This window comes from Streptomyces sp. NPDC008092 (assembly GCF_042957285.1).
Taxonomy (GTDB): Bacteria; Actinomycetota; Actinomycetes; order Streptomycetales; family Streptomycetaceae; genus Streptomyces.
On record NZ_JBIBHY010000005.1, the window covers coordinates 92,590 to 150,260 of the forward strand.

At 71.7% G+C, this 57,671-nt stretch carries 44 protein-coding genes, 2 tRNA genes, 1 pseudogene and 1 riboswitch (1 of these 48 running past the window's edge); of the genes and pseudogenes, 15 read left to right on the forward strand and 32 right to left on the reverse strand.

What is annotated here, in order from left to right; genetic code table 11:
* Positions 1-132: 132 nt before the first annotated feature.
* The 4 genes from ACFZB3_RS16910 to ACFZB3_RS16925 form a co-directional block, all read right to left on the reverse strand.
* Complete coding sequence (locus ACFZB3_RS16910) at positions 133-807, reverse strand: hypothetical protein (protein WP_391376057.1); 675 nt, start codon at positions 805-807, stop codon at positions 133-135.
* A 52-nt stretch (positions 808-859) separates the two neighbouring features.
* Positions 860-2,770 carry a hypothetical protein gene (locus tag ACFZB3_RS16915; protein ID WP_391376060.1) on the reverse strand — a complete coding sequence of 637 codons (1,911 nt, stop codon included), beginning with the start codon at positions 2,768-2,770 and terminating at the stop codon, positions 860-862.
* Between the two features lie 88 nt (positions 2,771-2,858).
* Positions 2,859-3,077, reverse strand: coding sequence for a hypothetical protein (locus ACFZB3_RS16920; RefSeq protein ID WP_391376063.1), 219 nt, complete (start codon positions 3,075-3,077; stop codon positions 2,859-2,861).
* Positions 3,078-3,152: 75 nt separating this feature from the next.
* Positions 3,153-3,368, reverse strand: a complete 216-nt coding sequence (locus tag ACFZB3_RS16925) for a hypothetical protein (protein ID WP_150134605.1) — start codon at positions 3,366-3,368, stop codon at positions 3,153-3,155.
* 231 nt (positions 3,369-3,599) lie between these two features.
* On the opposite strand from ACFZB3_RS16925, the gene ACFZB3_RS16930 reads away from it, so the two are divergent.
* Both ACFZB3_RS16930 and ACFZB3_RS16935 read left to right on the forward strand, forming a co-directional pair.
* Positions 3,600-3,995: a helix-turn-helix domain-containing protein gene (locus ACFZB3_RS16930; RefSeq protein WP_391376066.1), complete on the forward strand. Its 396-nt coding sequence runs from the start codon at positions 3,600-3,602 to the stop codon at positions 3,993-3,995.
* Between the two features lie 169 nt (positions 3,996-4,164).
* The gene (locus tag ACFZB3_RS16935; protein ID WP_391376069.1) at positions 4,165-4,425 is read left to right on the forward strand and encodes a hypothetical protein; all 261 of its coding nucleotides are present in this window, start codon (positions 4,165-4,167) and stop codon (positions 4,423-4,425) included.
* Positions 4,426-4,489: 64 nt separating this feature from the next.
* Here the strand turns inward: ACFZB3_RS16935 and ACFZB3_RS16940 are convergent.
* Positions 4,490-4,572: transfer RNA gene (locus tag ACFZB3_RS16940), tRNA-Leu, on the reverse strand.
* A gap of 449 nt (positions 4,573-5,021) precedes the next feature.
* Between ACFZB3_RS16940 and ACFZB3_RS16945 the strand changes: the two genes are divergently transcribed.
* Positions 5,022-5,786: an ATP-binding cassette domain-containing protein gene (locus tag ACFZB3_RS16945; protein WP_391376929.1), complete on the forward strand. Its 765-nt coding sequence runs from the start codon at positions 5,022-5,024 to the stop codon at positions 5,784-5,786.
* Positions 5,786-8,314 carry an FtsX-like permease family protein gene (locus ACFZB3_RS16950; protein WP_391376072.1) on the forward strand — a complete coding sequence of 843 codons (2,529 nt, stop codon included), beginning with the start codon at positions 5,786-5,788 and terminating at the stop codon, positions 8,312-8,314. The genes ACFZB3_RS16945 and ACFZB3_RS16950 overlap by 1 nt, the downstream gene beginning before the upstream one ends.
* 76 nt (positions 8,315-8,390) lie before the next feature.
* Here the strand turns inward: ACFZB3_RS16950 and ACFZB3_RS16955 are convergent, their stop codons facing one another.
* The 15 genes from ACFZB3_RS16955 to ACFZB3_RS17025 all read right to left on the reverse strand — a co-directional run bounded on the left by ACFZB3_RS16955 (position 8,391) and on the right by ACFZB3_RS17025 (position 26,856).
* Positions 8,391-9,689: a class I SAM-dependent methyltransferase gene (locus ACFZB3_RS16955; protein ID WP_391376075.1), complete on the reverse strand. Its 1,299-nt coding sequence runs from the start codon at positions 9,687-9,689 to the stop codon at positions 8,391-8,393.
* Between the two features lie 207 nt (positions 9,690-9,896).
* Positions 9,897-11,276 (reverse strand): FAD-dependent oxidoreductase, encoded by a 1,380-nt coding sequence (locus tag ACFZB3_RS16960; protein ID WP_391376078.1) that lies wholly within the window; start codon positions 11,274-11,276, stop codon positions 9,897-9,899.
* Between the two features lie 441 nt (positions 11,277-11,717).
* Positions 11,718-12,659, reverse strand: a complete 942-nt coding sequence (locus tag ACFZB3_RS16965) for an exopolyphosphatase (protein WP_391376081.1) — start codon at positions 12,657-12,659, stop codon at positions 11,718-11,720.
* Positions 12,660-12,993: 334 nt separating this feature from the next.
* A complete protein-coding gene (locus ACFZB3_RS16970) occupies positions 12,994-13,512 on the reverse strand; it encodes a DUF501 domain-containing protein (RefSeq protein WP_181803871.1) in 519 nt (172 codons plus the stop codon).
* Positions 13,513-13,541: 29 nt separating this feature from the next.
* Positions 13,542-14,018: a septum formation initiator family protein gene (locus tag ACFZB3_RS16975; protein ID WP_391376084.1), complete on the reverse strand. Its 477-nt coding sequence runs from the start codon at positions 14,016-14,018 to the stop codon at positions 13,542-13,544.
* 107 nt (positions 14,019-14,125) lie between these two features.
* Positions 14,126-15,412: a phosphopyruvate hydratase gene (gene eno, locus ACFZB3_RS16980; protein WP_362596246.1), complete on the reverse strand. Its 1,287-nt coding sequence runs from the start codon at positions 15,410-15,412 to the stop codon at positions 14,126-14,128.
* A 447-nt stretch (positions 15,413-15,859) separates the two neighbouring features.
* Complete coding sequence (locus tag ACFZB3_RS16985; protein WP_391376088.1) at positions 15,860-16,543, reverse strand: transglycosylase family protein; 684 nt, start codon at positions 16,541-16,543, stop codon at positions 15,860-15,862.
* 4 nt (positions 16,544-16,547) lie between these two features.
* Positions 16,548-16,721, reverse strand: a riboswitch (cyclic di-AMP (ydaO/yuaA leader).
* A 194-nt stretch (positions 16,722-16,915) separates the two neighbouring features.
* Complete coding sequence (locus ACFZB3_RS16990; RefSeq protein WP_391376091.1) at positions 16,916-17,911, reverse strand: transglycosylase family protein; 996 nt, start codon at positions 17,909-17,911, stop codon at positions 16,916-16,918.
* A 214-nt stretch (positions 17,912-18,125) separates the two neighbouring features.
* On the reverse strand, positions 18,126-19,382 hold the full coding sequence (locus ACFZB3_RS16995) for a cytochrome P450 (RefSeq protein ID WP_391376094.1): 1,257 nt from the start codon (positions 19,380-19,382) through the stop codon (positions 18,126-18,128).
* The gene (locus ACFZB3_RS17000; RefSeq protein WP_391376097.1) at positions 19,379-20,392 is read right to left on the reverse strand and encodes a nucleoside triphosphate pyrophosphohydrolase; all 1,014 of its coding nucleotides are present in this window, start codon (positions 20,390-20,392) and stop codon (positions 19,379-19,381) included. Before ACFZB3_RS17000 ends, ACFZB3_RS16995 begins: the two co-directional genes overlap by 4 nt.
* Before the next feature lie 101 nt (positions 20,393-20,493).
* Positions 20,494-21,141 (reverse strand): SurA N-terminal domain-containing protein, encoded by a 648-nt coding sequence (locus tag ACFZB3_RS17005; RefSeq protein ID WP_391376100.1) that lies wholly within the window; start codon positions 21,139-21,141, stop codon positions 20,494-20,496.
* Positions 21,142-21,311: 170 nt separating this feature from the next.
* Complete coding sequence (locus tag ACFZB3_RS17010; RefSeq protein ID WP_391376103.1) at positions 21,312-22,136, reverse strand: glycoside hydrolase domain-containing protein; 825 nt, start codon at positions 22,134-22,136, stop codon at positions 21,312-21,314.
* A 76-nt stretch (positions 22,137-22,212) separates the two neighbouring features.
* Entirely contained in the window at positions 22,213-23,700 is a 1,488-nt protein-coding gene (locus ACFZB3_RS17015) for a protein kinase (RefSeq protein ID WP_391376930.1), read from the reverse strand.
* Between the two features lie 38 nt (positions 23,701-23,738).
* Complete coding sequence (locus ACFZB3_RS17020; protein ID WP_391376106.1) at positions 23,739-24,383, reverse strand: hypothetical protein; 645 nt, start codon at positions 24,381-24,383, stop codon at positions 23,739-23,741.
* A gap of 244 nt (positions 24,384-24,627) precedes the next feature.
* Positions 24,628-26,856, reverse strand: coding sequence for an N-6 DNA methylase (locus tag ACFZB3_RS17025; RefSeq protein ID WP_391376109.1), 2,229 nt, complete (start codon positions 26,854-26,856; stop codon positions 24,628-24,630).
* A gap of 165 nt (positions 26,857-27,021) precedes the next feature.
* Between ACFZB3_RS17025 and ACFZB3_RS17030 the strand changes: the two genes are divergently transcribed.
* On the forward strand, positions 27,022-27,735 hold the full coding sequence (locus ACFZB3_RS17030; RefSeq protein WP_391376112.1) for a hypothetical protein: 714 nt from the start codon (positions 27,022-27,024) through the stop codon (positions 27,733-27,735).
* A gap of 107 nt (positions 27,736-27,842) precedes the next feature.
* Here the strand turns inward: ACFZB3_RS17030 and ACFZB3_RS17035 are convergent, their stop codons facing one another.
* From ACFZB3_RS17035 to mfd, 3 genes are all read right to left on the reverse strand, one after another.
* The gene (locus tag ACFZB3_RS17035) at positions 27,843-28,532 is read right to left on the reverse strand and encodes a DUF1524 domain-containing protein (protein ID WP_391376115.1); all 690 of its coding nucleotides are present in this window, start codon (positions 28,530-28,532) and stop codon (positions 27,843-27,845) included.
* A 346-nt stretch (positions 28,533-28,878) separates the two neighbouring features.
* On the reverse strand, positions 28,879-29,061 hold the full coding sequence (locus ACFZB3_RS17040; protein WP_391376118.1) for a hypothetical protein: 183 nt from the start codon (positions 29,059-29,061) through the stop codon (positions 28,879-28,881).
* A 52-nt stretch (positions 29,062-29,113) separates the two neighbouring features.
* On the reverse strand, positions 29,114-32,647 hold the full coding sequence (gene mfd, locus ACFZB3_RS17045; protein WP_391376121.1) for a transcription-repair coupling factor: 3,534 nt from the start codon (positions 32,645-32,647) through the stop codon (positions 29,114-29,116).
* Positions 32,648-33,006: 359 nt separating this feature from the next.
* On the opposite strand from mfd, the gene ACFZB3_RS17050 reads away from it, so the two are divergent.
* Complete coding sequence (locus tag ACFZB3_RS17050) at positions 33,007-36,048, forward strand: hypothetical protein (protein WP_391376124.1); 3,042 nt, start codon at positions 33,007-33,009, stop codon at positions 36,046-36,048.
* A gap of 105 nt (positions 36,049-36,153) precedes the next feature.
* Here ACFZB3_RS17050 and ACFZB3_RS17055 read toward each other — a convergent pair whose 3' ends face one another.
* On the reverse strand, positions 36,154-38,733 hold the full coding sequence (locus ACFZB3_RS17055) for an FtsX-like permease family protein (protein ID WP_391376129.1): 2,580 nt from the start codon (positions 38,731-38,733) through the stop codon (positions 36,154-36,156).
* Positions 38,730-39,518, reverse strand: a complete 789-nt coding sequence (locus ACFZB3_RS17060) for an ATP-binding cassette domain-containing protein (protein WP_391376132.1) — start codon at positions 39,516-39,518, stop codon at positions 38,730-38,732. Before ACFZB3_RS17060 ends, ACFZB3_RS17055 begins: the two co-directional genes overlap by 4 nt.
* Positions 39,519-40,087: 569 nt before the next feature.
* Here ACFZB3_RS17060 and ACFZB3_RS17065 point away from each other — a divergent pair.
* Positions 40,088-41,563, forward strand: coding sequence for an MFS transporter (locus ACFZB3_RS17065; protein WP_391376931.1), 1,476 nt, complete (start codon positions 40,088-40,090; stop codon positions 41,561-41,563).
* 88 nt (positions 41,564-41,651) lie between these two features.
* Here the strand turns inward: ACFZB3_RS17065 and ACFZB3_RS17070 are convergent, their stop codons facing one another.
* Positions 41,652-42,836, reverse strand: a complete 1,185-nt coding sequence (locus ACFZB3_RS17070) for a hypothetical protein (protein ID WP_391376135.1) — start codon at positions 42,834-42,836, stop codon at positions 41,652-41,654.
* Between the two features lie 334 nt (positions 42,837-43,170).
* On the opposite strand from ACFZB3_RS17070, the gene ACFZB3_RS17075 reads away from it, so the two are divergent.
* Together ACFZB3_RS17075 and ACFZB3_RS17080 are read left to right on the forward strand one after the other, a co-directional pair.
* Positions 43,171-43,626: a DUF485 domain-containing protein gene (locus ACFZB3_RS17075; protein ID WP_391376138.1), complete on the forward strand. Its 456-nt coding sequence runs from the start codon at positions 43,171-43,173 to the stop codon at positions 43,624-43,626.
* Positions 43,623-45,233: a cation acetate symporter gene (locus tag ACFZB3_RS17080; protein WP_391376141.1), complete on the forward strand. Its 1,611-nt coding sequence runs from the start codon at positions 43,623-43,625 to the stop codon at positions 45,231-45,233. Before ACFZB3_RS17075 ends, ACFZB3_RS17080 begins: the two co-directional genes overlap by 4 nt.
* An 82-nt stretch (positions 45,234-45,315) precedes the next feature.
* Here the strand turns inward: ACFZB3_RS17080 and ACFZB3_RS17085 are convergent, their stop codons facing one another.
* The 5 genes from ACFZB3_RS17085 to ACFZB3_RS17105 form a co-directional block, all read right to left on the reverse strand.
* A complete protein-coding gene (locus ACFZB3_RS17085) occupies positions 45,316-46,203 on the reverse strand; it encodes a cellulose-binding protein (protein ID WP_391376144.1) in 888 nt (295 codons plus the stop codon).
* A gap of 157 nt (positions 46,204-46,360) precedes the next feature.
* Positions 46,361-46,927 carry a dihydrofolate reductase family protein gene (locus tag ACFZB3_RS17090; RefSeq protein WP_391376147.1) on the reverse strand — a complete coding sequence of 189 codons (567 nt, stop codon included), beginning with the start codon at positions 46,925-46,927 and terminating at the stop codon, positions 46,361-46,363.
* A 91-nt stretch (positions 46,928-47,018) separates the two neighbouring features.
* Positions 47,019-47,948 (reverse strand): RNA polymerase subunit sigma-70, encoded by a 930-nt coding sequence (locus ACFZB3_RS17095; protein ID WP_391376150.1) that lies wholly within the window; start codon positions 47,946-47,948, stop codon positions 47,019-47,021.
* Positions 47,949-48,084: 136 nt separating this feature from the next.
* Positions 48,085-50,934, reverse strand: a complete 2,850-nt coding sequence (locus tag ACFZB3_RS17100; RefSeq protein ID WP_391376153.1) for an SUKH-4 family immunity protein — start codon at positions 50,932-50,934, stop codon at positions 48,085-48,087.
* A gap of 8 nt (positions 50,935-50,942) precedes the next feature.
* Positions 50,943-51,938, reverse strand: coding sequence for an HNH endonuclease (locus ACFZB3_RS17105; RefSeq protein ID WP_391376932.1), 996 nt, complete (start codon positions 51,936-51,938; stop codon positions 50,943-50,945).
* 299 nt (positions 51,939-52,237) lie between these two features.
* Here ACFZB3_RS17105 and ACFZB3_RS17110 point away from each other — a divergent pair, with 299 nt between their 5' ends.
* Positions 52,238-52,774, forward strand: coding sequence for a YwqJ-related putative deaminase (locus tag ACFZB3_RS17110; protein WP_391376156.1), 537 nt, complete (start codon positions 52,238-52,240; stop codon positions 52,772-52,774).
* 78 nt (positions 52,775-52,852) lie between these two features.
* The gene (locus ACFZB3_RS17115; RefSeq protein ID WP_391376159.1) at positions 52,853-53,350 is read left to right on the forward strand and encodes an SUKH-3 domain-containing protein; all 498 of its coding nucleotides are present in this window, start codon (positions 52,853-52,855) and stop codon (positions 53,348-53,350) included.
* Positions 53,351-53,353: 3 nt separating this feature from the next.
* Here the strand turns inward: ACFZB3_RS17115 and ACFZB3_RS17120 are convergent, their stop codons facing one another.
* Complete coding sequence (locus ACFZB3_RS17120; RefSeq protein ID WP_391376162.1) at positions 53,354-54,682, reverse strand: histidine kinase; 1,329 nt, start codon at positions 54,680-54,682, stop codon at positions 53,354-53,356.
* Positions 54,683-54,848: 166 nt separating this feature from the next.
* Between ACFZB3_RS17120 and ACFZB3_RS17125 the strand changes: the two are divergent.
* The 4 genes and pseudogenes from ACFZB3_RS17125 to ACFZB3_RS17140 all read left to right on the forward strand — a co-directional run.
* Positions 54,849-55,045 (forward strand): annotated as a pseudogene (locus ACFZB3_RS17125) (hypothetical protein); the annotation flags it as partial.
* Between the two features lie 197 nt (positions 55,046-55,242).
* Positions 55,243-55,314: transfer RNA gene (locus ACFZB3_RS17130), tRNA-Gln, on the forward strand.
* A 117-nt stretch (positions 55,315-55,431) separates the two neighbouring features.
* On the forward strand, positions 55,432-56,880 hold the full coding sequence (gene glmU / locus ACFZB3_RS17135; RefSeq protein WP_391376164.1) for a bifunctional UDP-N-acetylglucosamine diphosphorylase/glucosamine-1-phosphate N-acetyltransferase GlmU: 1,449 nt from the start codon (positions 55,432-55,434) through the stop codon (positions 56,878-56,880).
* 141 nt (positions 56,881-57,021) lie between these two features.
* Positions 57,022-57,671: the 5' portion of a ribose-phosphate diphosphokinase gene (locus ACFZB3_RS17140; protein WP_391376167.1), read on the forward strand. Its footprint extends 331 nt past the window's final position; only the first 650 of its 981 coding nucleotides appear in the window; its start codon is at positions 57,022-57,024; its stop codon lies off the right edge, out of view.

Below are 57,671 nucleotides of genomic sequence, written 5' to 3' on the forward strand. Positions count from 1 at the left end.
ATCTTCCCGCCCGCTTGTCGCGGGGGGGGGTCCCCCCCTGTCAGGGGGGGGGGGTCTGGGCCCGCGGCCGGCCGCCGCGCCCGCGTCGGGCGCCCGCGCCCCCCGCGGCCGGTGTACGGGAGGCGGGACGGGTCAGCGGCCCGGCCAGCCGTCCAGGTGGCGGTGGAGGGTGACGTCCTTCTGCGGGTCGCCCTTCGGGGCGTTCGCGACGGCGTCGTGCAGGACGCCGGTGACCTCGGCGGCGAGCCCGTCGGCCTTCGAGCGCAGTTCGTCGGCGGGCAGGGTGGAGCGGGTCAGCGCGTCGAGCCGGCGGTGGATGTCGGCGAGCCGGTCCTGGGTGGCCTTGTCGAAGCGCAGCGCGGTCGGCGTGGAGACCACGAACTGGTAGGCCCCGGCGAGGGTCTGGCAGCCCGTGCACTCCTTGTTGGCGGCGTCGCTGAGGTTCACGGCGTTCAGGTGGGTGTGCTCCCCGGCGATCGTGACGATCTGGAAGGAGAGGGCCACCGAGCGGCAGTGGTCGTCCGCCGAGCAGCCGGCCGAGACCGCGTTGGCCTGGTTGCGCACGCCGGCGGCGTTCACCGTGCCGAACTGGCGGACCGTGAAGGAGTCCCTGGCCTGGGTGTGGTGCCCGCGGTCGGCGTGGCTGAAGACGTGGTCGGAGACGACCGCGGCGCGCGGCGCGGCGGTGGCCGCCTGTGCGGGTACGGCGGTGGCCGCCCCGGCGACCCCGGCGGCGAACAGGCCGATCCGGACGGCCCGTCGGGTGAGCGGACCTGGAGTGGTGCGTTGCTTTCGGTGACTGCTCATGGAGTGCTCCTGTGCTCCGGTGCTGCTGCGGTAAGTGGTTGGGTGCCGCCCGTCAGGACGTGGCCGGGGCCGGGCTCGGCGAGTCGCTGGCCGGCGGCGGGGACGGGCTGGGGGTCGGGGACACCGGGACGCTCTCCGACGGAGTGGGCGTCGGGGACGCCGGCACGCTCTCCGGCGGCGAGGACACCGGTTCGGTGACCGGTCCCCCGCTGGCCGGCGCCTGCGACTTGGTGGGACCGCCCGGCCCGGAGCCGCCCGGCACCGAGGCGGAGGGCGACGCCGAGGGGGACGCGCCGCGCGACGTCTGCCCGGCCGAGGGCCCGGCGCTCGCGCCGGCCGGGCCGGCCGGAGCGCCGGACACCGCGTCCGACGGGGGCCCGGAGTCCTCGGGCCGGTCCGGGGTCGAGGCCTGCCGGGCCGGCGGCGGTTCCGTGGTCGGCACCCCCGGCTGGAGGATCGGCGCGATCGGCGGCTGCTTGGGCAGCGGCTTCGGGGTCACCCCGGACATCCAGGCGTAGCTGAGTCCGGTGAGCCCGGCGAGGGCGAGGGCGCAGATCGCCAGCCGGAGCTTCGGCCGGCCCGCCGTGGAGCGCTGCGCGGCCCGGAAGATCCGGCCGCCGATCTTCACGGACAGGTAGACGACACCGGCCATCGGGCACAGCAGCATCACGCAGCCGATCGTCCCGACCAGCCCCTCGACCACCTGGCCGTGCACGAACGCGCCGCCGGTGCCGAGGAGTTGCTCGGTCAGCGAGCGGGTCATCGTGGTGAGGATGCGCGGCAGGTTCCACAGCGCGTACCCGAGTTCGCCGATGATCAGCGGGACCATCGTCAGCACCCAGGTGGCGACGATGGCCCGCGCCGACTTCTTCAGCCCGGCGACCTCCTGGCGGGCCCGGTCCCCCCTCGGCCCCGGCACCAGGCCCAGCAGGATCGGCTTGATCTTGCCGTACAGGTCCGGGACCCCGGCCAGGTCGCCGAGGATGTAGTAGCCGTCCAGCCGTACGGCCGGCATCAGCTGTTCCATGATCTCGAAGTGCCCGAGATACACCGTGGCCAGGAAGAACTGGGCCCCGGTGGCGAAGTAGGCGCCGGCCATGGCCAGCATGAAGACGACGTTGAAGTAGACGCCGCCCAGGTCGGTGCGGAGCCGTCCGGCCCGCCCGATCCGGTAGACGTCGGTGACGTCGGTGTACATCGAGGGCCAGATGAGGAAGAGCCCGCACCCGATGCAGCCGGGCCGGGCTCCTCCGTATCTGCACGCGGAGGCGTGTCCGAACTCGTGGAAGACGAGGGAGGCCACGGTGAGCACGAAGACGACGAGGATCAGGACCGGCTGGTCGAGCACCTCCAGGACGGGCTCGATCGCCCCGAAGAACCCGAACAGCCAGACGTCCATGGCGACGGCCGAGCCGAGCACCAGCGCGACCACGGCCGGCCGGTGCAGCCACGCCAGCGAACGCGCGATCTTCGCCGTCCGCTTCTCGTTGAAGATCACCCGGTGGCCCTTGAGGGCGAGCAGCAGGTCGGAGCGCGGGGCGTCGACCTCGTCGTCCTCCTGGCCCTCCGGGACCGTCACACCCAGCGGTTCCAGCTTCTTCTCGACGAGGTAGCGGATGTTCTCGCCGCTGACCTCGCGTCCGAAGCGGGCGCTGACCCGGTGGGCGATGGCCTCGGCATCGCGGACGCCGTCGACCGACGACGCCACCAGGTACAGCAGCCTGGACAGCTGCACGACCTGCCCGTCCCCCCGACGGGCGATGTACTTGGGCTCGGTGAATCCCGACCCCTGGTACTCACCGTGCAGCCGCAGCCCCGCGCTGAGCCTCGGCACCGGCGACGGCGGGTCGACCACCGGCAGGTTGCCCGTCGCCACCTGCTCGTAGGTCACCGGCCAGCCGCCGGGTCCGGGCACCGGGCCCGTGTCGTAGAGTGCGGCGGCTCCGTCCCCGAGCACCGTCATGTGTGGTCTCCCCCCGGATCCCCGTGGTGTTCCCCCCGAACTGCCGGGAGCGCCACCGCCGGGGCGACGGCGGTGGCGCTCCTGGGGACTACTGGGTGACGCTGATCGACTGAACGGCCTGCGACTCGGCGGACGACCACGCCGAGTGGTCGTTCAGCGCGGCGGACTGGTTGGACGCGTCGATGTTCGCGATGTGCTTGGTGACGTTGACCGTCTTGCCGAAGCTGAACTTCAGGCGGCCGAGGGCCTCACGGCCCGGCAGCAGCTCGGCGGACTCGTTCTCCAGCTCGTTCATGTCCATGCTCATGACGGATGTCCCTTCGTTTCGTGTGCGGTGAGGTCGAGGTCGGTCTCGGTGCCGGCGCCGTGCGCCAGGGCGGTGTTACTGGGTGACGCTGATGGTCTGACCGGCGCCGGAGTCGGCCACCGACCACGACGAGTGGTCGTTCAGCGCGGCGGACTCGTTGTGGGCGCTGATGTTCGCGACGTGCTTGGTGACGTTGACCGTCTTGCCGAAGCCGAACTTCAGCCGGCCCAGGGCCTCACGGCCCGGCAGCAGCTCCGCGGACTCGGCCTCAAGCTCATGGGCGTCCATCATGATCTTTTCCCCCTCAGGGATAGACATTTCCGATCGGATCGAGTCAGGTTCCCCCCGGACTCTGTCCAATCTGGTCGGACGTGCTGTCCAACGAGATTGGACACTACGGGCTCGGGAACCCACCGCGCAACCCCTTCGGGAAATCACCCTCTCGGCCGATCGCCTACCCGCCCGTAGAATCGGCCGCGACATGGCAGGACCCCGCAGGCGGCGAGCAGGAAGTGACGGTCAGTGGCCAACGCACTGCAGCAGTTGATCCGTGAGCACCTCGACCGCAAGGGCTGGTCCTACGGCGACGTGGCACGGCGCGGCGGCATCCCCCGCTCCACCGTGCACCACCTGGCCACCACCGACCGCGTGGTCCGCATGCCGCAGGCGAGCACCCTGGAGGGCCTGGCCAAGGGGCTGGAGCTCCCGCTGGAGGCGGTGCGCCGCGCCGCCGCCGAGGCCTGCGGGATCCACGTGTACGACACCTCGCCGGCCGCGGACCCGAGCGGCGCCGCCGGCCCCGCCGACCCCGAGGTCGCGCTGCTCATCGCCAGCGTCCAGAAACTGTCGGCCGACGACCGCCGGCACGTCACCGCGCTCGTCGAGTCGCTGCTGGACCGCGCCCCCCGGGAGAAGTGAGCGCCCCCCGACCGCCTTCCGACCGCCCCCGGACCGCCCCCGGGCGCACTTTCACCAAGTCGGAAAAAGAATCCAACTCCGCACGAAAGCGGCAAGATCCGCCGCTAGTCTCTGCCTCACTGCCCGGGAAACGCGAGAGCCGCACGACCACGGGCTCTCAGGGGGACATGTGTTGTTCGTGCACGGCGGACCGGCGACGGCCGTGGTCCGCAAACCCGACGGCGAGTCCGTCGTCCTGCTGTCCGGGGAACTGCCCGAGGTGCTGACCGACACCTCGGTCACCGAACTCCTGGACCTGGCCGCGGCCATCCTGGACCCGGGCGAACTCGCCCTCTTCGAGGAGTGCCTGCGCACCCTGCGCAGCAACGGCATGCGCGCGGGCCGCCGCATCGAGGTCGACGGCGCCGTCCTGACCGTCTACGAGGGGTGAACCGGCGCCGCGGGTGAACCGGCGCCGAGGGTGAGTTGACGCCACCCACGAGAGGTGCGGGAAGTGCCCGGAACCGGACTTGAACCGGTACGCCCGCGAGGGGCAGCGAGGTTTAAGCTCGCCGTGTCTGCATTCCACCATCCGGGCAGGCCATGGGCTCCGCTACGAGGCTCCGACCCTATCGGGAGGCGTCCCCCGAACAGCGGACGGGCGACCCGATGTTGTCTTATTTTATTGACGTCTGAGGGAGCATCAGCACCTGGAACGAGCCATCCGCACTTGCCAATAGCGTTACGCGCGGTGGGTGACCGCGTACGCGGAATGACGGAATTTCACCGTCCGAACAAGGGGGCTCCACCTGTTCTCGACGATCGGGAGTCTGTGATTCCGGATCGCCGGCCTCGGGGTCGGCCGTCATCCCCAGGTATGACTCGGCACCCCCGCGGTCCGACCCGAGTCGGCCCCCGGAACCGGAACTGCGGCTGACTACACGGGCCGGTTCGGCCGAGACGATGGTGCGGTCCCCATGAACGCCGTCGTCCCGACAGGAGCGCCCTTCCGTGTCCACCACACCCTCCCCCAGCCTTCGGCCGGGGGTGCCCCCAGCCGACCGGCGGACCACTTCCGTGGCCGCACGTGCCACGGACCTCTCGAAGATCTACGGCCAGGGCGAGACCCAGGTGGTCGCCCTGGACCGGGTCACCGTCGAGTTCCGGCAGGCCGAGTTCACCGCGATCATGGGGCCGTCCGGCTCCGGCAAGTCCACGCTGATGCACTGCGTGGCCGGCCTCGACACCTTCTCCTCCGGTTCCGTGCGGATCGGCGACACCGAGCTGGGCTCCCTGAAGGACAAGCAGCTCACCAAGTTGCGCCGGGACAAGATCGGGTTCATCTTCCAGGCGTTCAACCTGCTGCCGACGCTGACCGCGCTGGAGAACATCACCCTCCCGATGGACATCGCGGGTCGGAAACCGGACAAGCAGTGGCTGGACGACGTAATCCGGATGGTCGGTCTGCGGGACCGGCTCGGCCACCGCCCCTCGCAGCTCTCCGGCGGCCAGCAGCAGCGCGTCGCCGTGGCCCGCGCCCTCGCCTCCCGGCCGGAGATCATCTTCGGCGACGAGCCGACCGGGAACCTCGACTCCCGCTCCGGCGCCGAGGTGCTGGGCTTCCTGCGCAACTCGGTGCGGGAGCTGGGCCAGACCGTCGTCATGGTCACCCACGACCCGGTGGCGGCCTCGTACGCCGACCGCGTGGTCTTCCTCGCCGACGGCCGGATCGTCGACGAGATGTACCGGCCGACGGCCGAGGGCGTCCTCGACTTCATGAAGCAGTTCGACGCGAAGGGCCGTACCAGCTGATGTTCCGCACCGCGCTGCGCAACGTCCTCGCGCACAAGGCCCGGCTGCTGATGACCGTGCTCGCCGTCATGCTCGGCGTCGCGTTCGTCTCCGGCACCCTGGTCTTCACGAACACCATCTCGGACGCCTACCAGAACAGCTCCGCCAAGGGCTTCGAGGGCGTCGACGTGGCCGTCCAGGCCAGGCACCAGGACTCCGAGGGCGACAAGGTCGGGAAGACGCCCGACCTCACCCAGGCCCTGCTCGACAAGGCGGCGAAGGTCCCCGGGGCCGCCTCCGCCACCGGCGTCGTCTCCGGCTTCACCGCGATCGCCGACAAGGACGGCAAGCTGATCGGCGGCGGCTGGCAGTCCGAGGGCGGCAACTACTGGGGCACCAAGGACTCCCGTTACCCGCTGACCAGCGGTCACGCGCCGAGCGGCGCGAACGAGGTGCTGATCGACGCCAGGACCGCCGGACGGGCCGGCTACAAGGTCGGCGACACCGTGCGCATCTCGGTGAACGGCCCGGTCCTCACCCCCACCGTCGCCGGCATCTTCACCACCGACGACGGCAACGTCGCGGCCGGCGGCAGCCTCGCCCTGTTCGACACGGCGACCGCGCAGCAGCTGTTCGGCAAGAAGGGCGCGTACGACGAGATCGACGTGACCGCGAAGCCGGGCACCGGGCAGGCCGCCCTCAAGTCCCAGCTGGACCGGGCCCTGCCGAAGAAGCTCGTGGAGACCACCACCGGCCAGAAGCTCGCCGACGACCAGGCGAAGGCCATCTCCGCGAGCATGAGCGGCCTGCGCTCGGGCCTGCTGGTCTTCGCCGGCATCGCGCTGTTCGTCGGCACGTTCATCATCGCCAACACCTTCACCATGCTGGTCGCCCAGCGCACCAAGGAGCTGGCGCTGCTGCGCGCGGTGGGCGCCTCCCGCCGCCAGGTCACCCGCTCGGTGCTGATCGAGGCGTTCGTGGTCGGCGCGGTGGCCGGCGTGACCGGTCTGGTCGCCGGTATCGGCATCGGCGCCGGACTGCGCTCGCTGCTCGGCTCGTTCGGCGCGACCGTCCCGGACGGCCCGCTGGTCGTCACCCCGGGCACGGTGGCCGCCGCCCTCGCGGTCGGCGTCGTCATCACCATGCTGGCCGCCTGGCTGCCCGGCCGCCGCGCCGCGAAGATCCCGCCGGTGGCCGCGATGAGCGCCCTGCACGCCGCCCCGACCACCAAGTCGCTGGTGCTGCGCAACACGATCGGCGCGCTGTTCTCGGCGGCGGGCGTGGTGGTGATCCTGGCGGCGACCACGATGAGCGGCAGCGACGGCCAGGCCCCGATGGGCCTCGGCGCGGTCCTGCTCATCATCGGCGTCTTCGTCCTGACCCCGCTGCTGTCCCGTCCGCTGATCGCGGCCGCGGCCCCGCTGCTGCGCGGGTTCGGCGTCTCCGGCAAGCTCGCCCGCCAGAACTCGGTGCGCAACCCGCGCCGTACCGCCGCCACCGCCTCCGCGCTGATGATCGGCCTGACCCTGATCACCGGCATGACGGTGATGGCGGGCAGCCTGCAGAAGTCCATCGACAGGATGGCGAGCTCGGCGATCCGCGCGGACTACATCGTCTCGATGGCCAACGGCAACGCGCTCTCCCCCGACGTGGCGAAGAAGGTCGCGGCGACCGACGGTGTGACCGCCTCCAGCCCGCTCGGCAACTCGGTCTCCCGGATCGACGGCGAGACCGAGTTCCTGACCGGCGTCGACGGCTCGTCGATCGGGAAGCTCACCGACCTCACGGTGGACAGCGGCTCGTTCAAGGTCGGCGGCCCGGACGTCGCCGTGGACGACGACACCGCCAAGTCGCACGGCTGGAAGGCGGGTTCGAGCTTCACCGTGCACTACGAGGACGGGAAGGCGCAGCGGCTGACGGTCGCCGGGGTCTACCAGGGCAACGAGGTGATCCGCGGGATCATGCTCGACAGCGCCACCCTCACCCCGCACGTGACCGACCCCGCCGACATGCAGGTCATGGTCAAGACGGCGGACGGCGCGTCGAGCGCGACCAAGGACCGGCTGGAGAAGGCGCTCGGCTCCAACCCGGCGATCAAGGTCCAGGACAAGCAGGACCTGTCGAACTCCATCGCACAGGCGTTCACGCTGATCCTGAACATGGTCTACGGCCTGCTCGCGATGGCGGTGATCGTCGCGGTCCTCGGGGTCATCAACACCCTGGCCATGTCGGTGTTCGAACGCTCCCAGGAGATCGGCATGCTCCGCGCGATCGGCCTGGACCGCAAGGCGGTCAAGCGGATGGTCCGCCTGGAGTCCCTGGTCATCTCCCTGTTCGGCGGGGTGCTGGGCCTCGGCCTGGGCGTGTTCTTCGGCTGGGCGGCCGGTCAGCTGGTCGGCTCGCGGATGCCGACGTACGAACTGGTGCTGCCCTGGGCCAGGATGGCGGTCTTCCTGCTCCTGGCCGGCACGGTCGGCGTCCTGGCGGCCCTGTGGCCGGCCCGCCGCGCGGCGAAGCTGAACGTGCTGGCGGCGATCAAGGCCGAGTAGCGGGCAGCAGGGAGCAGGCGGCAGTGCCTGCGGCGAAGGGGCCCCGCGGCTGGCGTGGGGCCCCTTTCGGGTGCCGTCAGTTGTTCCAGGTACGGGTGCGCAGCGGCAGCCCGGAGGCGCCCGACTCCGGGGTCCGGACGGCCAGTACCTGGTTGACGCCGATGCGGTTGTGTTCGAAGGCGAGGGCGGAGGCGGCCATGTAGAGCCGCCAGACGCGGGCCCGGCCGGGGCTGGTCAGCCGCATGGCCCGCGGCCACTCGGCCTCCAGGTTGGCCACCCAGCGGCGCAGCGTGCGGGCGTAGTGCTCGCGGATCGACTCCACGTCCCGCACCTCGAACCCGGCCCGCTCCAGCTGGGTGACGGTGGTGCCGATCGGGGCCAGCTCGCCGTCCGGGAAGACGTAGGCGTCGATGAACTCGTCCACGTTGTACGTCGACTCGTCGCGCTGCGGCCGCCGCGCGATCTGGTGGTTGAGCAGCCGCCCGCCGGGCTTGAGGAGCCCGTGCAGTTCCTGCGCGTACTCCAGGTACCGTTCGGCCCCCACGTGCTCCGCCATCCCGATCGACGAGATCGCGTCGTACGGCCCGTCCCTGACGTCCCGGTAGTCCTGGACCCTGATCTCCACCCGGTCCGTCAGACCCTCGTCGGCGACCCGTTTACGGGCGAACGCGGCCTGCTCCTGGGAGAGGGTGACCCCGACGACGCCGACGCCGTGCTCGCGGGCCGCGTGGATCGCCATGGAGCCCCAGCCGCAGCCGACGTCGAGCAGCCGCTGACCGGGTCTCAGGCCGAGCTTGGCGCAGACGAGTTCGAGCTTGTCGCGCTGTGCGGTCTCCAGGGTGTCCGCATGGTCCGCGGCCCCCCAGTAGGCGCACGAGTACACCATCGACGGCCCGAGGACGATCCCGTAGAAGTCGTTCCCCACGTCGTAGTGGTGGCTGATGGCCTGCCTGTCGCTGCGGCGGGTGTGCAGGTGACCCCGTCTGCGCGCCTCCTCGCGGGGCGGGGCGGGCGGCAGCGGCGGCCCGGCGAGCCTCACCAGCTCCCGGACGGCGGCCCGCACGGCGGGGTCGCGCAGCGCCTGGGCGAGGGTACGGCCGTCCTCGCCGCGCTCCCAGATCAGCCCGGACATCACCGCGAGGGCGCCGTAGAGGTCGCCCTCGATGTCCAGGTCGCCGGCGACCCAGGCGCGGGCCAGGCCCAGTTCGCCCGGCTTGAACAGCATGCGGCGCAGGGCCCGGCGGTTGCGCACGACGAGCGTCGGCGCGCCCGGCGGCCCGGCCTCCGATCCGTCCCAGGCCCGCAGCCGTACCGGGAGCGGGGCTCCCAGCACCTGCTCGGCAACACTCCTCAGCCGCGACGCGGCGTCGGCCATGGCGCACACCTCCAAGACATCGATCCCGGATGCCGGTTACCACGTAAACACCGTGAGGGCAGCAGCGCAGTCCCGCAAAGGAGTTACGACTGGGCAAAACAGATGTAGCCGCCATGTAATCGCGCCGGCTCCCGGGAACGCCGAAGGGCCTCCCGCACCACGGATGGCGGGAGGCCCTTCGGATGGTTCAGCGACCGGTGACCGGGGTCAGGAGGCCTTGGCCTTCTCCTCGGCCTTCGGGGCGGCGACCGGAGCCGGCTTCGCGGCCTCGTAGAACTCCTCGCGGGGGTTCTCCATGGCACCCAGGGACACGACCTCGCGCTTGAGGAACATGCCGAGCGTCCAGTCGGCGAAGATGCGGATCTTGCGGTTCCAGGTCGGCATGGCCAGACCGTGGTAGCCGCGGTGCATGTACCAGGCCAGACGACCCTTGACCTTGATCTTCGTCTTGCCCAGGACGATCATCGCGACGCCCTTGTGCAGACCCAGACCGGCGACCGCACCCTTGTTGGCGTGGCTGTACTCCTTCTGCGGGAAGCCCCGCATGCCGGAGACCACGTTGTCGCCGAGGACCTTGGCCTGCCGCAGCGCGTGCTGCGCGTTCGGCGGGCACCAGGCGTTCTCGACACCGGCCTTGCGGGCGGCGACGTCCGGCACCTGGGCGTTGTCGCCCGCGGCCCAGATGTAGTCGGTGCCCTGCACCTGGAGGGTCGGCGCGGTGTCGACGTGACCGCGGGGACCGAGCGGCAGGCCGAAGCGGGACAGCGCCGGGTTCGGCTTGACGCCCGCCGTCCACACGATCGTGTTGGAGTCGACCTCGAGGCCGTTCTTCAGCACCACGTGACCGCCGACGCAGGAGTCCATCGAGGTGGAGAGGTAGATCTCCACACCGCGGCTCTCCAGGTGCTCCTTGCCGTACAGGCCGAGCTTCGGGCCGACCTCGGGAAGGATCTTGTCGGCGGCGTCGACGAGAACGAACCGCATGTCCTCACGGGACACGTTCTTGTAGTACTTGGCCGCGTCGCGGGCCATGTCCTCGACCTCGCCGATGGTCTCCGCGCCCGCGAAGCCACCGCCGATGAAGACGAAGGTGAGCGCCTTGCGGCGGATCTCCTCGTCGGTCGTGGAGTCGGCCTTGTCCAGCTGCTCGAGGACGTGGTTGCGCAGGCCGATGGACTCCTCGATGCCCTTCATGCCGATGCCCTGCTCGGCGAGGCCGGGGATCGGGAAGGTGCGGGAGACCGCGCCGAGCGCGATGACGAGGTAGTCGAAAGGCAGCTCGTACGCCTCGCCGACGAGCGGCGCGATCGTGGCGACCTTGCGGTCCTGGTCGATGGTGGTGACCCGGCCGGTGAGGACCTCCGCCTTCGGCAGCACGCGTCGCAGCGGGACGACGACGTGCCGAGGGGAGATGCTGCCGGCGGCGGCTTCGGGGAGGAAGGGCTGGTAGGTCATGTACGACCGGGGGTCGACGACCGTGACGGTCGCCTCGCCGTAGCGCATCTTCTTGAGGATGCGCCGAGCTGCGTACAGGCCTACGTACCCACCGCCTACTACGAGGATCCTGGGACGCTCCGTGGTGCTCATGGCATCGAGTATCCACCCGCCTCAGGGGGGCCGCTCGTGCGCCCCTTCACAAGCTTCCACAGGGGTCGTGCTACACTCCGCCGCCCACGTGACGCAGGTCATGGTCATCGGCGGGAACCCACTTCCGATACGACCCGTTGTCAATGCCGCGTGAGCTGCCCGTCCAGGCTTCCGGGGGCATCGTGAAGGCACCCGATGTCACCCTCACGAGCACCTCCCGGAACACCCTCTGACTGCTCTCCTGAGCATGCGCTCGGGCCCGTTGAGCCCCCGAACGGCCCAAGAGCCCCCACCGGACCCCTCACCTGCACCGAATTCCTTGTGAAGAACTTCACGAAGTTTTCCGACGGGGTGTCGTGGCACGGCGTGTCGTGAGCCGATCGGGGCGCTCAGCCGTCGATTCGCATGCTCATCCGAGGAACGATCACGCCGATCTGCGGGTCAGGCGACCGACCAGGCGATGCCGTCCAGAATGTCGTGCTCGCTCACCACGACCTCCTCGGCACCCACCCGTTCCATGATCGACTGGAGCACGAGGGCACCGGCCGCGATGACGTCGACCCGCCCGGGGTGCATGGAGGGGATCGCCGCCCGCTCGGCATGCGTCGACCGCAGCAGCCACCCGGTGATCTCCCGGACCCGGGCGTAGGGGATGCGGGAGTGGTGGATGGCGGCGGAGTCGTACTCCGGCAGGTCCTGGTGGATCGCGGAGAGGGTGGTGACCGAGCCGGCGAGACCGACCAGGGTGTGCGCCTCGCGCAGCGGCACGGTCTCCTCGGCGAGGTCGAGGGCGCGCTCGATGTCGGCGCGCATGGCGGCGGTCTCGGCCTCGGTGGGCGGGTCGCTGACGTGCCCCTCGTGCACGAGGTGCCGCTCGGTCATCCGCACGCACCCGACGTCCACGGACCGGGCCGCCCGCACGTGCTCGTCCCCGACGACGAACTCGGTCGAGCCGCCGCCGATGTCCACCACGAGGTACGGCCTGGCGAGGTCGTCGCGTCCCGTCAGCTCCTTCGTCGCCCCCGTGAAGGAGAACTCGGCCTCCTGGTCGCCGCTGATCACCTCCGGCTCGACGCCGAGGATGTCGAGCACACCGCGCACGAACTCGTCCCGGTTCTCGGCGTCGCGGGAGGCGGAGGTGGCCACGAACCGCAGCCGCTCGGCGCCGTACTCCTTGATGACCGCGGCGTACTCCCGGCAGGCCGCGAACGTCCGCGCCAGCGCCTCCGGCGCCAGCCGCCCGGTCCGGTCGACTCCCTGCCCCAGCCGCACGATCACCATCCGCCGGTCCAGATCGACGAGCTCCCCGGTCTCCGGGTCCGCGTCGGCGACGAGCAGCCGGATGGAGTTGGTTCCGCAATCGATGGCGGCGACGCGGGTCATGGCGGTGGGTTCCTTGTCTGTTGGTTACTTCTCGGCCGGGCGGGCCGGGGCGGCGACTGACCAAGCGGCCGAGTCAGGGCGGCATTCGTTCGAGCGACCGAGTCAGGGCGATGCCGGTTCGAGCGACCGAGCCGGGCGGTGCCGGTCGGAGCGACCGAGCCGGGCGGCGCCGGTCCGAGCGACCGAGTCAGGGCGGCATTCGTTCGAGCGACCGAGCCGGAGCGGTGCCGGTCGGAGCGACCGAGCCGGGCGGCGCCTCTTCAGGTGACCGAGTCGGGTGGTGGGTGGGCGGAGGTCCCGGGGGTCCAGGGGGCGGAGCCCCCTGGGACGGGCGTCACTCGCCGGTGACCACGCAGGCGCCCTTGGCCCACCACTCCGGCAGCATCGCGATCGCCTCGTCGCCGAGCGGGTTCACGCCGGGCCCGGCGGCCAGCGAGTGGGCCACCAGGACGTGCAGGCACTTCACCCGGTCCGGCATGCCCCCGGCGCTCGGGAAGCCCGTCAGCTCCTCGATCTCGTCCCGGCGCCGGATGTAGTCCTCGTGCGCCGCCCGGTACGCCGCCGCCAGCTCGGGATCGCTCTCCAGCCGCGCCGTCATCTCCTTCATCACGCCGTTGGCCTCAAGCGTGCCGATCGCGGACGCGGCCTTCGGGCACGTCAGGTAGTACAGCGTGGGGAAGGGGGTACCGTCCGGCAGCCTGGGCGCGGTCTCCACGACGTCCGGCTGCCCGCACGGGCACCGGTGCGCGATCGCCCGCAGCCCGCGCGGCGGCCGCCCGAGCTGCTGCTTGAAGGCCTCGACGTCCGCGTCGGTGGGCTCGGTACGCGGGGTGGAAGGAGGAGCCGTTTCCATGACTGTGTTCTGCGTGGCTTTCTGTCGGTTCACTGGTCGGACGCGTCGGACTTGTCGACGCCGTCCCAGACGTTCGCGTACCAGGGCCGGTCGGCCGCCCCGAGGTAGGCGTGCGCCTGCTTGGCGGCACCGGGGTCGATCACGACGAACCCGGTCTCCCCCGGCATCACGTAGTGCAGCCGCAGCCGGATCTGCTGCTCGGCGTACGCGTCGTCCTGCCACCGCGCCTTGAGGTCCCGCAGCTGCTCGACCCGCTGCCGGGCCTGTTCCTGCTGCCGTTCGAGGTCGGAGATCTCGGCGCGCTGGGAGACGTACTGCCGCATCGGATAGGCGAGCGCGACGACCATCGTGCACAGCACGATCACCAGCAGCGCCGCGCGGCCGGTGAGCCGGGAGCGGCGGGCCTGGCGCCTGGTCTGGGAACGGTAGACCCGGGCCGCCGTCTGCTCGCCGAGCAGCTTGAGCCTGGTCGCGGTGGAGAACCGGTCCCGGTCCTTCACGGCCATGTCCCCGCCTCCCTGGTCGCCCTGACACGTGCGTACGTCCCCGGACACGGTACGGGACCGGGTACGGGGACGTACGTACGACTGGCTGAGCCTTGACTCTGTGCGGCTCAGCCCTTGAAGCGCGGGAAGGCGCTGCGGCCCGCGTACACCGCCGCGTCGTCGAGGATCTCCTCGATGCGCAGCAGCTGGTTGTACTTGGCGACGCGCTCGGAGCGGGCCGGGGCGCCGGTCTTGATCTGGCCGCAGTTGGTGGCGACGGCGAGGTCGGCGATGGTGACGTCCTCGGTCTCGCCGGAGCGGTGCGACATCATGCACTTGAAGCCGTTGCGCTGGGCCAGCTCGACGGCGTCCAGCGTCTCGGTCAGCGAACCGATCTGGTTCACCTTCACCAGCAGGGCGTTGGCGGTGCCCTCCTCGATGCCGCGGGCCAGGCGCTCCGGGTTGGTGACGAACAGGTCGTCGCCGACGATCTGCACCTTGTCGCCGAGCTTGTCGGTGAGGACCTTCCAGCCCGCCCAGTCGTCCTCGAACAGCGGGTCCTCGATGGAGACCAGCGGGTAGGAGGCGACGAGCTCCTCGTAGTACTCGGTCATCTCGGCGGCCGAGCGGGACTTGCCCTCGAACTCGTACTTGCCGTCCTTGTAGAACTCGGACGCGGCGACGTCGAGCGCGAGCGCGATCTGCTCACCGGGGACGTACCCGGCCTGCTTGATCGCTTCGAGGATGAGGTCGAGCGCGGCGCGGTTGGACTCCAGGTTCGGGGCGAAGCCGCCCTCGTCGCCGAGGCCGGTGGCCAGGCCCTTCGACTTCAGGACCTTCTTGAGGGTGTGGTAGACCTCGGCACCCCAGCGCAGCGCCTCGGAGAAGGACTCCGCGCCGATCGGGGCGATCATGAACTCCTGGATGTCGACGTTGGAGTCCGCGTGCGAGCCGCCGTTGAGGATGTTCATCATCGGGACGGGCAGCAGGTGCGCGTTCGGGCCACCGAGGTAGCGGAACAGCGGCAGGTCGGACGCCTCGGAGGCGGCGTGGGCGACGGCCAGGGAGACGCCGAGGATGGCGTTGGCGCCGAGCGAGCCCTTGTTGTCGGTGGCGTCCAGGTCGAACATGGCCTGGTCGATCAGGCGCTGCTCGGTGGCGTCGTAGCCGACCAGCTCCGGGCCGATCTGCTCGATGACGGCGAGGACGGCCTTCTCGACACCCTTGCCCAGGTAGCGGTTGGGGTCGCCGTCACGGAGCTCGATGGCCTCGAAGGCACCGGTGGAGGCGCCGGACGGGACGGCGGCACGACCCGTGCTGCCGTCGTCGAGGCCGACCTCGACCTCGACCGTGGGGTTGCCTCGGGAGTCCAGGATTTCCCGGGCTACGACGACGTCGATGGACGGCACGAGCATCTCCTTCTTGGGATGTGACGCTGGTTGTGCGGGGCGCACGCGGGCCTTGGCGGCCCTTGCTCAGCCTTGCGACTAGAGCCTAACCGTCCCAGGGCCGTCGGCCGGCACGACCGACCGGCCCGTGGACACACAGACGGTACTCATTGTTCACGCGCGGAACAAAGGGGGTCCCGATGAAGAACGGAAGAAGAGCGGGCCAAGAAGGGGGCCGGACGCCGGACGGGGGGCCGGAGAGCAGGAGGGCGGCAAAGAGAAACCCCGCCCCGGTGCGTTCGGGGGAAAACGCACCGGAGCGGGGGTCCGTGGGGGACGGGGGTGACCCTCACGTGGTCTCCACTATGGGGACCACGGTTGTGCGGGAGCTGTGGTTCAGCTGGGCGCCGCTTAATACTTCCGGCCGGTACTTGCGGCCGATACCCGCGGCGGCCGCCCGTGCCGCGCTTCGCCCTACTTCAGGTGCAGCTGCTGGCCCGGGTAGATGAAGTCGGCATCGTCGACGATGTCCTTGTTCAGCTTGAACAGCGCCTGCCAGCCGCCCTTGACCTTGTGCTTCTCGGCGATCGAGCTGAGGGTGTCGCCCTTGACGACCTTGTACTCGCCGTCGCCCTTCTTGACCTTCTTGCCGGTCGGGGTGGTGACGGTCTTCTTGGCGGCCGGGCGCTCGGCGGAGCGGGAGGCGGCCTGGGTGTCGGTCGAGCGGGTGCTCGTGCCGGTGCTGCTGCTCGACGAGGAGCCGGCGGAGGAGCTGCCGGTGTAGGCGGCACCGGACAGGCCCGTGCCGCAGACCGGCCAGGCACCCTTGCCCTGCGCGGCGAGGACCTTCTCGGCGATCGTGATCTGCTGCGCCTTGGTGGCCTGGTTGGCCTGCGCGGCGTACTGCGTGCCGCCGTACGCGGCCCAGGTGGAGGCGGAGAACTGGAGACCGCCGTAGTAGCCGTTGCCGGTGTTGATGGCCCAGTTGCCGCCGGACTCGCACCGGGCGACCGCGTCCCACTCGGAGGCGGTGGCGGCGGAGGCGCTGCCGGCCGCCATCAGCGGGGCGGCGACGGCGACGCCGGTGACACCGGCGACAGCGATGGCGCGGACGGCCTTGGACGGACGACGGTGCTTGCCCTTGCCGGAGAACAGCATGGATCGATCCCCTCACCGACGCCTGCGAGGTGAGCTGTCGGGTTCGGGCCGGTTGAGTTGCCCGGCCGCACACCGTGTGTCGGTGCGCGGCTTCACCCCGAGCCGGATCGGCGGTCTCAACCACCGGCCCCGGCACTAACCTTGGGTCCCCCGCTCCTGCCTACGGCGCATGACGCGACGACTGTTCCCGGACGGCCGCTGGCAGGACTCGGCGTTGCGACGGCCGGGGCTCGTGGTGACGAGCGGCCTTGACCGTAAACAGGCGATCCGGTGAATTTCAAAGATGATCAGGGCTTCTGAGACTCATCCCACACTTTCACCAAAACGGACATTCGGCTCGAAGCGGGGCGCCAACTCCCGCCGCCTTTCGCCCTATTCGCTGCCGAGTTTCAGGGTCTGACCGGGAGCGATGGCGTTCGGGTCGGCACCGATGTCGGCCTTGTTCGCGTCGTAGAGCGCGCGCCATCCGCCGTCGAGGCCAAGGGAGTCGGCGATGGAGGCGAGAGTGTCGCCGTCGCGGACGGTGTAGGTGCCGCCGTCACGGGAGGCATGCCGGCCGGAGGAGGTGGCACTCTGACCTTTTGTCACGCTTTCGTCCGCCGAGCCGCCGCGGTGCTTGCCGCCGCTGCCGACGGCACCCGTGTCGACGAGACTCCAAGAGCCTCCGGTCTGCCACGAATTGTCCGAGTCGTCGGCTTCGGAAGCGGCCGAGCCCTCGCTCGCCTTCGAGGTGTCGGAGCCGGATGATTCCGACTTGTCCGTCTTGGTGGATTTGCCGGGGGCGTCCGACTTGGAGTCACTGTCGGCGCTCGCACTCGGCGAGGGGGTGGCGGACTCGCTCCCGGAGTCCGTGGCACCCGAAGAGGAGTCGGAACCGGAAGAAGAGGACGAGTCCGACAACCCGGAGGACGAGTCCGACGAGCCCGACGAATCCGAGGAACCGGATGAATCACCCGAGTTGTCGAGGCCCGTGTCGACGTTCACCGAGGCGTCGTCGGACGAGAGCCCGGCGATCAGGGCGCAGGTCCGCCAGGCCTTGGTGCCCTGGTCGGCGAGCATCTTCTCGGCGACCGCGATCTGCTGCGAACGGCTCGCCTGGTCGGGGGTGCCGGCGTACTCCAGGCCCCCGTACTCGCTCCAGTCGTCCAGCGAGATCTGGAGACCGCCGTAGTAGCCGGTGCCGTTGTCGGCGCTCCAGGAGCCGCCGCTCTCGCACTCGGCCACCTGGTCCCAGGTGGAGCCGTCGGCCGCACTGGCGTTCACCGCGCCGAGGAGCGGGAGGGCGATGGCGGAGCCGGTCACCCCGGCCGCGACGAGGAGTGCCGGAGCCTGGCGGGGGCGACGGTGACGACCGTTCCCGGAGAGCATGCGGAAACCTTTCGAGCGACAGCGGTGACCGGCGCGGCGGGTCCCGCAAGGGCGCCGCGCTGATGGGTGAACGTATCGGCAGACGATCACTTGTCACAAGTTAATGCCGCGTAGATCACGTGAAGATCACAGACTTGAACGCTGGTCACCTTTTGCCCGTACAGGTCGGCAGGGGCCCGCACGGGGCTTCAGCACAGGGCTTCAGCACAGGGCTTCAGCGACCGGTGGGCGTGAACTCCACCGGGAGCGTGCGCAGTCCCCGCATGATGAGCCCGCCGCGCCACCGCAACTCGCTCTCGTCCACCGCGAGTCGCAGGTCGGGAAGGCGGTTGAGGAGACCGGCGAGTGCGGTCTGCCCCTCCAGGCGGGCGAGCGGGGCGCCCAGGCAGTAGTGGATGCCGTGGCCGTAGCCGAGGTGCTGGTTGTCCCGCCGGGCGAGGTCGAGGGTGTCCGGCTCGGCGAACCGCTCCGGGTCCCGGTCCGCGGCGGCCAGGACGACCAGGACCGGGTCGCCGGGCTCGATGTGCTGCCCGCCGATCGCGACCGGCTCGGTGGCGAACCGCCAGGTGGCCAGTTCCACCGGCCCGTCGTAGCGGAGCAGTTCCTCGACGCCGGTCTCCAGCAGCCCGCGCTCGCCCGCGGCCAGGGACTCCAGCAGGCGTGCCCGCTGCCCGGGGTGGGTGAGCAGCGCGTACGTGCCGTTCCCGATCAGGTTGACGGTGGTCTCGAACCCCGCGAACAAGAGGATGAACGCCATGGCCGCGGCCTCGTTCTCGGTGAGGTGCTCGCCGTGGTCCGAGGCCCGGATGAGCCCGGAGATGAGGTCCTCGCCGGGACCGGCCTCGGCGGGCAGCGCCTCCCGCTTCCGGTGGATCAGCTCGGCCAGGTACCCGCGCATCTTCTTCACGGACCGCGCGACCCCGCCCCGCGGCCCTCCCCCGTGCCGGATCATCATCCCCGCCCAGTCCCGGAAGTCGTCCTGGTCCTCGGGCGGGACGCCGAGCAGGTCGCAGATGGCGTAGATGGGGAGCGGAAAGGCGAACTCGTGGATGAGGTCGGCCTCGCCCCGCTCCGCGAACCCGTCGATGAGCCGGTCGGTCAGCTCCCGCACCCGCGGCGCGAACTCGGCCACCCGGCGCGGGGTGAACGCCTTGCTCACCAGCCGCCGCAGCCGGGTGTGGTCGGGCGGGTCGATGTTCAGCAGGTGCGTCATCAGCTCGGCCTTGCGCTCCCCGGGGATGCCGGTCTTCCCCTTGGCGTGCGCGGGCTCGTCGTGATGCGCCGGGTTCTTGGAGAGCCTCGGGTCGGCCAGTGCCTGCTTGGCGTCCCCGTACCGGGTGACCAGCCAGGCCTCCACCCCGCTGGGCAGCCTGGTCCGCCGCACGGGCTCGTGCTCCCGCAGCCAGGCGTAGGCGGGGTAGGGGTCGGCGGCGAACTCCCAGGTGAAGAGGTCGGGGGCGGGGGCGGTCACTTCTCCACTCCCTCCGTCGCCCGCACCGCGTCCCGGTAGGCCCGGGCCGCCGCCCGCAGCGCCGCCTCCGGGTCGGTGCCCTCCGCCTCCGCGCGGGCCGCCAGCGCGAGCAGCTCGTAGCCGATGCCCGGTGCCTGCGGCAGCGGCACCTCAAGGCCCGCCGTGCGCACCCGGGAGGCCAGCTTGGCCGCCAGTGCGAGACCGGGCTGCGCGAGGGGTATCCCGTCCGTCACGGACGCGCGCCGCTTCTCCACCGCCTTCGTCCGCAGCCAGTGCTCCTTGACCTCCTCCGGCGTCGACGCGGTCTCGTCGCCGAAGACGTGCGGGTGGCGGTGGATGAGCTTGGCGACGATGCCCCCCGCCACGTCGTCGATCGAGAAGGGGGCGTCCGGGTCCTCCTCCGCGATCCGCGCGTGGAAGACGACCTGGAGGAGCACGTCGCCCAGTTCCTCGCGCAGCTCGTCGCGGTCGCCCTCCTCGATCGCCTCGACGAGTTCGTACGCCTCCTCGATGCCGTACTTCGCGAGGCCCTGGTGGGTCTGCCGGGACGACCAGGGGCACTCCGCGCGGATCCGGTCCATGACCTGGACGAGGTCGAGGAGGCGGGCGCCGGGCAGGTCGTAGGAGGCGGGGAGCAGCTCCAGCTCGGGCATCCGGACCCGGCCGGAGCCGGCCAGCCGGGCCAGGCCGTCCGTGAGGGCGGGCTCGCCGTCGCCCGTCGCCACGACCACCACGGTCCGGCCGCCGGCGCACGCGTCGACCAGCTCCTCGGCGGTGGGGGCGGCCTCGTCCACGGCCGTCCCGGCCTCCCGCAGATACGGCAGCTGCGGATGCGCGCCGTCCGCGCACAGCACGCGGTCCGCCGCGCGCAGCGCCTGCCAGGCGGGCCAGGACAGCAGGCCGGGGGCGACCCGGTGGCTGGTGGTGAGCAGGACGACCCGGCCGGCGTCGGACGCCGGGGAGGCCGGAGCGGGTTCCGGGGTGGCGGGTTCGGGGCTGGTGGTGTTCACGCTCCGAACGTAACGCACGACCGCCGACGGCCTCGCCGTTCGTCCACAGGCCGGGGATGATCAAGCGATCGTATGACCGCCCGCCCCGCCGCTCACGGGCTCTACGCCGACGCCTGCGTCCCCGCCGAGGTGACCTCGCGTACCCACGGCGTCCTGGCGTCCACCCGGCTGCTCTTCTGGACGTCCCAGGCGCCGTAGCGGGGGTTGAGGTCGACGTGGAGTTCCTTGGAGGCGTTGGCCAGGGCCTTCCAGAAGGCGGGCTGCGAGGTGTCGGTGCCGAGCACCTCGGCGAGCTTCTTGGCCTCGACCTGGAAGCGGAGGTTGTCGTCCAGCCGGCTGGGGGCGATGCCGTACTTCTGCAGCCAGGCCGTCTGCAGCGCCGCGGAGCCGCCGGCCTGCTGTTCGAGGCCGGAGCGCATCTGCTCGACCTCCGCGCGGGTGACGCTGACGCCCGCGGTCCGGGCGGCCCGGTGCAGTACCCGGTCGAGCACCATGTTGTACAGGGTGTCCCGGGTGAGGCTGCTCGTGGAGGCGAGGACCTGCTGGTACTGCGCCTCGTCCGGCACCGCGGCGCGCTGCGCCCGGCGCACCTCGTTCACGCGGTTCTCCAGCTGCGAGACGGTGATCCGCTGGCCGCCCACGACGGCCGCCGCGCCCGGGTGCGCGTCGCTTCCGCAGGCGGTCAGGAGAGGGGCCGCGGCGGCGATCGCGGCGGAGAGGACGAGCGCGGTGCGACGGCGGCGGTGCAAGGGTGCCTCCCGAGGAGATTGTGCGACGGTGCACAAAGTCTTGCGGTGATCGATGGTAGGCAGTGGGCAAGCTCTGGCCAACCCATTCGACCAACGATTCACACGCGTATCCGGCACCGCCGCACCACCCTCCGGAAGGGTTTGCGGTACTGATCCCGTGGGGATCCCGCTCAGCCCGTGATCGCCACCGGGGCGTCCCACGCGTCGCGGTCCACGGTGATCGTGTAACCGCCGCGCGTCTCCTTGCTGTTCACCATGTACTGGTGGGCCCGGCTGTGCCCGGTGTACTGGGTCGAGCCGAACGGCCAGTCCGCGGTGGTGGTGTTCTGCTTGTCCCACAGCGCGTACCAGAGGTTGCCCGGCAGGTCCGTCTTGTCCGTGACGTTCGCGATCGCCTTGGCGCTGGAGCTGGTGAAGCCGTAGTAGCCCGCGCGGTACGTCTTCGCGCGCAGCTCCTTGTCGAAGGCGCGCACATAGGTCAGCACGGCGTTGTTGCACGACGTGTTCGTCGTGTCGTACGCCTCCATGTCGAGGTAGATCGGGCTGCCGGCCTTCATGCCGAGCGCGGCGGCCTTGGCCACGGCGTCGTCCGCCTCGGACTTGCCGACGGAGGCGGCGGTGGAGGCGCTGATCTTCACCGAGCCGCCGGATCCGCAGGACGGCTGGGAGCCGACGTAGAGCGGGATGAGCTTCCAGCCGACCGCTGAGACGGACTTGACCCAGGAAGCGGTGAGGTTGGGCTGGGCGCAGCCGCGGTTCTTGCCGCCGATGTAGACGGCGGCGGCGCCGTAGAAGCCGGTGTTCCAGGCCTTCATCGCGGCGAGGGAGGGCGCGGCGCAGGTGTCGAACGCGCGGCCGGTGAACGTCTTCTGGGCGGGCCAGGTGGTCGCCGCCATGGAGGTCTGCGCGGCGATCCCGGCCCCGGCGACCACGGCGGCGCCCGCGACGCCCCAGGTGATGTATCTGCGCTTCCTCGACTGCCGATGGCTGGACATGCCGGAACCCCACCCCTGTGTCTCTGCTGTGCGGCAAGTTGTGCGAAAAGTAGGTGCAGTATGCACTGCGCGGGAACTAGCCGCGCATCTGCCCCAGCCAGTGCAGCGTCCGCCGCACCTCGCCCGCCATCGGGTGGCCGGGCCCGTGCAGCCGTTCCACGTCGAACAGCAGCCGGGTGAACGTGTCGTGGGCGGCCGCCCGGTCGCCGAGGGCGAGCAGCAGGTGCCCGATCCGGCGGCGCACGTCGTGCGCGAGCTGCGGATCGCCGGCCACGTACTGGTTCTCGTAGTACGGCAGCAGCGCCCGGTACTCCGCGAGCGCCGCCGCCGGTTCGCCGAGCTGTTCCAGGCACTGCGCGGTCTCGTAGCGGAAGCGCAGCACCTGCGGGTCGGCCTGGCCCGCCTCGGCGGCGCGTTCGTCGGCGAGCCGGCGCAGTTCGGGCAGCGCGCGCCGGTACTGCCCGTCGTCCATCAGCGTGGCCGCGTACTGCTTGCGCAGGGTGCGTACGACCGTGGAGCGCTCACCGTGCTGGTCGGCGGCTACGGGCAGGATCGCGCCCAGGATGTCCACGGCCTGGGTGATGCGCCCCTCCCCGAGCAGCCGCTTGACCTCGTCGACGGCGGCGGCCACATCCGGTCTGTCCGGTACCGCGGCCACGGGGGCGGCGGGCTGGGGCGCGGGCGTCCGGGCCCGGTCCGGCCAGGGGGCGTGCGGGCGCAGGAAGGGGCGGGTGGGGTCCAGGGGCGCCCCGGAGGGCGTCCCGCGCGCGGGCAGGAGCGACGCCAGGTTCTCGTAGACCTCCTGCGCGGACGCCGGGCGGTGCTGCGGGTCCTTGGCGAGCAGGCTCAGCACGAGGCTCTCCAGCGGCTCCGGGACCTCGGGGCGGATCCGGCGCACGGGCAGCGGCGGCTCGTACAGGTGCCGGTGCAGCACGCCGAGCGCCGTGGAACCCGCGAACGGGACCTCCCCGCTGAGCAGTTCGTGCAGCAGCACGCCGAGCGCGTACAGGTCGGTGTACGGGCCGACCGCGCCGCCCATCGCCTGCTCGGGCGCCATGTAGGCGGGCGAGCCGATCGGGGAGCCGGTGTGGGTGAGGCGGGTGGTGTCCGTGTCCATGACGGAGGCCACGCCCAGGTCGAGGACGGTGACCGTGCCGTCCTGCTTCACCATCACGTTGCGCGGCTTGAGGTCGCGGTGGACGATCGGCACGGCGTGCACGGCGCTCAGCACGGCGCACAGCTGCGCGGCCACCGCGACCGCCCACTGCCACGGGTAGGGGTCGTGCTCCGCCAGGTGGTCGGAGAGGTCGGCGCCGTCGACGTACTGCATGACGAGGAAGAGCTCCTCGCCCTCGCTGCCGGCGTCGTGCACGGTGACCAGGCCGGGGTGGTCGACCTGCGCGGTCACCCGGCACTCCCGCAGGAACCGGCGGCGCAGCTCCTCCGCCTCCGCACCCGCCACCTTGTCGGGGCGCAGCAGCTTCACCGCCACCCGCCGGTCGAGCCGCTGGTCGTACGCCGTCCAGACCTGGCCCATGCCGCCCTGTCCGATGAGCGTGGACAGCTCGTAGCGGCCGGCGACGACGCGTCCGGTCGCCACGGTCACCGTCCGCCCTCGTGGTCGCCCTCGCGGTGCCCGTCGTGCTTGCGCAGATAGTCACTGAGCTCGTCGAGTTCGGCACGCACCTGGTCGATCCGGACGGGTGCCGGGCGCTGCGGCGGCGCGGGTATCGGGGGCTGCGGCGGCCCGGGTGCCGGGGCCTGCGGGAGCGGCGGCCCGGACATCGGGGGGACGGAGTGCGGGGGCGGCGTGTGCGGGGGCTGCATGCCCAGGGGCGTGGTCCCCGTGGCGTACGGCGAGGCGGCGGGCGGGTAGCCGTACCCCTGCGCCGCGTACCCCTCGCGCTGCCGCTGGAAGTGGCGTACGTCGGCCACGAGGTAGTAGACGACACCGCCCAGGAGCGTGCCGAACAGCAGCGTGATCCCCACGTAGCCGCCGGCGGTGTGCACGTCGTCGCCGGGTTCGGTGCCCAGCAGCACGATGCTGAGGACGTCGGCCGCCGCCACCGCCACCAGCAGGCCGAAGTCCAGCGACCTGCGGGTCACGACGGCCAGCCGCAGCAGCATCGCCCACGTCAGGAAGCCGGCGCTGCACACCGCGACGGTCACGAACACCACACGCAGCAGGACCAGTACCGCGTCGTGCGGCGGCCGCTGCACCGGCTGCGCATGGCCCTGGCCTTGCATGATCGCTCCTGGGTGCCTGGTGCCTGAAAAGGGCGTACGTGCCCGTCCGGTGCCGTCCGCCCGCGGACCGCACCGGTCGTGCGATGGTCGGACCGAGCATATGGCCCGGCACGGACAACCGGTTCGGGTTGTACCGAACCGTTGTCGGACCGACTGCCCGCGCACACCGGCCGGGGATCGGCCGGGGATCCTTCAGGGATCGGCCGGGGATCCATCAGGGATCGACCAGGGATCAGCCGGGGGATCAGTCGGGCGCGACGGTCCCGTCGGTGAGGCCGTCGTACATCCCGCGCACGAGGTGCTCCCCGAGCCGGCTCGCGTGGCGCAGCGTCCGCTCGAACTCGTCGAGGGCGCGGAAGCGCGCGCCGTAGCGCCGCTGTTCCTCCAGCGGGAGCCGGGGCAGCTGCAGCCGGCGCACGTCGAGCCGGGTCGCGGTGGAGGCGTAGCTGCTGGCCTGCCGGTTGTTGGCGGTGCCGCGCAGGAAACCGGCGAGGAACCACGGGTCGAGGGCCGTGCGATCGGGGCGCAGCAGCACCAGGTTGCGCCCCAGGGCGGCGCCCGCCGTCGCGTCGTCGATCACGCGCGCCACCGAGCCCCCGCCGAGGACCGGTACGACCACGTCGCCCGGCTCGGTCAGCACGGCCTCCTCCTCGCTCTCGGGGAGCGAGCCCGAGGGCGCCGCCCCGGTGAGGACGTCGTGGTCGGTGAGGACGGGCACGCGCGCGTGGCCGCCGTTCCCGCCGGTGCGCAGCACCAGCGCGCTGCCGCGCGCGAGTTCGCCGACGGTGGTGAGCGGCCACCGCGCGGGCGGCGCCTGGTCGACCGGGGGCGGGGTGAGGTCGACGGTCAGGCGCAGGGTCGCGCCGAGCCGTTCGCGGACCGCCGTGAGCTCTTCCGCGCCGTCGGCCGCGGCGGCCGGGGGCAGATGGCGGGCGGGGGCGAGGTCCACGTCGTCGTCGAGGAGTTCGATGACCGGCACCGAACGGGCCAGCCCCGGCCGTTCCACCGGTCCCCCGGCGCGTCCGAAGGCACGCCAGGCGTCCAGGACGGCGTCGCGTACCGCCGTCCAGTCCGGACCGCCGCGCCCCTCCCCGGCGAACCTCCCGGTGTCCACGAGCAGCACCTCGGGCGTGGCCGGCGTCCGGTCGGGCCGGCGCAGCACCCACAGGTGCAGCGGGATGCTGTACGGCGGGGCCGCCCCGGCCGGCAGCGCGACCAGCGCCCGGAGCGCGCCGCGGCGCAGCAGGTCGGCCCGGATCCGGCGCCCGGAACGGCGGGACGCGACGGCCGGCGGCATCAGCAGGACCGCGGTGCCGCCGTCGGCGAGCCGGGCCAGGGCGTGCTGCACCCAGGCCAGTTCGGACTCGGTGCGCGCCGGGAAGCCGTACTCCCAGCGCGCGTCGTACGCGAGTTCGTCGTGGCCCCAGTTGCGCTCGTTGAACGGCGGGTGGCACAGCACCGCGTCGGCGCGCAGCTCCGGGTAGGCGTCGGCGCGCAGGGTGTCGCCGGCCGCGCCGTGCACCCCGGCCCGGGAGTGCAGCGCGAGCCGCAGTGCGGTGAGCGCGGCGAGATCGGGGGCGCTGTCCTGGGCGTACAGCTCCTGGCCGGGGCGGGCGTCGACGGCCCGCAGCAGGGCGCCGGTGCCGCAGGCCGGGTCCAGCACGGTGCGGGCGGGGCCGGCCAGGTCGGCCATGAGACCGGCGAGTTCGGACGGGGTGAGCGTGTACTGGCGGGGGTTGGCGTCCAGGTGCCGGCCCAGCAGGAACTCGAAGGCCTGCCGGGCCCCCACCTCGGCGGCCAGTTCGGCGGCGCCGCGCAGGAGCGGGACGGAGGGGAGGAGCTGGGGGCCCGTGGGGGTGCGGACGGCGGGGGGTGCGGGGGCGGGGGTGATGGAGGGTGCGGGGGTGGGGGTGCGGGGTGCGGGGGTGGGGGCGGCGGTCGCGGCGGGTGCCGTCGGCGGCTCGGTGTTCACAGGGCGGGTGGGCGGTGCGGTGTTCACACCCCCTGGGCTGCCCGGACTGTTCACAGCCTCGGCGGCGCTCGCGGGCCGGCCGCTGTGAACCGTGCGCTCCGGCGCCCCGCCGAGGCGCGCGGTCAGCACCTGCTCCAGCGCGGCCGGCAGCATCGCGGCCAGGCGCTCGTCCGAGCCGGCGCTCGCGTGCAGCCAGACGGTGGGGCGCTCGTGGATCAGCAGCAGCGCGCAGCCGGTCTGCACCAGTGCCGTCAGCGCGCCGTCGGGATGCCCGGCGAGCTGCTGCCAGACCCGTTCGCGCAGCGGGACCTCGGCGAGTTTGCCCTGCTTGCGCAGCCAGGACTCGACCTCGGCGAGCGCGAAGGACGGGCTGGTCTCGGTGCCGCCGACCGGCTTGGGGAAGTCGGCGTGCCGACGGCGCCAGTTGCTGACGGCGGCGCGGCCCACCCCGGCGAGCCGTGCGATGCCGGCCGCGGTCACCTCCGTGGCGTTGTCCTGCACGCGGCCTCGCTCCCCTCGTCCCATGTGTGCACCGAGCATACCGGCGTACACAAGATCTACCCCTTCACGAACGTGTACACCCGACACCACGTTAGTCATGTTGACTCGGTTCACAGCCTCTGCTGTTATTGACCCACCGGTTCACCGACTCCCGAAGGACTTCCGATGCGTCTCCCGACCCGCGCCGTGATGCTGATAGCCGCCGCGGCCCTCCCGCTGGCCCTGACCGCCTGCTCCACCGACTCCACCGGCTCCGGCTCCGACTCCGGTACCGGCACGAGCGCCGCGCCGGCCAAGGCGAAGGACCCCAACTCCGGCCTCGCCACGGGCACCCGGCTGAAGAAGGCACTGGCGCCCGCCTCGGCCTTCCCGTCCGGGCTCACCCTGGAGTCCGACGGCTCCGCGGACAGCGGCGACCAGTTCCTCTCCCCGGCCGGCCGGAAGGCGGGGAAGCCGGACTGCACCAGGCTGGAGACCACGTCCTGGATCCAGGTGTCCGGCTACAAGGGCGGGGTGTCGTTCGCGCAGAACGGCTACGCGAGCAAGACCGCCGAAGTGGACCAGGAGATCGACGCCTTCCAGGGCACCACGGCGGCCGCGGTGATGAAGGCCCTGCGGACCGTGGCCGCCGAGTGCGCCACGTACACGGACACCGACGCGCACGCCAAGGTGAAGCTCACCGGCAGCGCCACGGCCGGACTCGGCGACGAGGCCTACACGATGACGCTGACGAGCGGCTACTGGGAGAACGGCACCACGCTGATCGCGGCTCGCTCCGGCGGCTCCGTGGTCACCGTGCTGTCCACGGCGGGCAGCGACAACGGTGCCGCGTCCGCGCGGAAGGTGACGACGACGATCCTGTCGGCGCTGAAGAAGTAGCCGAAGAAGCAGCCGAACGCTCCGCCGCGCGGCCGCTTGCCGGAGCACCGGAGCACCGGAGCAGGGGAGCACCGGAGCAGGGGCGCACGCGGCGGGAACGGGCCGGTTCAGCGCGCCTTGAAGCGGGGCGGCGCCTTGGTCGGGTTTCCGCCCGCGGGGAGCTTCTGGCCCGGGCAGCCGGCCAGCACCTTCTTCATCGCGGCCTTCTCGGCGGCGGTGGTCCACAGGCCGTACTTCTTCTTCACGGCGACCTGCGCGGCGACGTAGGTGCAGCGGTAGGACTTGTCGGGCGGCAGCCAGGTGGCGGTGTCGCCGTCGCCCTTGCCGCGGTTGGCGCTCGCGTCGACGGCCAGCAGGTTCAGCGGGTCGTTGGCCAGGGCTATGCGCTTGCTGGCGTCCCAGTACTTGGCGCCCGTCTGCCAGGCGTCGGAGAGCGCGACGAGGTGGTCTATGTCGACCAGGCTGCGGCCGCGCCGGTAGGTGACCTCCTTGCCGGAGTAGGGATCCGGCTCCAGTACGCCGTAGGAGACCTTGCAGTCGCCGCCGGTGTACTTCACGTCCTTCAGGTCGCGCTTGAGTATGTCGTCGCGGGTGTCGCAGGAGTTGGAGTCGGTGTCCGCCCAGGCGGAGCCGAACTTCTCCCGGGAGTAACCGGTCTTCGGCGCCCGCCCCTTGACGGCCAGCGAGTCGGCGGCGGTCAGGGCCGCCCCGCCGCCTCCCGCGCCCTGCGCTCCCGAACTCCCCTTGTCCTGCAGATCCTTGCAGCCGGCCACGGCGAAGATCATGACGACAGCCATGACCGCCCCACCCCTCAGACGCGCCACGTGCGCCCCCTCTTCCTTACCCCGGTCCGCCTCCGCACGGGCGGATTTCCGCTGGTCCCACGGTAACTGCGACACGGTTCGCCCCAGACGGGGGCACAGAACGACACATACCCGCAACCCGCCTTCATCGGCGGCCGGTCGGCCCCCGGACGAAGCTCGGACCGTACGGCTTCGCGCCCGCTCACTCCCCGCCGCGAACGAATGCCCCCGATGACACACCTCACACCTTGCCGCGCACGCAGGCCTCGGGGGCTCTTCGGCGAGTCCGTTCAGCGGTTCCCTGCGGGAGCTCTGGGAGGACTTGACCCTGACGCCGGTGTCAGAGTCCGACGATCCCGGCATGAGCGAGGACTTCCGCCCCCAGGACCCCCGTACCGTCGTCGTCACCGGTACCGATGCCGGCGCCGTACTCGCGATAGCCGTCGGCGGAGCGCGCGGAGGTGATCAGGCCCGCCTGTTCGCAGTGGCGCGGGGCGCGCGGCGCGGTGCCGGTCGCTCGCACCGGCTCACCGATCCGCGCGCCCCGCGCCCCGCGCCCCCGCCCCGTCATCCGGTCACGACCCCAGGATCGAGGCGAGGAACTCCCCGACCCAGCTGAGCAGTTCCCGCCCGACGAGCGGCTTGCCGCCCACCTTCGCGGTCTTGGGGCGGGGCACCAGCAGCTGGTGGACGGCGGGCTTGATGACCGTCCCGGGGTACAGGCGCTTGACGCGCAGCTCCTGCGACTCGCGCAACTCGACCGGCGCGAAGCGGATGTTGGTGCCCTGGAGGACGATCTCGCCGACCCCGCACGCGCGGGCCAGCATCCGCAGCCCGGCGACGAGCAGCAGGTTCTCCACCGGCTCGGGCAACTTGCCGTAGCGGTCGGTGAGTTCCTCGCGGACGGCCCTGATGTCGTCCTCGGAGTTGGCGGAGGCGATGGAGCGGTACGCCTGCAGGCGCAGCCGCTCGCCGGGCGCGTAGTCGTGCGGGACGTGCGCGTCGACGGGCAGCTCGATCTTGACCTCCAGCGGCGGCTCCTCCTCGATCTCGCCGGTCTCCAGCTGCCGCCGGTAGTCCGCGACCGCCTCACCCACCATGCGGACGTACAGGTCGAAGCCGACGCCCGCGATGTGCCCGGACTGCTCGCCGCCGAGCAGGTTGCCCGCGCCGCGGATCTCCAGGTCCTTCATCGCCACGTACATGCCGGCGCCCATCTCGGTGTGCTGGGCGATGGTGGCGAGGCGCTCGTGGGCCGTCTCCGTCAGCGGCTTCTCCGGCGGGTAGAGGAAGTACGCGTACCCGCGCTCACGCCCACGGCCGACGCGGCCGCGCAGCTGGTGCAGCTGGGAGAGGCCGAAGGTGTCGCCGCGTTCGACGATGAGCGTGTTGGCGTTGGAGATGTCGATGCCGGACTCGACGATCGTGGTCGAGACGAGGACGTCGAACTTCTTCTCCCAGAAGTCGACGACGACCTGTTCGAGGGCCGACTCGGACATCTGGCCGTGGGCCGTCGCGATGCGCGCCTCGGGGACGATCTCGCGCAGCCTGGCCGCCGCGCGGTCGATCGACTCGACCCGGTTGTGGATGTAGAAGACCTGGCCCTCGCGCAGCAGTTCGCGGCGGATGGCGGCGCCGATCTGCTTCTCCTCGTAGGGGCCCACGAAGGTCAGCACCGGGTGGCGCTCCTCCGGCGGGGTGGTGATCGTGGACATCTCGCGGATGCCGGTGACCGCCATCTCCAGGGTGCGCGGGATCGGGGTGGCGGACATGGTGAGCACGTCGACGTTGGCGCGCAGCTTCTTCAGCTGCTCCTTGTGCTCGACGCCGAAGCGCTGCTCCTCGTCGACGATGACCAGTCCGAGGTCCTTGAACTTGGTCTCCGAGGAGAACAGGCGATGGGTGCCGATGACGACGTCGACCGCGCCCTCCCTGAGGCCCTCCAGGGTCGACTTCGCCTCGGTGTCGGTCTGGAACCGGGAGAGCGCCTTCACGCTCACCGGGAACTGCGAGTACCGCTCGGAGAACGTCCCGAAGTGCTGCTGCACCAGCAGGGTGGTGGGGACGAGGACGGCGACCTGCTTGCCGTCCTGGACGGCCTTGAAGGCGGCCCGGACCGCGATCTCGGTCTTGCCGTAGCCGACGTCGCCGCAGATCAGGCGGTCCATCGGGACCGACTTCTCCATGTCGTCCTTGACCTCGGCGATGGTGGTCAGCTGGTCGGGGGTCTCCGCGTACGGGAAGGCGTCCTCCAGCTCGCGCTGCCAGGGCGTGTCCCCGCCGAACGCGTGCCCGGGGGCGGCCATCCGCGCGCTGTACAGCTTGATCAGGTCGGCGGCGATCTCCTTGACTGCCTTCTTGGCGCGCGCCTTGGTCTTCGTCCAGTCCGCGCCGCCCAGGCGGTGCAGGGTGGGGGCCTCGCCGCCGACGTACTTGGTGATCTGCTCCAGCTGGTCGGTGGGGATGTACAGCCGGTCGCCGGGCTGGCCGCGCTTGGCGGGGGCGTACTCCACGACCAGGTACTCGCGGGTGGCGCCCTGCACGGTGCGCTGGACCATCTCGATGTAGCGGCCGACGCCGTGCTGCTCGTGAACGATGTAGTCGCCCGGCTCCAGGGTGAGCGGGTCGATGGTCTTGCGGCGGCGGGCCGGCATCCGGGCGCCGTCCTTGCCGGCCGCCTTCTGGCCGGACAGGTCGGTCTCGGTGAGGACGGCGAGCCGGAGCGCCGGGTCGACGAAGCCGTAGTCGATGGAGCCGCACGACACGTGCACGACCGAGGGGCTCAGCTCGCCCAGGTCGACGTCGAGGCGGGCCGCGATGCCCTCGCCGCCGAGCACCTCGACGGTGCGGGAGGCGGGGCCGTGGCCCTCGGTGACGTACACCGTGCGCCAGCCGTCGGCGAGCCAGCCCTTGGTGTCGGCGAGGGCCTTCGCGGTGTCGCCGCGGTAGGTCTCGGTGGCGTGCATGCCCAGCTTGAGGGTGTCGGCCGCCAGCTCTTCGTCGGCGGCGAACGGCGACACCGACCACCACATCATGTCCAGCTCACGCGCGTGGTCGCGGACGTCCGCGATCGACCACAGGGAGGCCGCGCCGACGTCGATGGGCGCCTCACCGCCGCCCGCGGTGGCCGCCCAGGAGGCCTGCAGGAACTCCTGGCTGGTCGCCACCAGGTCGGCGGCGCGCGTGCGCACCCGCTCCGGGTCGCAGACGACGGCCATCGCGCCCTTGGGCAGCACGTCGAGCAGCAGTTCCATGTCGTCGACCAGGACCGGGGCGAGGGACTCCATGCCCTCGACGGCGATCCCCTCGGCGATCTTGTCGAGCAGTTCGCCCAGCTCCGGGTGCTCCTCGGCGAGGGCACGCGCGCGTGCGCGGACGCCCTCGGTGAGCAGCAGCTCGCGGCAGGGCGGCGCCCACAGGCCGTGCTCGGCGACCTCCAGGGAGCGCTGGTCGGCGACCTTGAAGTAGCGGATCTCCTCGACGTCGTCGCCCCAGAACTCGACGCGCAGGGGGTGTTCCTCGGTGGGCGGGAAGACGTCCAGGATGCCGCCGCGGACGGCGAACTCGCCGCGCTTCTCGACGAGCTCCACGCGCGCGTAGGCGGCGGCCGCGAGGGCTTCCACCACCTCGTTCAGGTCGGCGCTCCGGCCGGTGCGCAGCGCCACCGGCTCCAGGTCGCCGAGGCCCTTGACCTGCGGCTGGAGCACGGAGCGTACGGGCGCGACGACGACGGAGACCGGGCCGGTCTCGGGGTCGTCGGAGCTGGGGTGGGCGAGGCGGCGCAGGACGGCGAGGCGGCGGCCGACGGTGTCGCTGCGGGGGCTGAGGCGCTCGTGCGGGAGCGTCTCCCAGGAGGGGTACTCCGCGACGCCCTCGGACGGCAGCAGGGTGCGCAGCGCCGACGCCAGGTCCTCGGCCTCGCGGCCGGTGGCGGTGACGGCGAGAACGGGCCGGCCGGTCTCGCGGGCCAGCGCGGCGACCGCGAGGGGACGGGCCGCGGGCGGGCCGACCAGGTCGACGTGCATGCGGTTGCCGTCCGCGGCCGCCTTGATCGCTTCCGCGAGGGCGGGGTCCTTGACGACGACGTCGAGCAGACCGTGCAGGCTCATGGAGGGCTTTCCGTCTGAGGGACCGGGTGTGGGTGTACCGGACCGCGGGTGGGCAACACGAACGGCCCGACTTGCGGTGCGAGCCGGGGGTGTCCAGCCTACGACGGTGCAGGCGTGAACGCTGAGGCTGTGGACAGTCCGCGACCACCGGATGCGACGACACCACGTGACCGTCCCGACACGGCCCATCGTGTGTGGCACGGCCTTTCTCGCGCAGTGCTGCCGCGCTTCCTCTGTCGTTGTCGGCCACAGGCCGGACGATGTCCCGGTTCGGTCGATAAGGTGCGTGGCACTGTCACACAGAATCCGAAGCGGGGGAAACGGTGCAGCGCACAGGAGAATCGCCGGCCGAGGAACCGATGCCGGACGGTCCCGCCGGGGTGTTCCGGCTCATGGAGTTCTCGTACACGTCCGGGAGCGATCCGCGCAGCATCCACGAAGGCTTCTCCGTCCTCGACTTCGAGCTGCGGTTCCTGGCGCTGCTGGCCGCCGCGACGGTACGGGCGGCCGGACAGACGGCCGCGCCTGTGGGCCGTTCCCCCGGGCTCGGCGAGTGGACCGGCTACCTGCGGCGCGCCCGTCAGCAACTGAGCCAGTGCACTACGGTGCCGGCCGGACACGTGGGCCAGGCCGTCGGCAAGGTTCTGGACCTCTACGACCAGGGCGTTCCGGGTGCTCCCAGGGAACTGCGCGACCTCAAGCGGCTGCGCGACCACATCAGCCACGGAGGACCGCTCCCGGCCGGGGAAAGCGAACTGGCCACGCTGGACGAGCTGGTCCACTCCATCGCCGACGCAGTCACGGAATCCCTCACCCCTGCCGAACTGGTGCTCCGCGACGGCGGCTCGGGGGAATTTCGGCCGTCGTTCGTCTGGGAGGGCGACGAGGTCTCGCTCTGGCCGTTCCTCCACATGAAGCCCAGAGGCGTCTGGCATCTCTTCTCCAAGTTCACCCGCGCGCACCCCGCCTTCCTCTGCTTCGGAGGCGGCTCGGTGAGCAGCTCTCCCTCCGACGAGGCGGTCCAAGCGGCGCTGCACCCCCTTCTCAAACCGAAGAAGGCGGACAACGGCACGCTGGAATACTTCGTCAAGGACGTCGAGCAGGATCTCAGCGGCTTCGCCGACGACGACTCCGAGCCCGTCTACGCCGATCATGACCAGGGTTTCGAGTTCTACTGGGACAAGGCGACCGGTGAGGGTACGGGAACCCAGCCCCGCCGGGACTACTTCCGGCTGGGCCCCAACAACATGCGTCAGTGGCGGGCGGAGTCGGACTGGGTCCCGTACACCGAATATCTGCGCTCACTGGCCAACTGGCCGGTGGTCGCGACGCGCCTGCGCCAGAAGCTGGAGCAGTTGGAGCGCCAGCTGGCCAAAGAGGAGGAGGACACCCTCGGCTGGGCCTCCCGGGAACGCGCCACCACCCGGATGGCCAAGGTCGTCGTCTCCGACATGGACGGCAGTCGTGAGGAGCCGCCCCAGACCTTCGCCGCGCTCATCGACGGTGTCGACCAGGACCTCCAGGCCAACCGGGGCCAGACGCAAGTGGTCTTCATCAACGGCGAAGCGGGGATCGGCAAGACGCGGGCGATGCTCGACGCGGCGAAGACCCGGACCCTGGAGGTCGAGCGGGCACTGCAGGCGGGCGAGTCCTCGGACCGGGCCCTGTTCCTGTACGTCCGTTCCACCGGCCAGGTGCTCGACAGCCTCCGCACCGTGGTGGACAGTGCCGTCGCGTCGACCCGGAACCTCACCGACAAGGGCGTCAAGGCGCTGTGCCGCAACGGGTTGATGACCCTGCTCATCGACGGATTCGACGAGTTGCTGGGCGGAGTGGGATACAGCGACGCGATCGGGTCGCTCCGGCCCTGGCTGGACGAACTCGGCGGCCGGGGAGTCGTCGTGGTGTCGGCCAGGTCCTCCTATTACATGGGCCAGTACCGCTCCAGTGTCGAGCGCGCCAACGAACAGGGAATGCCCTTCGTACGCCACCGTGTGGCAACGGTGCAACGCTGGTCACCCCAGGGCGTCATGTCGTTCCTGGACGAGTACGGAGTCCCGCGCGAGAGCCTCGACCGGCTGTCCGAACACGACCGGCAGCTGCTGGGACTGCCCTTCTTCGCACACGCCTTCGCGGAGATGACGCTCAACCCCGACGAGGGAGTGATAAAGAGCAACGCGCTCGCCGAGCGGCTGCTCGACAAGTACGTGGCGCGCGAGGAACGCAAGCTGACCACCGGTCAGGGGGATACCGCCCTCCTGACCAGCGCCGAACTACGGCGCATGTTCGAGTACGTCGCGGAGTTCATGGCGACCCATGAAGAACGCGAGGCGGACATCGGTGAGCTGCAGGAGGCGGCCCAGTTCGCGATCGAGGACGAACTGTCCTCCCGGCGTCACCTCAAGCAGCGACTGCCCGTCCTCTGCGGACTCACGGCGGCTTCGGACGACACGTCCGCCTCGCGTTTCCGCTTCCAGCACGAGCTGTTCTTCGACCAGTTCCTGGCGGGCGCCGCGAGCAGCTACCTCCTGGACGGGCACACCGCCGTGTTCCAGGGGATGCTGAAGCAGTCCCCCTGGCGGTCCGCCACCGTCACAGGGGTTGTCACCGCGGCCGGGCAGGAACGTGTCACTCGCGCCATCGCCGACTTCGCGCCCCGCATCCAGCGCACGGAACAGCAGATCGAGTCCACCGTTGCGGCCACCAACCTCGGCGCCCTGTGGAGAGCCGTGATCAAGGAGACGGGCCGCATGCCCAGCGCGGACATACACAACGCCGTGTTCGCGGACGAACTCGACCTGTCCGGGGTTCAGGACGTGGACACCCGGATCGTCGGCTGTGAGCTCGCCGGGCTGGTCCTGCCCGCGTCCGGCGGCTGGACCCTGCGCCTCGACAACACCAGCGTCAAGAAGATCAGGGTGAGCGGCTCACCGTCGGACCTCATCGGACTGCACGGAGTGCGCCACGCCGATCTGGTGGAACTGCTGCTTCCGAACAAGTTCCTGTACCGCAGGGAGCACATCCTTGAGTCCCTGCGACGCTACGGGGCAGAGGTCGTCGACACCGAGGACAGGGATGACGACCTTCCGGCCGTCGAGGTGCTGGCCGCCCGCCACTATCTGACGACGATGGTCCGGCGTGTGGAGAAGTCCGTCATTCTCCGCAGCGACTACCAGCCTGAGGACAGCCGGCTGAAGTGGACCCAGGAATACGGCCCGGACATCTGGAAGAGGTTCGTCAACGAGCTTCTGAACTCCAAGCTGGCCCACGACGACACCTTCTCAGCCAGCGGAGAGCGCAAGATCCGGCTCCGGCTGAAGTGCAGTGCGGCCGCGATCCTCGCCGACGACGGAACGCGCCCCGGCACGGAGGAGTTCTGGAGGCAGCTCCAAGGCAACTGACTTCCCGGGCAGACAAAGCGTCCGGCGCCGAGCAGCCCCCGTGGCTGCTCGGCGCCGGACGTCCCCCGCAACCCCCGTGTGCGGTGGTCTCCCGGGCGGGCGCGGTCAGTCCGTCGCGATCGCGTTCAGGACGTTCATGCGGCCCGCGCGGAACGCCGGGACCAGGGCGGCGAACAGGCCCACGAAGGCCGAGCCGACGAAGACACCGATGATCGTCGGCCAGGGGATCTCCAGGACCTTCAGGCCCTGCAGGGCGAGCAGCTTCTGGGCGGTGGCGCCCCAGCCCATGCCCAGGCCGAGGCCCAGCAGGGCACCGAAGAGGGCGATCACCACGGACTCCATGCGGATCATGCGGCGCAGCTGGCGGCGGGAGAGGCCGATGGCCCGCATGAGGCCGATCTCGCGGGTCCGCTCGACCACGGAGAGGGCGAGGGTGTTCACGACGCCGAGGACCGCAACGATGATCGCGAGGGCGAGCAGGCCGTAGATCAGGTTCAGCAGCTGGCCGATCTGGTCCTTGAGCGCCTTCTTGTAGTCGGTCTGGTCGCGCACGGTGTACTGCGGGTAGCCGTGCAGCGCGGACTTGAGCGCCTTGTACGCGGCGTCCTGGCGGCCGTCCTTGGCGGTGGCGAAGACCAGGTCGTCGAGGGGCATCTTGGCGGCCGGCACGTACTTGGCGAGGGTGGTGATGTTCGTGTACTTGGAGCCGGCGTCGATGAGGCCGTCGCTGCTGGTGATCGCGCGGACCGTCAGGTGGGCCGTGCGGCCGTCCTTGAAGCTGACGGCGATCTTCGAGCCGAGGTGGATGCCGTGCGCCTTGGCGAACTTGTCGTACACGGACATCGAGTCGGGCAGGTAGGCGTCCTTGAGGTCACCGGCGACGGTCTTGGTGCGCAGGTCGGTCGCGTAGGTGGGGTCGGCCGCCGTGATGTCGGTGTCCTTGAGGGTCTTGCCGTCGGGCGTGGTGTAGTCGGCGGTGGTGGTGCGGTACTCGGTGACGCGGGCCATGCCCGGTACGTCCTTGACGGCCTTGACCGCCTGCGGGGTGATCCGCTGGCCGCTGTCGGACTGGATGATGAAGTCCGTGCCGACGGTCTTGTCGAGCTGGTCGCTGGCGGAGGCGACCATGGAGGAGCCGACCACCGAGAGGCACGCGACCAGCGCCAGTCCGATCATCAGGGCGGCGCCGGTGGCACCGGTACGGCGCGGGTTGCGCAGCGCGTTGCGTTCGGCCATGCGTCCGACCGGGCCGAACATCCGGAGCAGGACGGCGCCCAGGACCCGTACGACACCCCCCGCGAGCAGCGGGCCGATGACGACGAACCCGATGAGGGAGAGGACGATGCCGAGGCCGAGCCAGGCCGAGCCCTGCTTGGCCTGGTCGGTGGCCGAGGCCAGGTAGAGGCTGTAGCCACCGGCGCCGGTCAGCACGAGGCCGACCAGGGCGCGTATCCGGCCCGCCCTGGCGTCGGCGGGGGCGCCCGCGTCGCGCAGCGCGGCCATCGGGGAGACCTTGCCGGCCCGGCGTGCGGGGAGGTAGGCGGCGAGGACGGTGACGACGACGCCGAGGATCAGGCCGAGCACCGGGGTGGTCCAGGCGACCGTCAGGTCACTGGTCGACAGGTGCATGCCCATCTGGCCCATCAGCTTCATCAGGCCGACCGCGATGCCGACGCCCGCGCCGACGCCGAGGACCGAGCCGACGAAGCCGAGCAGCAGGGCCTCGACGAGCACCGACCGGTTGACCTGGCCGCGGCTGGAGCCGACGGCCCGCATCAGGCCGATCTCGCGGGTGCGCTGGGCGACCAGCATCGAGAAGGTGTTGATGATCAGGAAGATGCCGACCAGGAAGGCGATCCCGGCGAAGCCGAGCATCGCGTACTTCATGACGTCCAGGAAGCCCTCGACGTCCTTCTGGTTGGCGTCGGCGGTCTCCTTGGCGGTCTGCACCTTGTAGGCGGCGCCGAGTTCGCCGACGACGTTCTTCTTCAGCTGCGCGTCCGTCACCCCCGGCGCGGCCGTCACGTTGATGTTCGTGAAGACGCCGGTCTGCCCGACGAGGGTGCGCTGGGCGGTCTTCGTGTCCAGGTAGAAGATCGCGGCACCGGGGTTGGTGACGGTGAAGTCGGCGATGCCGGAGATCCTCGCGGTGTGCGTGCCGACCGCGCTGATCACCCCGATCTCGTCGCCCAGCTTCAGGTGGTGCTTGTCGGCGGTGTCGGCGTCCACCATGACCTGGCCGGAGTTCTTCGGCGCCGCACCGGAGGTGATCTTCATGGTGCGGGCGTCGTTGCCGTTCCAGCTGCCGACGATGGTCGGGGCGCCGCTGGACGGCGACAGGCTGTCCTTGTCGGCGTCCACGACGGTCACGGACGTCGAGAAGACCGTGCCCTCCGCCGCCTTGACGCCGGCCGCGGCGCGCACCTTGCCGACCACCGCGGCCGGCATGACCGGCGGCCTGCCGTTGTCGGAGGTGGTCTGGCCGGTGTCGGAGGCGCCCTTGGCGCTGACCGTCACGTCGGACGAGGTCGCCGCGAACAGCTTGTCGAACGTCGTGTTCATGGTGTCGGTGAACACCAGCGTGCCGCACACGAACGCCACCGACAGCAGGACCGCGACCGCGGAGAGGGCCATGCGCCCCTTGTGCGCGAAGAAGTTGCGCATCGAGGTCTTCATGACGGTCATGACGTACGCCCCCGCGCGTCGAAGTCCTTCATGCGGTCCAGGACGGTCTCCGCGGTCGGCTTGAACATCTCGTCGACGATCCGGCCGTCGGCGAGGTAGAGCACGCGGTCCGCGTAGGAGGCGGCGACCGGGTCGTGCGTGACCATCACGATGGTCTGGCCCAGGTCGTCGACGGAGCTGCGCAGGAAGCCCAGGACTTCGGCGCCCGCGCGGGAGTCGAGGTTTCCGGTCGGCTCGTCACCGAAGATGATCTCGGGGCGGGCGGCGAGGGCGCGCGCCACGGCCACGCGCTGCTGCTGGCCTCCCGAGAGCTGGGTGGGGCGGTGCTTGAGCCGGTCCGCGAGCCCCACGGTGTCGACCACGCGCCGCAGCCACTCCTTGTCGGGCTTTCGCCCGGCGATGTCCATGGGGAGGGTGATGTTCTCCAGCGCGTTCAGCGTCGGCAGCAGGTTGAACGCCTGGAAGATGAAGCCGATCCGGTCCCGGCGCAGCTGGGTGAGCTTCTTGTCCTTCAGGCCGGTGATCTCGGTCTCGTCCAGGTAGATCTGACCGCTCGTCACGGTGTCGAGCCCGGCGAGGCAGTGCATCAGGGTGGACTTCCCGGACCCCGAGGGGCCCATGATCGCGGTGAACTGCCCCCGCTTGATGTCCACGTCGACGTGGTCCAGGGCGACGACCCGGGTCTCTCCGGCCCCGTACGCCTTGACGACCTGCCGCGCCCGCGCGGCAACGGCCGTACGCCCTCCAGTACCCCCGTGCCTGGGAATGGTCACAGCCGATGTCACGGTATGTCTCCTAAGTCGGTCAGCGAAGGCACAGCTCTGTGCTGTGCGTTGCTGCGCAGTGGTCGGTACGACGACGAGTCTCGCGGCCGGCGGGGTCGCTCCGCGCTGGTGCGAAGCCCCGTCTTGCCCGGGGGAAAACCCCACCCCCGCCGGTTCGGTCAACCGCCCCCCGGCGGCGTAAAGCCAGGTTAAGGACGGGCGGGGTGCCGTCTCGTCCTCCGGCGGTACGAACCCTCCCCGAGCCGTAGTACGGAGAACCCCCTAGGGGAAGTCCACCGCCGGGTGGAGTCCTTCTCGGGGTCGGCCTCCACCCGCCGCCCCAGGAAGCGTCCACCCTTCCGCCGCGTGAGGGTCAAGCGGCCTCGCACTCTCAGCAGGTGGACGCGGACTCCCGCGGTGCCGGGGCGGATGGGAAGCTGTCGTACGCGACATAGATACATGAGGAACACATGGGGAGGGGGCCCGGCGTGGCGAAGGAGAAGGCCGAGAAGGAGGCCGAGAAGGAGGCGGAGAAGAGGGGGAAGGAGAGGGGGACGGGGAAGGCTGGGCCGGAGAGCGCGGAACCCGCGATACGCGCGGCGGGGCGCGGGGCCGGGGCGAAGCGGCGGGGGGCCGTGGTGGCCGCCCTGATGCTCTCCATGGCGCTGGCGGCGCTCGACTCCACCGTCGTCTCCACCGCCGTGCCCCAGATCGTCGGGGACCTCGGCGGCTTCTCGGTCTTCTCCTGGCTCTTCTCCGGCTACCTGCTCGCCGTCACCGTGACGCTGCCGGTGTACGGCAAGCTCTCCGACACCTTCGGCCGCAAGCCGGTGCTGGTCGCGGGCGCCGCGCTGTTCCTGCTGGGGTCGCTGCTGTGCGCGGCCGCCTGGAACATGGCCGCGCTGATCGCGTTCCGGATCGTGCAGGGCCTCGGCGGCGGGGCGCTGCAGGGCACCGTGCAGACCCTCGCGGCCGACCTCTACCCGCTGGAGGAGCGCCCGAAGATCCAGTCGAAGCTGTCCACGGTGTGGGCGGTGTCGGCGGTCGCCGGGCCGGGGCTCGGCGGGGTGCTGGCCGCCTACGCGGACTGGCGGTGGATCTTCCTGATCAACCTGCCGATCGGCGCGGCGGCGCTCTGGCTGATAGTGCGTCACCTCCACGAGCCGGTGCGCGCGCCGCGCACGCCCCCGCGGGTGGACTGGGCGGGTGCGCTGGCGGTGTTCGCGTGCGGCGGCGTGCTGCTGACGGCGCTCGTGCAGGGCGGGGTGGCGTGGGCGTGGTGGTCCGCGCCGTCGTGCGCGCTGTTCGCGACCGGGCTCGCGCTGGTGGGACTGGTGGTGTGGATCGAGCGCCGGGCCGCGGAGCCGATCATCCCGGGGTGGGTGTGGCGGCGCCGTACGATCGCGGCCGTCAACCTCTCGCTCGGCGCGCTCGGCCTGCTGATGGTGGCGCCGACGGTGTTCCTGCCGACGTACGCGCAGTCGGTCCTCGGCCTCGCCCCGGTGGCCGCCGGGTTCGTGCTGTCGGTGTGGACGCTGAGCTGGCCGGTCTCCGCGGCCCTCAGCCAGCACGTGTACCGGCGGATCGGCTTCCGCGACACCGCGCTGCTCGGCATCGGCGCGGCCGCGCTGGTCCTGTTCGCGTTCCCCTTCCTGCCCTACCCGGGGTCGGCCTGGCAGCCGACGCTGCTGATGCTCCTGCTCGGCGCCGCGCTGGGCCTGTTCCAGCTGCCGCTGATCGTGGGCGTGCAGTCGACGGTGGGCTGGGCGGAGCGGGGCACGACGACCGCGTCGGTGCTGTTCTGCCGGCAGACCGGCCAGACGATCGGGGCGTCGGTGTTCGGCGCGGTCGCCAACGGGGTGCTGGCGGCGCGGCTGGGCGGCGCGGGCGACCTCGACTCCGTCACGCGCGCGCTGGACGACGGAACGGTGCCCGAGGCCACCCGGCACGCCATCGCGGACGCGGTCCACGCGGTGTACTTCGGGGCGGCGTGCGCGGCCGCGCTGGCGTTCGTGGTGCTCCTGGTGCTGGCGCCCCGGCGATTCCCGGTCCTGACGGAGCGGTGAGGGCGGCTCCTCGCCACGAGCGACCGCCGTCGCCCGAAGGCCCGTACCCGTACCCGTACCCGCACCCGCACCCGCACCCGCACCCGCACTATCGCCTGCGCGCGCGGCGGCGCGCCACCAGGACCGCGCCCCCGCCGAGGGCGGCTGCCGCCGCGGCGGCACCCACGAGCGGAAGGGCCGCACCGGCACCGGTGCCCGCGCTGCCCCCGCCGGACGACCCGTCAGCGCCGGACGACCCGTCAGCGCCGGTGACGTCGAGCCGGATGCCGGCCTTGTCGTTCCCCTCATCTGTGTCGAACGGCCGGGACGCGCCGACCAGTCCGACCGACCCCCGGGCCCCCGGCACCGCCTTGTCGATCTTCAGGCGGAAGGTGTAGCTCCGCTCGTAGCCTTCCGCGACCCAGGAGAAGTCGATGCCGCAGACGTACTCACCGGCCCCCGTCCTGCGGCAGTAGGGGTCGGCCCTGGACACCGTCGTACCGGCGGGCATCCTGACCACGATCCGGGCGGCGTCGGCCCGGTCGCGCCGCTGCACCCAGGCCGGTCCGGCGTCGGTGAAGCCCACGGTCAGGGGGACGGTGTCCCCGACGCCACCGCGCAACCGTGCCCCGGTGACCCCGAAGTCGGCCGTGTTCACGGCGGTCACCGGCACATCGGCCACGTCCCAGCGGCTGTTCTCCGCGCTGCCGGCGGGCGCGGGGGTGGCGTCGGAGCGCTCGACCAGCCCGACCGCGGGCGCGGTTCCGGGCACCTCCCGCGAGAAGTTGTCCCCCGGGTAGGGGTATCCGGCGATCTCGGCCTTCACCTCGATCACCTCGTACAACGCGCTGTCGCGCACGGGAAAGGTCAGCTGTCTCCCGGGCGTGTAGACGACACCGGGCCGCACCTTCTGGTCGAACTCGCAGATCACCTCGGTCCTGTCCGGCTCCCCGTCCACCGCGGAGACCGTCGAGTACGTGCAGTTGGCAGGGAGTCCGGTCCGTTCCACATGGGTCAGGCCATGGGTGAGCGTGTACGTCAGCCAGACCTTGCCGAGCGCCTTGGTGCCCGTGTTGGTGAAGCTGGTGGGCACCTGGACGGTGCCGCCCGGCTCGGCCCCGTCGATCGCGGCGATCCTGCCCAGGACCACCCCGGCCGACGGGTCGTCGGCCGCGGCGGGCGTGGCGGCCGTGGCGGGCACGGCCGGTGTGGCGCCCAGCGCGACCAGGGCGAGGGCACCGACCGTGCCGGCGGCCCGTCCGAGGACGCGGAGTCCGGAAGAGGTCTGGAACACGGGGCCCCCACATGAAGCGTCGGCGACGGACGGGCGAACGGCGGGTCAAGGCGTGCCGCGCTCGTCAGACTCCCGCCGCCGTCGAACAGTTGTAGCGGCCGGCGGCGGGCGCGAGGTCCCACCCGGGCCGCCGCGGATCGAGGCGCGGGAAAATCATGGTTAACGCGGGTAACACCCCTGGTCAGACACGTTCGGGTGCAGTAAGCGCGTACCGGCCCGCCAGTTGCGGAAAATGCCCGCACGCCCCGGATACCTGCGAGTAACGTGCGTCCCCCGCTCCCTCCTCTCCCTGCGGTCCGCCGCCACGGACCCGAGCCACGCAAGGAGCACCGGGATGTCCCACGACCTTTCCGACCCAGCCGACCCAGCCGACTCCGCGGCCCCTTCCGGCCTCTCCCCGCGCGATCCGTCGCACCTCACCTACCCCTGGCAGCCGCTGCCGCCCGAGCCGCCGAGACCCCGCCACGTGCCGCACCGGGAGCCGGTCGGCCACCACAGCGACCTGCGGCTGCTACGCGGCGCCTACCGCCTCCGGCGGCGCACCGCGGCCCTCACCGCGCTCGGCTACTTCACCCTGTTCCTGGTGCTGTCGGCGTTCGCCCCGGGCGTGATGACGAGCACGGTCGCCGACGGTGTACCCGCCGGACTGCTCCTCGCGCTCCTCCAGCTCCCCGTCACCTGGCTGGCGATCGGCCTCTACGAGCACACCACGCGCCGCCACGTGGACCCGCTCGCCGACCGCATCCGCCGGACCGCGGAACTGGACGCCAGGCGCGGGGCCGTACGGTGACCGGCTTCAGCGGCTCCGCCCAGTCCATGTCCCTGGTCGCCTTCACCGCCGTCGCCACGGTCACCCTCCTGCTCTGCGTGCTGACCGGACCGGACCGCGACGACCTCGACGAGTTCTACACCGGCTACGGCTCCCTCTCCCCGCTCCGCAACGGCCTCGCGATCGCCGGCGACTACATCTCCGGGGCCGGGACCCTGGCCGGCGCCGGGGTGATCGCCCTGTGCGGCTACGACGGCGTCGTCCTCGCCCTCAGTACGGCCCTGTCGCTGCTGCTGCTGATGTTCCTGCTGGCCGAACCGCTGCACAACGCGGGCCGGTTCACCATGGGCGACGCGCTGGCCCGCCGGATGCCCGGCCGGTCGGTACGGATCGCGGCCTGCGCGGTGACCATCGCCGCCCTGCTGCCGCTGATGCTGGTCCAGCTGGCCGGCGCCGGCCAGCTGATGGCCTTCGTCCTCGGCTTCTCCAACGAGACCGTGCAGACCGGCTGCGTCGTCGGACTCGGCGCCCTGATGATCAGCTACGCGGCCATCGGCGGCATGAAGGGCACCGCCCTCATCCAGATCCTGAAGATCGTGATGCTGCTCGGTTCCGGCACCGTGGTCGCCCTGCTGGTCCTGCACCGCTTCGACTGGGACCCGGGCGCCCTGCTCACCGCGGCGGCCCGGGGCAGCGGCGCCGGAGCCGCCTACCTGCACTCCGGCCTCCAGTTCACCGGCGGTCCCGCGCCCCGCCTGGACATGATCAGCTCGGAGCTGACCGTCGTCCTCGGCGGCGCCTGCCTGCCCCACATCACCATGCGCATGTACACCGCCGCCGGCGCCCGCCAGGTCCGCCGGTCGATGTCCTGGGCGGTGTCGTGCGTGGCCCTGTTCGTGCCGATCGTCAGCGTCGTCGGCTTCGGCGCCACCGCCCTGGTCGGCCGCGCCGCCGTCACCGCCGCCGACCCGCAGGGCAACACCGCCTACCTGCTGGGCTCCCGCGCGGCCTTCGGAGCCGACGTGCCGACGGCGGAGACCCTGCTCTTCACCACGGTCACCACGGCGATCTTCCTGACCCTGCTCGCCTCCGTCGCCGGCATGATCCTCGCCTGCGCCAACTCCCTCGCCCACGACGTCTTCGCGACCCGCGTCCAGGAGATGCCGGCCCGCCGCGAGATGACCCTGGCCCGCGTCTCCGCGCTCGCCATAGGAGTCCCCACGATCCTGCTGGCGACCCTGGTCCAGCACCACAGCCTGCAGCCCCTGATCACCCTCTCCTTCTGCCTCGGCGCCTCCGCCCTGGCCCCCGCCCTCGTCTACGGCCTCTTCTGGCGCCGCTACACCCGCACCGGCCTGCTCTGCACCCTGCTCGGCGGCACCCTCACCGTGCTGCTCCTGATGCCCGGCACCAACCTGGTCTCGGGCTCGCCGGGGGCCGCCTTCCCGCACGCCGACTTCAACTGGTTCCCCTTCACCACCACCGGCCTCGTCTCCATCCCGGCCGGCTTCTTCCTGGGCTGGCTGGGGACGGTGGCCTCCGGCCGGCACCGGGCCGCGGAGCAGCGCCGGCAGTACGAGGGGGTGGAGGGGCGGATCCTGGCGGGGGCGGTACGGAGGGGTAGCTAGGCGGTACACAGCGGGAGCCGGGAGGAGCCGAGCCCCGGGGGCAGCAGGAGCCCGAACCCCGGGCAGGAGGAAGCGCGGGGCGCTATTCCGCCGCCGCGCGCCCCGTCAGGGTCACCAGGCTGTCCCGCATGTGGTCCATGTGCGCCTGCACGTCGTCCCAGGTCTCGCCGTGCTCGCGCAGCACCTGCTCGGTCTCCCGCGCGATCTGCTCCTCACGGTCCTTGGCCTCCGCCAGGACCTCGCCGGCCCGCTCGTGCGCCTCCTCCTCGGAGCGGCTCGCCGACTCCCCGGCCTCCTCCAGGGCCCGCTCCGCCTCCGCCAGGGCGGCCTCGGCGCGCGCGATGCGCTCGGCGTTGTGCGCGTCGACCGCGGCGGCGCGCGCGGCCTCCTCGCGCTCCTCCTCGGCCCAGCGTTCGGCGTGCTCCTTGGCCTGGTCGGCGAGCATCCCGATGGTGCGCTGCCGCACCTCGCGCAGGGCCGAAAGGGCCTCGCCCCGCTGCTCCTTGACCTCCAGACGGGCGCCGATGCGGATGTCGTCCGCCTCGGCGCCCGCGGCGAGGAGCAACTGGCGGGCGCGTTCCTCGGTGTCCGTACGGAGCGCTTCGGCCTGCTCCCGCACCGCACCGCACTCGCTGTCGGCGCGCGCCGCGGCCTCCACGACGCCCTCGGTCAGCTCGCGCCGGGCGCCCTCGCGCAGGGTCTTCGCCTCCTCCGCCACGAGCCGGAAGATCCGGTGCGCGCGGTCCCCGAGCGCCTCGTACGTCTGCGCCGGAAGCTCCTCGACCACGGTGCGCATCCGCTCGGCCTCCGCCTCCATCTCCTTGGCGAGCACGGTGAGCCGCGCGGCACGCTCCCACGCCGCGTCCCGGTCCTCACCGAGCTCCACCAAGAACGTGTCGACCTCGTCGGGGCGGTAGCCACGCCCCCGGACGGTCACGAACTCGTACGGCGACATCGATGCGCTGCTCACCTGGAACCCCTCTCCGCCGGACCCGCACGAAATGATGATTTCGCGGATATCTTGATGGATCGGACGTAAGTGTTCATAACGCGACACTCCGCATGCCGCGCCGGAAACACCGCACACGTCACCAGGCGGAGGGAAGCGCATCGGGGGGCGTGAAAGTTCAGCCGCGCGCCCTTCGGTAGCGGGTCAGCACCGTCGCGCCCACGCGTTCCGCGGACAGGCACTCCAGTTCGGCGGGCGGTCCGCCGGCCGGGAACAGCGGCCGGCCGGCGCCGAGGACGGTGGGAAAGGTCAGCAGCCGGTACTCGTCGACCAGGTCCGCCTCCGCGAGGGCGTGGACGACCCCGATGCTGCCCATGACGACCACGTCCCGCCGCTCGGTCTTGACGGCGTCCAGCAGATCCCCGTCGAGGAGACGGGAGTTCGCCCACGCGGACACCTCGGACGCGTCGGACAGAGTGCGGGAGGCGACCAGCTTCGGTGCGGCGTTCAGGCGCGCGGAGAAGGGGTCGTCCCGGCCCGGCCACAGCCGGGAGAAGGCCTCCCAGGTGGCACGCCCGAGCAGCACGACCCCCTCGTCCAGCGTGCGGCCCAGACCGAACCTGTCCCCGGCGATCTCCTCCCGGCCGAACCGGAAGAGCCAGCCTCCGTACGGCGTGCCCTCGGAGCCGTCCGGGTCGGACACGATCCCGTCCAGGGTGGTGAACTGGATGACGACAACGCTCATGACGGTTGTCCCTTCACTCGATGGTCACCGGTACATACCGGCGGCACCGGGCGGGCTCATCGCCGTCCCCGAGATTTCTTTCCCGGCCCTCTCAGCCGGCGCGGGGCGCGGGCGGCTGCGCCGGTGCGAGCGCCGTCAGCACGCGCGGGTCGGTGAACACCACGTTGTGCGCGACCCGGCCGCCCCCGGTGACCGTGAGGACCTGCACGGAGTGCAGCCGGTGCCCGCCGCCGGGCTCCGGGGCGTACGCGACGAGCGCGGGCTGCCCGTTGGCCGTGCCCGAGCGCGTGCGCCAGCCGGTGCCGCGGAGCCGGAACACCCGCTCCATGAACAGGCCGTAGTCGCCGCGGCCCCGGTACCACAGCGGCAGCGGCGGCATCTCCAGCACCGCGTCGTCGGTGAGCAGCCGCACCAGCGCGGGTACGTCGGCCGCCTCGAACGCCTGTTGGTACCGCAGGACCGCCGCCCGCACCTCCGGATCGTCCGGCTCGCTCACCTCGTCCGCCCCGCCCGCCCCCGCGAGCGCGGCGCGCGCCCGCTGCAGGGCGCTGTTCACCGCCGCCACCGACGTCTCCAGCTGGTCGGCGACCTCCGCGGCACTGAACTCCAGCACCTCGCGCAGCACCAGCACCGCCCGCTGCCGCGCGGGCAGCACCTGCAGCGCCGCCACCAGCGCGAGCCGCAGATCCGCGCGCGCCTCCACATCGAAGCGCGCGTCCGGGAACGGCTCCAGCCACGGCACGTCGAGGGCCGACGTGAGCGGCGCCTCCGGATCGGCACCGGGCGCCCCGAGCCCGGACGGCAACGGCCGCCGCACCCGCCCCTGGAGCGCCGTCAGGCACACGTTCGTCGCGATCCGGTACAGCCAGGTCCGCACCGAGGCCCGCGCGGGGTCGTAGCGCTCACGCGCCTTCCAGGCCCGCAGCATGGTCTCCTGCACCAGGTCCTCGGCCTCGTGGAACGAGCCCAGCATCCGATAGCAGTACGCCACCAACTCGCCCCGGTACGGCTCGAAGTCCATCCGCCCATCATGCCCGCGGGGTACGACAACGGGGCACGCGCGCGTGGGGGCCGGCCCGGTCTCCCGACCGGACCGGCCCCCGTACGGCCGTCCTACAGACGGGCGGCCCGCGCCACAGCAGCCCGTCCCACACCTGCTACAGCAGCCCGTCCCACATCTGCTCCAGCAGCACCGACCACCAGCTCTCCGGCGAACCGAGCGCCGCCGGGTCCAGTGAGGCCAGCTGGGCCTGGAAGTCGACGGTCCAGCGGCCCGCCTGCTCCTGGTTCAGGCCGAACCTGAGCCGCCACATCCGGCCCAGCAGGGCCAGGCAACGGGCGAACTCCGGCAGCCCCGTGTTCACGAACTGCGGCGGCACGGACGCCCCGCCCGGCCCCGCCTCCACGGGCACGGCCACGATGTTCGCGGTGCCGTACTGCACACAGAGCGCCTTGCCGAAGTCGGTCCCCATCACGAGGTACGACGCCGCGTCCGGCGCCGGCTGCAACCCGCGCTCCTGCGCCAGCTCCGCCAGCGTCGGCACCGGCCGGCCCGGCTGCGCCTGCGCCCAGAAGAACGGCCCCATGTCCAGCGGCAGCCCCGCCGCCACCAGCGTGTGCGCCACGATCGGCGGCACGCCCTGGCGCGACACCGCCGCCTGCTCGAACCGGAACACGCCGGGACCGAACGCCGCCCCCAGCTCCTGTGCGATCGCCTCCGGCGGGACCGGCGGCGCCGCCTGCACCTGCGGCAACGGCGCCCGCACCGGCGCGGGCCGCGCGGGGCCGGCCGCCACCTGGTGCAACTCGCCCTGATGCGCCAGCAACTGCCGCATCCCCTGCTGCCGGCTCGCGTGATCCGTGCCGTACGGCGCGATGCTCGCCAGCCGTGCCTGCGGCCACTGCTCCCGGATCATCCGCGCGCAGTAGGCGCCCGGCAGCTCGCAGGACTCCAGCTCCGTGTGCAGCTCCAGCACCTGGTCCGGCGGCACGTTCATCGCCCGCAGCTCGTGGAAGATCTGCCATTCGGGGTGCGGGGTGCCCGGCGCCGAACGCCGGATCAGCTGCTGCTCCGAGCCGTCCTGGGCCCGGTAGCGCAACACCGCCTGGTATCCCGGCCCGACCGTCGGCTGCCCCTGCTGCGGGTAGCCGTACGCCGGCGGCTGCTGCCCCGGCAGAGGCTGACCGGGAACGGGCTGACCAGGAACGGGCTGACCAGGAACGGGCTGACCGGGAACGGGCTGAGCAGGAGGCGGCGGCATCGCACCGGCCGGCCTCGGCGGCGGCATCTGCGGGGCGCCCGGCGGCATGCCGGGGGCGGGCGGGGCTCCCACCGGGGGCGCGGCCAGCACCGTCTCCGCGTGGTGGACCGCCGCCCCGCCCGCGCCACGGGCAGCGCCCTGCGCGGGAGGCGTGCCAGGGGCGCCAGGGGCACCCGGAGGCTGCACTGCGCCGGGGGCGAAAGGTGCACCCGGGGCGCCCGGAGGCTGCTGTGCGCCCCCGCCCATCCCGCTCGGGTCGGCCAGCATCGTGACCGCACGGTGAGCATCGCCCGGAGGCGGACCAGCCGGACCACCCGGCGCGGCGGGCGAGTTGGGGGCGCCCGGCGGATTCTGCGCGCCCGGCACCTGCGCCGGACCCTGGGGCCCCTTGGGCCCCTTGGGCCCCGGCGCCGACACCATCTGCGTCGGCGCATACCCGCCCGCGGGCGGCTGGGGCGCGCCCCCGGGCTGAGCGCCCGGCGCACCCGGAACTCCCGGCGCACCCGGCCCTGCTGGGACGCCCGGCGGCGGAGGCGGCGCACCGGCCCCGCCACGCGCCCTGCGCGGAGGAGGCGCGGCCCTGCTCGTCGCGGCGTCCGCTATGTCACTGGCGTTCGGTGCGAGGGGCCGCCCCGGAGCAGCCGGAGCGGCCGGACCCGTCGGGCCCGCCGGAGGCTGGGGAGCGCCCGGCGCACCGGCCGGGGCCTGCGGATAGCCGTAGCCCGGGGCAGCCGGCGCCTGCGGGTAGCCGTAAGAAGACGCGGGCGGCGGCGCGGACGCCTGCGGACGGCCCGGCGCACCCGGCGGGGGCGTGCCGGGAGCCACCGGTCCCTGCGGGTAGCCGTACGACGGGGCGTCCTGCGGAGACGGCGCAGGCGTGCTGCCCTGCGGCGCACCGCCCGGTCCGCCCGGTCCGCCCGGCACGCCCGGCACGCCCTGCGCGCTCGCCTCGTCGAGCGCCGGAGACACCGCCGTGCGCGGCAGCTGACTGCCCCCCGCCATCAGCGCCGTCTCGGCGTCTCCCAGGGCACCGTCGTCGGCATCGCTCAGCGGCGGCGCGAACACCGTCGCGGGCAACGGCACGGAACGGTCCTCACCGGCATCGGCGTTCGTGTCGGTACCGGCCCAAGGAGTCGCACCGGCAGGCACGTCGTACGCACCCGGCGCGCCAGGCGCACCCGCCCCGGCCGCCGGCCAGGAAGCACCACGGGCACCCGCCGGACCGGCCCCACCGGAAGCCGCCGGCACCCCGGCCTGCGTCTCGGCAAGCCCATCGGCGCCGGAGCCGGAAACGGAGCCAGAAGCGGAACCAGCACCCGCACCGGCACCGGCACCCGCCGGTACCCCGTCACCCCCCGACCGCCGATCCGGAATACCCAGCTTGTCCGCCGCCTCCTGGAGCCACTCCGGCGGACTCAACAGGAACGACGTCTGGTTCAGGTCCACCCGGGCCGCGGGCGCCGGCACCGCATCGGCGACCTCCGCCTCACGGCCGTACTCCTCCTCGTACCGGCGGATCACCTCGCCCACCGGCAGCGCCGGCCACAGCGTGGCCTCACCGCTGTCCCGGGCGATCACCAGCCGCTGCCCGCCCGCGTCCGACCGCGGACCCTCCGCACGGTCCTCGCCCCACACCACGAACCCGAGGCCGAACTCCCGCACCCGCACCTCACGATGCTGGTACGCCGGAACGTCACCGTTGATCCACTCTTCCGCGCGCTCCTGCGCCTGCGCGAACGTCACCATGCCGGACCTCACTCCCCCGAACCGGCCGAAGACACCGGCACGACCCGCGCGAAACCACCGTCGACCATCAGGTTCGCCACCGTCTCCAACTCCGGCGGGGACCCCGCCAGCCGCGACAGGAACACGTCGAAGTCCTCACCGCACGGCAGCAGCAGACGCTCCACCCGCTCCGCCGGCGGCCACCCCGGATCCACGTCGCGCGCGTCGTCGTACGCACAGAACCACACCGAACCCAACCGGTCGCCCTTGACCTTCACCGCCAGCAGACCGCCCTGCACGAAGCCGACGCCCAGGTAGTCCTTGGTCAGATGGTCGCGCAGGCACTTGTTCACGTACACGAGGTCGTTCACCGCCGCCTCGTCGCGGACCGTGAAGAACGGCTGGTCCACCAGCAGTCCGAGGCCGGCGTCCAGAGCCGTGCCCACCGGCGCACAGCCGCCCGCCGCCTTCAGGAACGAACGGTACGCACCCGGCAACCGGTAGCCGAGATCCTCCTCGACCCCCAGCACCTGCGACTCCGACACCGCCACACCCGACTTCGGCAGCCCGAAGTGCGCCGGACGCGTCTCCTGCAACGGCCGCGTCCCCCGCTTGTTGTGGTCCACCCGCGCCGTCGCCACCCCACCGTGATGCCGCAGCAACGCCTTCACCTCGACCGGGACCAGCTCCAGCCGCCGCGTCCCCGCCACGTGATGCCACGTCCAGCCGTGCGGCGTCGCCACCGCCGGCACCGTGTCCCACAGTTCATGGCCCGCGGCCGACTGCACCGCGTTCGCGGACACGAAGTCCGTCAGCCGCAACTCGTCGACACCGAACCCCTCCGGCGGATCGGCGATCTCCGCCGCCGCACGCGCGTAGGGCGAGAAGTCGGGGTAGCCGCGCTCGTCGATCCGTACCCCTCTCGGGTGACGTGCCGCCCGAACCGGATCCGGGAAATGCACGACCTGCCCGGCATAGGCCGCGTTCGGCGGCGCGGCCTGCTGCCCGAGCCGACCTGTCGTCATGACGGTTGCCCCCTGCGGCACTCTGTACGAACCGGCATCACGCCCCTGCGGCGCGCCACGGCCCGTATCCGGCTGTCTCTCCCACGTCCCAGACGCGTCGACCGCGCCCATCGCGGTTGCCGACAGCCTATGCGGTACACGAACGCCGGTCACCGGCCCTCCGGTTCCGTGACCAGCCGTCACCCCGCCGTGACAGCCTGCCCAAACCCGGGCGTGTCGCACCGCCCCAGCTACCGCACCCGCCACGGGATTTGGCAGTCTGTGACTTTCGGGGGGATGCCCGGGAGGGGAAGACGATCATGAACACCACACAGACGGGACCACACACCGCCATGTCCGGCGCCGCCCACGGCGCCACCAACGGCGACCCCCGCATCGGCTGGAGCAGCAGCGAAATACCTCCCGCACCCACCCTCCAGCACCGCCGCGACGGCATCCTGCCCACCGTCGCCGCCGCCCTCTCCGTCCGCGGCGCCACCCTCACCGGCACCGCCGCCCGCGTCGACCAGCCGCCCCCGCTGCACCCGCTGGTCCAGGAGTTCCTCGACACCCTCCCCAGCGGACAGCGTGACCGCTTCACCGGCCGCTGCGCCGAGGCCATCCTCATCTCCCGGCACATCAGCACCGCCGACAGCGCCCGCAGCAAACGCGCCGCCCGCAAACCCATGACCAACGGCGAAGCCCGCAGATCCCTCAAGCAGGCCAAACTCACCGCCCGCCGCATACGCGAGGACGGCGACCCCCTGCACGGCAGCTTCGCCGCTCCCTGCCGGGCCTGCGCCGCCCTCACCGCCCACTTCGGCGTCCGCGTCGTGGACCCCACCACCGACGCCTGACGCACCCGCCCCCGCACACCACACCCAGCACTCCACCGCACCCGCACCCGCACGCCAACCAGGACGATCGAAGGGCAGATGCACGCCGACCGCACCACCTCCACGCGCTTCTCCGTGCCCGTCGACGCAGCCCTGCGCGCCGCCGGCTGGCAACCCGGACGCTGGGACATAAAACAAGCCGAGATCTGGGCCGACACCCTGCGCGACCACACCTCACCCGCCGGGCACCGGCACGCCGTCTTCCCCGCCGCCGTGGAAGCCTGGGCCGAATTCGGCGGCCTGCACATCAACCCCACCGGCAGCGGCCGCCAGATCGCCCCCGCCACCCTCCACCTCGACCCCCTGCACGGCCTCCACCTCGCCCGCACCCTCGGCGACCTCGGCCGCGCCCTCGACACGGAGATCTGCCCCCTCGGCGCCGAGACCGACACCCACTCCCTCCTCGCCATCGACGCCGAGGGCCGCATCTACACCCTCGACCACACCGGCGACTGGTACGTCGGCCCCGACATCGACCGCGCCCTCACCACCCTCATCGCGGGCGTCGAACCCCGGCGCCTCACCACCCGGACCTGACGGTCAGGCCGCCGGAATCACCGCCGACACCCGAAAACCCCCGGCATCGGTCGGCCCCGACACGAACACCCCGCCCAGCCCCAGCACCCGCTCCCGCATCCCCACCAGACCGTTCCCACCCGACGGCAACCCCGCCGACGCCGCCGACGCCGGCTCCGGCGGCGGCTCGTTCTCCACCTGCATCGCGATCTCCGCCACCCGGTGCGCCAACCGCACATGCGTCTTCGCACCCGCCGCATGCTTGTGGACGTTCGTCAGCGCCTCCTGCACCACCCGGAACGCCGTCTGCTCCACCGCCGCCGCATACGACCGCACATCCCCCTCCACCGACAGGTCCACCACCATCCCCGCCGCCGCCGACTGCCCCACCAGCACCTCCAGCTCCGACAGCCACGGCCCCTCCTCCTCCGCCGCCACCCGCGAAGCCGCCGCAGCCGCCGCCACCCCCACCGCCGCCAACGGCACCGCAACCGACGCCGACGCAGCGGCCGAGGCCGTACGCCGCTGCACCGCCTCCCCCGAACGCAGCACCCCCAGCATCTCCCGCAACTCCGTCAACGCCTGACGCCCCATGTCCCCCACCAGCGCCGCGTTCCGCACCGCCTTCTCCGGATCCTTCCGCGCCACCGCCTGCAACGCCGCCGCGTGCACCACCATCAACGACACCCGGTGCGCCACCACGTCGTGCATCTCCCGCGCGATCCGCGTCCGCTCCTCACCCCGCGCCCACTCCGCACGCTCCTCCGCCCGCTCCGCGAGCAGCTGAAGCTCCCGCTCCAGACTGTCCGCCCGCTCCCGCAGGCTCTCCATCAACCGCCGTCGCGCACCCACGTACAGCCCCAGCAGCACCGGAGGAGCCGTCAGCCCCAGCGAGGTCGCCAGCGACGCGAACGGAACGAACCAGTCCCCCAGCGTCAGATCCCCCCGCGCCATGCTCTGCCGCACCCGCACGAACGTCACGATCAACGTCCCCAGGAACGTCATCCCCGCCAGCGCCACGATGATCCGGCGCGGCAGCTCCGCCGCGGCCAGCGTGTACAGGCCGACGATGCCCATCAGGAAGCCCATCTGGGCCGGCGTGATCGCGATCGCGACCAGCACCACGGCGATCGGCCACTTCCGGCGCAGCACCAGCACGGAACCGGCCAGCAAACCGAACACGATCCCCGCCGACACCGGGATCCCCGCGTCCCGCGCGAACGGAATCCCCTCCGCGGCGCACTCCAGCGCCGACACCAGCGCGAGCCCCACGTCCAGCACCGCACTACGCCACCGCGACCACCACCACGGCCCGCTCAAGGCCGTCGCGCGGTCTGCCCCCGTCGTGGTCATGCCTCCAGCCTACGGGCGCGGGGGTGGGCTTTTCCGGTGAGTTTCGTCTACTCGCCTACACCACACTCCGTAACCGAACAGCACCGAAACCCACGGGAATCCCTCGAACTACCGAACCACGCACGTTCGACCCCGGAACCAGCCATTCCGCCCGGACGGTTTGCCCATGGCACATCCACACAGCAAATACCGGGATTTCGAGGGCCTACGAGAACAGGCGGCCACCCTCCGACGAGCCGGACTCGGCCGCCGCCAGATCCGCGACCTCGTACACCGGCGCACCACCCCCTGGAGGACGAGCCACCTCCGGACCGGACGAAGCGCCCGAACGCGAAGGACGACCTGAGGGAGAGGGCACGGGAGGGCGCGAAGCCGAGGAGTTCCGGGCCGGTTCGGCGGGCGTCGAGCCGGAAGAACGCCTCGGAGACTTACCGCGGATGCCTGGTCGTCCACGTGCTCAAGAGCGCCGACTTGTACCGTCGCACGGAAGGCGCCTGGTACGGCATAGTAGGAGGCGCCACTCGACGACCTGACTAAATGTCCGGTTTCGTCGAGAATATTCCCCCGTGGTGTAATTGGCAGCACTGTGGCTTTTGGTGCCATCTGTCCGGGTTCGAGTCCTGGCGGGGGAGCGATGCTCGGTTCGGGCCCTGACAGCTCCGTCAGGGCCCGCTCCCATGTCCCCCACGAAACGCCCCGGTATCCTGCGGATGTCACCCCCACCATCCAAAAAGCCGAAGGGCAACCCCGTGAGCGCCATTCGCCCGGCAGCCGTCGTCGTTCTCGCAGCGGGTGAGGGCACCCGTATGAAGTCGGCCACACCCAAGGTCCTGCACGACATCTGCGGCCGTTCCCTGGTGGGTCATGTGCTCGCCGCCTCCCGCGAGTTGGACCCCGAGCACCTGGTCGTCGTCGTCGGGCACGCGCGTGAGCAGGTCGCCGCGCATCTCGGTGAGGTCGACGCCGGCGTCCGTACCGCCGTGCAGGAGCAGCAGAACGGCACCGGGCACGCCGTGCGGATGGCGCTGGAGGAGCTGGGCGGGGCGGTCGAGGGGACCGTGGTCGTGGTGTGCGGGGACACTCCGCTGCTGACCGGGGAGACGCTGCGGCGGCTCGCCGGGACGCATCACGGTGACGGCAACGCGGTGACCGTGCTGACGGCCGAGGTGCCGGACGCGACCGGTTACGGCCGTATCGTGCGCGACGCCGTCTCCGGGGCCGTGACGGCCATCGTGGAGCACAAGGACGCCTCGGAGGAGCAGCGGGCGATCCGGGAGATCAATTCCGGGGTGTTCGCGTTCGACGGCCGGTTGCTGGCGGACGCGCTGGGGAAGGTGCGGACGGACAACAGCCAGGGCGAGGAGTACCTGACGGACGTGCTCGGGATCCTGCGGGAGGCGGGGCACCGGGTGGGGGCGTCGGTGGCGGGGGATCACCGGGAGATCGCCGGGATCAACAACCGGGTGCAGCTGGCCGAGGCGCGGCGGATTCTGAACGACCGGCTGCTGGAGCGGGCGATGCTGGACGGCGTGACGGTCGTGGATCCGGCGACGACGTGGGTGGACGTGACGGTGACCTTCGAGCAGGACGCCGTGGTGCTGCCGGGCACGCAGCTGCTGGGTTCGACGCATCTGGCGGAGGGCGCGGAGGTCGGGCCGAACACCCGGCTGAAGGACACCCGGGTGGGTGCCGGGGCGCGGGTGAGCAACACGGTGTCCGATTCTGCTCATATCGGTGCGGACGCGAGCGTGGGACCGTATGCCTATCTGCGGCCGGGGACGCGGCTGGGGGCGAAGGGCAAGATCGGTACGTATGTGGAGACGAAGAACGCGTCGATCGGGGAGGGGACGAAGGTTCCGCATCTCTCGTATGTCGGCGATGCGACGATCGGCGAGTATTCGAACATCGGTGCGGCCAGTGTGTTCGTGAACTACGACGGTGAGAGCAAGCACCACACCACGGTCGGGTCGCACTGCAAGACGGGTTCGGACAACATGTTTGTGGCGCCTGTCACGATCGGGGACGGTGCGTACACCGCTGCCGGGTCCGTGATCACGAAGGATGTGCCGCCCGGTTCGCTGGCCGTGGCCCGCGGTCAGCAGCGGAATATCGAGGGTTGGGTGGCCCGGAAGCGTCCGGGGAGTTCGGCGGCGAAGGCTGCCGAGGCGGCTTCCCGGCGGGGCGCGAGCGAGGACTGACCGGAAACAGGTGCGCCGAAGACGTCGTACCGTGATAAGTGCACACCCGCACCTAACCAGCTGTTTCGGCCTCCCGCGCCCGGCACACAGGGCGCTGGAGATCCAGCTGTACGGCTGAGACACCTCTGAGGAGACAGTGCTGTGACCGGGTTCAAGACGACCGGCGAGAAGAAGATGATGTTCTTCTCCGGGCGCGCCCACCCCGAGCTTGCCGAGGAGGTCGCCCACCAGCTGGGTGTCGGGGTCGTCCCGACGAAGGCCTTCGACTTCGCGAACGGCGAGATCTACGTCCGCTACCAGGAGTCGGCACGCGGTGCCGACTGCTTTGTGATCCAGAGCCACACGGCTCCGATCAACCAGTGGATCATGGAGCAGTTGATCATGATCGACGCGCTGAAGCGTGCGTCGGCGCGGTCCATCACGGTGATTGTGCCGTTCTACGGTTACGCCCGTCAGGACAAGAAGCACCGGGGTCGTGAACCGATTTCGGCGCGGCTGATCGCCGATCTGATGAAGACGGCGGGTGCGGACCGGATCCTGACCGTGGATCTGCACACGGACCAGATCCAGGGGTTCTTCGACGGTCCGGTGGACCACCTGTTCGCGCTTCCGCTGCTCGCGGACTACGTGGGCGCGAAGGTGGACAAGAACAAGCTGACGATCGTGTCTCCGGACGCCGGCCGGGTGCGGGTGGCGGACCGGTGGTGCGACCGGCTCGGGGCGCCGCTCGCGATCGTGCACAAGCGGCGCGACAAGGACGTGGCGAACCAGGTGACCGTCCACGAGGTCGT

Bases quoted from the DNA above. Each gene is read 5' to 3' on its own strand.
- ACFZB3_RS17030 (WP_391376112.1), top strand. From the start codon at position 27,022: ATGCGTCTCCCGACCCGCGCCGTGATGCTGATAGCCGCCGCGGCCCTC.
- ACFZB3_RS16965 (WP_391376081.1), bottom strand. From the start codon at position 12,659: ATGACCCGCGTCGCCGCCATCGATTGCGGAACCAACTCCATCCGGCTG.
- eno (WP_362596246.1), bottom strand. From the start codon at position 15,412: ATGCTCGTGCCGTCCATCGACGTCGTCGTAGCCCGGGAAATCCTGGAC.
- mfd (WP_391376121.1), bottom strand. From the start codon at position 32,647: ATGAGCCTGCACGGTCTGCTCGACGTCGTCGTCAAGGACCCCGCCCTC.
- ACFZB3_RS17105 (WP_391376932.1), bottom strand. From the start codon at position 51,938: ATGACGACAGGTCGGCTCGGGCAGCAGGCCGCGCCGCCGAACGCGGCC.
- ACFZB3_RS16925 (WP_150134605.1), bottom strand. From the start codon at position 3,368: ATGATGGACGCCCATGAGCTTGAGGCCGAGTCCGCGGAGCTGCTGCCG.
- ACFZB3_RS16955 (WP_391376075.1), bottom strand. From the start codon at position 9,689: ATGGCCGACGCCGCGTCGCGGCTGAGGAGTGTTGCCGAGCAGGTGCTG.
- ACFZB3_RS17035 (WP_391376115.1), bottom strand. From the start codon at position 28,532: ATGGCTGTCGTCATGATCTTCGCCGTGGCCGGCTGCAAGGATCTGCAG.
- ACFZB3_RS17010 (WP_391376103.1), bottom strand. From the start codon at position 22,136: ATGTCCAGCCATCGGCAGTCGAGGAAGCGCAGATACATCACCTGGGGC.
- ACFZB3_RS16920 (WP_391376063.1), bottom strand. From the start codon at position 3,077: ATGAGCATGGACATGAACGAGCTGGAGAACGAGTCCGCCGAGCTGCTG.
- ACFZB3_RS17020 (WP_391376106.1), bottom strand. From the start codon at position 24,383: ATGCAAGGCCAGGGCCATGCGCAGCCGGTGCAGCGGCCGCCGCACGAC.
- ACFZB3_RS17075 (WP_391376138.1), top strand. From the start codon at position 43,171: ATGTCCCACGACCTTTCCGACCCAGCCGACCCAGCCGACTCCGCGGCC.
- ACFZB3_RS16970 (WP_181803871.1), bottom strand. From the start codon at position 13,512: ATGGAAACGGCTCCTCCTTCCACCCCGCGTACCGAGCCCACCGACGCG.
- ACFZB3_RS17100 (WP_391376153.1), bottom strand. From the start codon at position 50,934: ATGGTGACGTTCGCGCAGGCGCAGGAGCGCGCGGAAGAGTGGATCAAC.
- ACFZB3_RS17095 (WP_391376150.1), bottom strand. From the start codon at position 47,948: ATGGACTTCGAGCCGTACCGGGGCGAGTTGGTGGCGTACTGCTATCGG.
- ACFZB3_RS17115 (WP_391376159.1), top strand. From the start codon at position 52,853: ATGCACGCCGACCGCACCACCTCCACGCGCTTCTCCGTGCCCGTCGAC.
- ACFZB3_RS16910 (WP_391376057.1), bottom strand. From the start codon at position 807: ATGAGCAGTCACCGAAAGCAACGCACCACTCCAGGTCCGCTCACCCGA.
- ACFZB3_RS17110 (WP_391376156.1), top strand. From the start codon at position 52,238: ATGAACACCACACAGACGGGACCACACACCGCCATGTCCGGCGCCGCC.
- ACFZB3_RS16990 (WP_391376091.1), bottom strand. From the start codon at position 17,911: ATGCTCTCCGGGAACGGTCGTCACCGTCGCCCCCGCCAGGCTCCGGCA.
- ACFZB3_RS16915 (WP_391376060.1), bottom strand. From the start codon at position 2,770: ATGACGGTGCTCGGGGACGGAGCCGCCGCACTCTACGACACGGGCCCG.
- ACFZB3_RS16960 (WP_391376078.1), bottom strand. From the start codon at position 11,276: ATGAGCACCACGGAGCGTCCCAGGATCCTCGTAGTAGGCGGTGGGTAC.
- ACFZB3_RS17120 (WP_391376162.1), bottom strand. From the start codon at position 54,682: ATGACCACGACGGGGGCAGACCGCGCGACGGCCTTGAGCGGGCCGTGG.
- ACFZB3_RS16975 (WP_391376084.1), bottom strand. From the start codon at position 14,018: ATGGCCGTGAAGGACCGGGACCGGTTCTCCACCGCGACCAGGCTCAAG.
- ACFZB3_RS17050 (WP_391376124.1), top strand. From the start codon at position 33,007: ATGCCGGACGGTCCCGCCGGGGTGTTCCGGCTCATGGAGTTCTCGTAC.
- ACFZB3_RS17090 (WP_391376147.1), bottom strand. From the start codon at position 46,927: ATGAGCGTTGTCGTCATCCAGTTCACCACCCTGGACGGGATCGTGTCC.
- ACFZB3_RS17055 (WP_391376129.1), bottom strand. From the start codon at position 38,733: ATGACCGTCATGAAGACCTCGATGCGCAACTTCTTCGCGCACAAGGGG.
- ACFZB3_RS16950 (WP_391376072.1), top strand. From the start codon at position 5,786: ATGTTCCGCACCGCGCTGCGCAACGTCCTCGCGCACAAGGCCCGGCTG.
- ACFZB3_RS16985 (WP_391376088.1), bottom strand. From the start codon at position 16,543: ATGCTGTTCTCCGGCAAGGGCAAGCACCGTCGTCCGTCCAAGGCCGTC.